49 protein-coding genes (2 of these 49 only partly in view) are annotated in these 57,198 nt (G+C 70.1%); 21 read left to right on the top strand and 28 right to left on the bottom strand.

Going from position 1 to position 57,198, the window contains the following annotated elements:
- The 7 genes from QWY84_RS04955 to QWY84_RS04925 form a co-directional block, all read left to right on the top strand.
- Positions 1–162, top strand: partial view of an EVE domain-containing protein gene (locus QWY84_RS04955; protein WP_290201341.1) — the 3' end only. The gene continues 297 nt to the left of window position 1, outside the view; only the last 162 of its 459 coding nucleotides appear in the window; its start codon lies beyond the left edge, outside the window; it ends in the stop codon at positions 160–162.
- A gap of 97 nt (positions 163–259) precedes the next feature.
- Positions 260–1,207: a glucosaminidase domain-containing protein gene (locus QWY84_RS04950; protein WP_290201340.1), complete on the top strand. Its 948-nt coding sequence runs from the start codon at positions 260–262 to the stop codon at positions 1,205–1,207.
- A 158-nt stretch (positions 1,208–1,365) separates the two neighbouring features.
- The gene (locus QWY84_RS04945; RefSeq protein WP_290201339.1) at positions 1,366–2,973 is read left to right on the top strand and encodes an OapA family protein; all 1,608 of its coding nucleotides are present in this window, start codon (positions 1,366–1,368) and stop codon (positions 2,971–2,973) included.
- Positions 2,954–3,970: a DMT family transporter gene (locus QWY84_RS04940; RefSeq protein ID WP_290201338.1), complete on the top strand. Its 1,017-nt coding sequence runs from the start codon at positions 2,954–2,956 to the stop codon at positions 3,968–3,970. The genes QWY84_RS04945 and QWY84_RS04940 overlap by 20 nt, the downstream gene beginning before the upstream one ends.
- Positions 3,971–3,984: 14 nt before the next feature.
- Positions 3,985–4,530 (top strand): Slp family lipoprotein, encoded by a 546-nt coding sequence (locus QWY84_RS04935; RefSeq protein WP_290201337.1) that lies wholly within the window; start codon positions 3,985–3,987, stop codon positions 4,528–4,530.
- 19 nt (positions 4,531–4,549) lie between these two features.
- Entirely contained in the window at positions 4,550–5,038 is a 489-nt protein-coding gene (locus tag QWY84_RS04930) for a Slp family lipoprotein (RefSeq protein ID WP_290201336.1), read from the top strand.
- A gap of 77 nt (positions 5,039–5,115) precedes the next feature.
- Entirely contained in the window at positions 5,116–7,428 is a 2,313-nt protein-coding gene (locus tag QWY84_RS04925; protein ID WP_290201335.1) for a Tex family protein, read from the top strand.
- On the opposite strand, the gene QWY84_RS04920 is transcribed toward QWY84_RS04925, so the two are convergent.
- Positions 7,429–8,094: a Fe2+-dependent dioxygenase gene (locus QWY84_RS04920; protein ID WP_290201334.1), complete on the bottom strand. Its 666-nt coding sequence runs from the start codon at positions 8,092–8,094 to the stop codon at positions 7,429–7,431.
- Positions 8,095–8,181: 87 nt separating this feature from the next.
- Here QWY84_RS04920 and QWY84_RS04915 point away from each other — a divergent pair, with 87 nt between their 5' ends.
- Positions 8,182–9,036, top strand: a complete 855-nt coding sequence (locus QWY84_RS04915; RefSeq protein WP_290201333.1) for a 4-helix bundle domain-containing protein — start codon at positions 8,182–8,184, stop codon at positions 9,034–9,036.
- 74 nt (positions 9,037–9,110) lie between these two features.
- Here the strand turns inward: QWY84_RS04915 and ilvA are convergent, their stop codons facing one another.
- A complete protein-coding gene (gene ilvA, locus QWY84_RS04910) occupies positions 9,111–10,625 on the bottom strand; it encodes a threonine ammonia-lyase, biosynthetic (RefSeq protein WP_290201332.1) in 1,515 nt (504 codons plus the stop codon).
- A 215-nt stretch (positions 10,626–10,840) separates the two neighbouring features.
- Here ilvA and rpiA point away from each other — a divergent pair, with 215 nt between their 5' ends.
- Complete coding sequence (gene rpiA, locus QWY84_RS04905; protein ID WP_290201331.1) at positions 10,841–11,509, top strand: ribose-5-phosphate isomerase RpiA; 669 nt, start codon at positions 10,841–10,843, stop codon at positions 11,507–11,509.
- A gap of 11 nt (positions 11,510–11,520) precedes the next feature.
- On the opposite strand, the gene QWY84_RS04900 is transcribed toward rpiA, so the two are convergent.
- Positions 11,521–13,032 (bottom strand): NAD(P)-binding protein, encoded by a 1,512-nt coding sequence (locus QWY84_RS04900; RefSeq protein WP_290201330.1) that lies wholly within the window; start codon positions 13,030–13,032, stop codon positions 11,521–11,523.
- A gap of 168 nt (positions 13,033–13,200) precedes the next feature.
- On the opposite strand from QWY84_RS04900, the gene QWY84_RS04895 reads away from it, so the two are divergent.
- Together QWY84_RS04895 and QWY84_RS04890 are read left to right on the top strand one after the other, a co-directional pair.
- Positions 13,201–14,397, top strand: coding sequence for an FIST signal transduction protein (locus QWY84_RS04895; protein WP_290201329.1), 1,197 nt, complete (start codon positions 13,201–13,203; stop codon positions 14,395–14,397).
- Positions 14,394–15,608: a diguanylate cyclase domain-containing protein gene (locus QWY84_RS04890; protein ID WP_290201328.1), complete on the top strand. Its 1,215-nt coding sequence runs from the start codon at positions 14,394–14,396 to the stop codon at positions 15,606–15,608. The genes QWY84_RS04895 and QWY84_RS04890 overlap by 4 nt, the downstream gene beginning before the upstream one ends.
- Positions 15,609–15,653: 45 nt before the next feature.
- Here the strand turns inward: QWY84_RS04890 and QWY84_RS04885 are convergent, their stop codons facing one another.
- The 4 genes from QWY84_RS04885 to QWY84_RS04870 form a co-directional block, all read right to left on the bottom strand.
- The gene (locus QWY84_RS04885) at positions 15,654–16,154 is read right to left on the bottom strand and encodes a CoA-binding protein (RefSeq protein ID WP_290201327.1); all 501 of its coding nucleotides are present in this window, start codon (positions 16,152–16,154) and stop codon (positions 15,654–15,656) included.
- Between the two features lie 62 nt (positions 16,155–16,216).
- On the bottom strand, positions 16,217–17,398 hold the full coding sequence (locus QWY84_RS04880) for an ABC transporter substrate-binding protein (protein WP_290202681.1): 1,182 nt from the start codon (positions 17,396–17,398) through the stop codon (positions 16,217–16,219).
- Positions 17,385–19,145 (bottom strand): chloride channel protein, encoded by a 1,761-nt coding sequence (locus tag QWY84_RS04875; RefSeq protein WP_290201326.1) that lies wholly within the window; start codon positions 19,143–19,145, stop codon positions 17,385–17,387. Before QWY84_RS04875 ends, QWY84_RS04880 begins: the two co-directional genes overlap by 14 nt.
- Before the next feature lie 129 nt (positions 19,146–19,274).
- The gene (locus QWY84_RS04870; protein WP_290201325.1) at positions 19,275–21,107 is read right to left on the bottom strand and encodes a chloride channel protein; all 1,833 of its coding nucleotides are present in this window, start codon (positions 21,105–21,107) and stop codon (positions 19,275–19,277) included.
- 403 nt (positions 21,108–21,510) lie between these two features.
- Here QWY84_RS04870 and pbpG point away from each other — a divergent pair, with 403 nt between their 5' ends.
- Together pbpG and QWY84_RS04860 are read left to right on the top strand one after the other, a co-directional pair.
- The gene (gene pbpG, locus QWY84_RS04865) at positions 21,511–22,431 is read left to right on the top strand and encodes a D-alanyl-D-alanine endopeptidase (protein ID WP_290201324.1); all 921 of its coding nucleotides are present in this window, start codon (positions 21,511–21,513) and stop codon (positions 22,429–22,431) included.
- Positions 22,432–22,519: 88 nt separating this feature from the next.
- Positions 22,520–22,921, top strand: a complete 402-nt coding sequence (locus QWY84_RS04860) for a DUF4168 domain-containing protein (protein ID WP_290201323.1) — start codon at positions 22,520–22,522, stop codon at positions 22,919–22,921.
- A 109-nt stretch (positions 22,922–23,030) separates the two neighbouring features.
- On the opposite strand, the gene QWY84_RS04855 is transcribed toward QWY84_RS04860, so the two are convergent.
- On the bottom strand, positions 23,031–24,278 hold the full coding sequence (locus QWY84_RS04855; RefSeq protein ID WP_290201322.1) for a DEAD/DEAH box helicase: 1,248 nt from the start codon (positions 24,276–24,278) through the stop codon (positions 23,031–23,033).
- 276 nt (positions 24,279–24,554) lie between these two features.
- On the opposite strand from QWY84_RS04855, the gene QWY84_RS04850 reads away from it, so the two are divergent.
- From QWY84_RS04850 to QWY84_RS04835, 4 genes are all read left to right on the top strand, one after another.
- On the top strand, positions 24,555–25,847 hold the full coding sequence (locus tag QWY84_RS04850) for an ATP-grasp domain-containing protein (RefSeq protein WP_290201321.1): 1,293 nt from the start codon (positions 24,555–24,557) through the stop codon (positions 25,845–25,847).
- Between the two features lie 128 nt (positions 25,848–25,975).
- Positions 25,976–27,658, top strand: coding sequence for a bifunctional diguanylate cyclase/phosphodiesterase (locus tag QWY84_RS04845; protein WP_290201320.1), 1,683 nt, complete (start codon positions 25,976–25,978; stop codon positions 27,656–27,658).
- A gap of 177 nt (positions 27,659–27,835) precedes the next feature.
- Positions 27,836–29,476, top strand: coding sequence for a methyl-accepting chemotaxis protein (locus tag QWY84_RS04840; RefSeq protein ID WP_290201319.1), 1,641 nt, complete (start codon positions 27,836–27,838; stop codon positions 29,474–29,476).
- A gap of 205 nt (positions 29,477–29,681) precedes the next feature.
- Positions 29,682–29,948, top strand: a complete 267-nt coding sequence (locus QWY84_RS04835; protein WP_290201318.1) for a DksA/TraR family C4-type zinc finger protein — start codon at positions 29,682–29,684, stop codon at positions 29,946–29,948.
- Positions 29,949–29,996: 48 nt separating this feature from the next.
- On the opposite strand, the gene QWY84_RS04830 is transcribed toward QWY84_RS04835, so the two are convergent.
- Entirely contained in the window at positions 29,997–30,617 is a 621-nt protein-coding gene (locus QWY84_RS04830) for a flavin reductase family protein (RefSeq protein WP_290201317.1), read from the bottom strand.
- A 128-nt stretch (positions 30,618–30,745) separates the two neighbouring features.
- On the opposite strand from QWY84_RS04830, the gene QWY84_RS04825 reads away from it, so the two are divergent.
- Complete coding sequence (locus tag QWY84_RS04825) at positions 30,746–31,552, top strand: class II glutamine amidotransferase (RefSeq protein ID WP_290201316.1); 807 nt, start codon at positions 30,746–30,748, stop codon at positions 31,550–31,552.
- A gap of 30 nt (positions 31,553–31,582) precedes the next feature.
- Here QWY84_RS04825 and QWY84_RS04820 read toward each other — a convergent pair whose 3' ends face one another.
- From QWY84_RS04820 to QWY84_RS04730, 19 genes are all read right to left on the bottom strand, one after another.
- On the bottom strand, positions 31,583–32,842 hold the full coding sequence (locus tag QWY84_RS04820; RefSeq protein WP_290201315.1) for a TRAP transporter large permease: 1,260 nt from the start codon (positions 32,840–32,842) through the stop codon (positions 31,583–31,585).
- Positions 32,839–33,414: a TRAP transporter small permease gene (locus tag QWY84_RS04815; protein WP_290201314.1), complete on the bottom strand. Its 576-nt coding sequence runs from the start codon at positions 33,412–33,414 to the stop codon at positions 32,839–32,841. The genes QWY84_RS04820 and QWY84_RS04815 overlap by 4 nt, the downstream gene beginning before the upstream one ends.
- Positions 33,415–33,423: 9 nt before the next feature.
- Positions 33,424–34,431 (bottom strand): TRAP transporter substrate-binding protein, encoded by a 1,008-nt coding sequence (locus QWY84_RS04810; RefSeq protein WP_290201313.1) that lies wholly within the window; start codon positions 34,429–34,431, stop codon positions 33,424–33,426.
- A gap of 100 nt (positions 34,432–34,531) precedes the next feature.
- Positions 34,532–34,675 carry a hypothetical protein gene (locus QWY84_RS04805; RefSeq protein WP_290201312.1) on the bottom strand — a complete coding sequence of 48 codons (144 nt, stop codon included), beginning with the start codon at positions 34,673–34,675 and terminating at the stop codon, positions 34,532–34,534.
- 13 nt (positions 34,676–34,688) lie between these two features.
- A complete protein-coding gene (gene cobA, locus QWY84_RS04800) occupies positions 34,689–35,609 on the bottom strand; it encodes a uroporphyrinogen-III C-methyltransferase (RefSeq protein ID WP_290201311.1) in 921 nt (306 codons plus the stop codon).
- A complete protein-coding gene (locus QWY84_RS04795; RefSeq protein WP_290201310.1) occupies positions 35,609–38,284 on the bottom strand; it encodes a nitrate reductase in 2,676 nt (891 codons plus the stop codon). Before QWY84_RS04795 ends, cobA begins: the two co-directional genes overlap by 1 nt.
- A gap of 57 nt (positions 38,285–38,341) precedes the next feature.
- The gene (gene nirD, locus QWY84_RS04790; RefSeq protein ID WP_290201309.1) at positions 38,342–38,683 is read right to left on the bottom strand and encodes a nitrite reductase small subunit NirD; all 342 of its coding nucleotides are present in this window, start codon (positions 38,681–38,683) and stop codon (positions 38,342–38,344) included.
- A 238-nt stretch (positions 38,684–38,921) separates the two neighbouring features.
- The gene (nirB, locus tag QWY84_RS04785; protein ID WP_290201308.1) at positions 38,922–41,354 is read right to left on the bottom strand and encodes a nitrite reductase large subunit NirB; all 2,433 of its coding nucleotides are present in this window, start codon (positions 41,352–41,354) and stop codon (positions 38,922–38,924) included.
- 404 nt (positions 41,355–41,758) lie between these two features.
- Positions 41,759–43,051: a nitrate regulatory protein gene (locus QWY84_RS04780; protein ID WP_290201307.1), complete on the bottom strand. Its 1,293-nt coding sequence runs from the start codon at positions 43,049–43,051 to the stop codon at positions 41,759–41,761.
- 145 nt (positions 43,052–43,196) lie between these two features.
- Complete coding sequence (gene cls / locus QWY84_RS04775; RefSeq protein ID WP_290201306.1) at positions 43,197–44,621, bottom strand: cardiolipin synthase; 1,425 nt, start codon at positions 44,619–44,621, stop codon at positions 43,197–43,199.
- Positions 44,622–44,693: 72 nt separating this feature from the next.
- On the bottom strand, positions 44,694–45,572 hold the full coding sequence (gene ubiA / locus QWY84_RS04770) for a 4-hydroxybenzoate octaprenyltransferase (RefSeq protein WP_290202680.1): 879 nt from the start codon (positions 45,570–45,572) through the stop codon (positions 44,694–44,696).
- Positions 45,550–46,167 (bottom strand): chorismate--pyruvate lyase family protein, encoded by a 618-nt coding sequence (locus QWY84_RS04765; protein WP_290201305.1) that lies wholly within the window; start codon positions 46,165–46,167, stop codon positions 45,550–45,552. Before QWY84_RS04765 ends, ubiA begins: the two co-directional genes overlap by 23 nt.
- Before the next feature lie 65 nt (positions 46,168–46,232).
- Entirely contained in the window at positions 46,233–48,323 is a 2,091-nt protein-coding gene (recG, locus tag QWY84_RS04760) for an ATP-dependent DNA helicase RecG (RefSeq protein ID WP_290201304.1), read from the bottom strand.
- Positions 48,324–48,328: 5 nt separating this feature from the next.
- Positions 48,329–48,718 (bottom strand): RidA family protein, encoded by a 390-nt coding sequence (locus QWY84_RS04755; protein ID WP_290201303.1) that lies wholly within the window; start codon positions 48,716–48,718, stop codon positions 48,329–48,331.
- A gap of 81 nt (positions 48,719–48,799) precedes the next feature.
- Positions 48,800–50,497 carry an ExeM/NucH family extracellular endonuclease gene (locus QWY84_RS04750; protein WP_290201302.1) on the bottom strand — a complete coding sequence of 566 codons (1,698 nt, stop codon included), beginning with the start codon at positions 50,495–50,497 and terminating at the stop codon, positions 48,800–48,802.
- A gap of 45 nt (positions 50,498–50,542) precedes the next feature.
- The gene (gene spoT, locus QWY84_RS04745) at positions 50,543–52,720 is read right to left on the bottom strand and encodes a bifunctional GTP diphosphokinase/guanosine-3',5'-bis pyrophosphate 3'-pyrophosphohydrolase (protein WP_290201301.1); all 2,178 of its coding nucleotides are present in this window, start codon (positions 52,718–52,720) and stop codon (positions 50,543–50,545) included.
- An 8-nt stretch (positions 52,721–52,728) separates the two neighbouring features.
- Positions 52,729–53,010, bottom strand: a complete 282-nt coding sequence (gene rpoZ, locus QWY84_RS04740; protein WP_290201300.1) for a DNA-directed RNA polymerase subunit omega — start codon at positions 53,008–53,010, stop codon at positions 52,729–52,731.
- Positions 53,011–53,145: 135 nt separating this feature from the next.
- The gene (gene gmk / locus QWY84_RS04735; RefSeq protein WP_290201299.1) at positions 53,146–53,757 is read right to left on the bottom strand and encodes a guanylate kinase; all 612 of its coding nucleotides are present in this window, start codon (positions 53,755–53,757) and stop codon (positions 53,146–53,148) included.
- A gap of 7 nt (positions 53,758–53,764) precedes the next feature.
- Positions 53,765–54,628, bottom strand: coding sequence for a YicC/YloC family endoribonuclease (locus tag QWY84_RS04730; protein WP_290201298.1), 864 nt, complete (start codon positions 54,626–54,628; stop codon positions 53,765–53,767).
- Between the two features lie 201 nt (positions 54,629–54,829).
- On the opposite strand from QWY84_RS04730, the gene rph reads away from it, so the two are divergent.
- From rph to hemW, 3 genes are all read left to right on the top strand, one after another.
- A complete protein-coding gene (gene rph, locus QWY84_RS04725; protein ID WP_290201297.1) occupies positions 54,830–55,549 on the top strand; it encodes a ribonuclease PH in 720 nt (239 codons plus the stop codon).
- Entirely contained in the window at positions 55,549–56,148 is a 600-nt protein-coding gene (rdgB, locus tag QWY84_RS04720) for an RdgB/HAM1 family non-canonical purine NTP pyrophosphatase (RefSeq protein ID WP_290201296.1), read from the top strand. Before rph ends, rdgB begins: the two co-directional genes overlap by 1 nt.
- A gap of 427 nt (positions 56,149–56,575) precedes the next feature.
- Positions 56,576–57,198, top strand: the 5' portion of a protein-coding gene (gene hemW / locus QWY84_RS04715) for a radical SAM family heme chaperone HemW (protein WP_290201295.1). The gene runs 535 nt beyond the window's last position; only the first 623 of its 1,158 coding nucleotides appear in the window; the start codon lies at positions 56,576–56,578; its stop codon lies beyond the right edge, outside the window.

The raw sequence follows: 57,198 nt of genomic DNA, 5'->3' as shown, positions 1-57,198 counted from the left end.
GTGGACCTGCGCTTCGTGCGCAAGCTCGCGCGCACCATCACGCTCACCGAGCTCAAGGAGCGCCCGGAGCTCGCCGACATGCCGCTGGTCCGCAAGGGCAACCGCCTCTCCGTGATGCCGGTCACCCCGGAGCAGTGGCAGTTCATCCTGTCCCTCGAGTAGCTCCGCGTTCCGTGAACCAGCTCCCGGACAGCTGCCGAGCCCTGCCGCACGCTGTGCGGTAGATACGCGACGCCACACCAGCCTTCAGGAGAGATCCGTGACCGGTAACCATCCGGATGCCGCCACTGTGTCGCCGCTCGACCCGCGCGTGCTGACCCTGGCCGCAACGCTGGCGGCCATGCTGGCCGGCATGTACGCGGGCTGGCAGGCCATCCGGGACCTGGAGCCCGCGCGTCACGGCGCGGCCGCCGGCCCGGCGCTGACCCCGATCACGGCGCACTCGGCCGAGCAGCTGGCCGACCGCCTCAATGCCCTGGGCTATGACTGGCCGCCCGGCGGCCCGGTGCCGCGCATCCACGTGCGCGCGTTCCCCCACGATCTGGACACGCTCTCCGTGGATCGGCGCAAGGCTGTCTTCTTCCGCAGCATCCTGCCCCTGGTCCTGCGCGAGAACGCCGGGCTCCGCCAGCAGCGCGGGCGCCTGCAGGGCCTCCTGGGCTCCGGCGCGCTGCCGCCCCCGGACAGCCCTGACGGCCGTTTCCTGCAGCGGATGCAGGAGCGTTTCCGGGTCTCCGGCGACCCGGGCGACGCCGAGGTCCGGCGCCGGCTGCTGCGCCGCGTCGATACCGTACCGCCGGCGCTGGCGCTGGCGCAGGCCGCCAACGAGAGCGGCTGGGGGACCTCCCGCTTCACGCGCGAGGGCAACAACCTCTTCGGCGAGTGGACGTATCAGCCCGGGGAAGGCATGATGCCGGCACGCCGCGAGGAAGGGGCCACACACCGGGTGCGGGTGTTCGCCGACCTGCAGGCATCGGTGCGCGGATACATGCACAACCTCAATGCCGGCAGCGCGTACGCGGAGTTGCGCCGTCGGCGCGCACGCGCCCGTGCGCAGGGGGGCACGCCGGACGGGCTGGACCTGGCCGGCGGGCTGCTCCGCTACTCCGAGCGCGGCGAGGCCTACGTCCGGGAGATCCGCGCCATGATCCGGCAGAACGATCTGCATCGGCTCCCGGCCCTGGAACTCGCGGACACCCGTCCATAACCCGGCGACAGGCGCAGGCGCCCTGTCTCCAAAGACCAACAAATTGAGATAGTTGCGCAGCATTTTCTTTTGAGTTTCTGAAGTAGCTGTTATACGGTACTGAAACATCGCCACGCGCGCGGACAGGGCCGCGCCGGCACGACTGCCCGGGGGAAACGTTGCAGAAGCGTAACGCAGAACAACAACGTCGCGACGACATCATCGGCTCCCGACGACGACGGCTCCGCTGGTGGCTGCGGCCGGTCCCCCTGCTGGTCGGCGGCCTCGGGCTGTCCCTGATCGCGGCGGGCCTCCTGGGGGCTGGGGGCACCGAATCGGACTCCGCCGAAGAGTCCCGCACCACACGCATCGAGGTGCCGATTCCCGGAACGGAGGCGGCTGATGCGGCAACGGAGGCCGCGATTCCGGCGGACTCCGCAACGGTCCTGGGGGCCGGCGGCAGCGTGGAGCCCATTGATCCGCCGCCGCCCATCACGGCGGACGCCGAAGGCGGTACGGCCAGATCATCGGCCGACGACACCGGCGAGGCGCAGCCCTCGGCGCAGGATCCATCGGCGTCGGTTGCGGCGGCGGTGCCGCCGCAACCGGCAGGCGATGCCGCGGCGACCGAAGCGGCCGAGACCAGTGACGAGACAGCGCCGCACGAGGGCCCCGGCTGGGAATCCATCACCGTGCGCTCCGGGGATTCCCTGGCGGCGATCTTCGACCGCGCCGGCCTGGGCGCCGGAGAGCTGCACCGCCTGATCAACGCCGACGAGCGCACCAGCGAGCTCGAGCGCATCTACCCGGATGACGTCATCCGCTTCCGGGTCGAGGACGACCGCCTCCTGGGCCTGCGCTACCCCGTGGACCAGACGGAAACCCTCGTGGTCACGCGGGAGGAAGACGGCTTCCGTGTCTCCATGGAGAGCAAGGCCGTCGAGACCCGCGTCGAGCACGCCAGCGGCACCGTGAACCGGTCGCTGTTCCTGGCCGGGCTGGAGGCGGGGCTCAGCCACGGGCAGATCATGCGCCTCATGGGGATCTTCGAGTGGCAGGTGGACTTCGCCCGCGAGGTGCGCTCCGGGGACTCCTTCTCGGTCGCCTACGAGAGCTACTACGTCGACGGCGAGCACGTGCGCGACGGACCGATCCTGGCGGCGCGCTACGTCAACCGGGGGCGGCAGATCGACGCCGTGCGCTACACCGATCCGGACGGCAACACGGGCTACTACAACCCGCAGGGCGAGAACCTGCGCAAGGCGTTTCTCCGGCGCCCGGTGCAGAACGCCCGCATCAGCTCCCACTACAACCCCAATCGCAAGCACCCGGTGCTCGGCGTGCGGCGACCGCATCTGGGTACCGACTTCGCCGCGCCGCCGGGAACCCCGGTGCGCGCGTCGGGCAACGGGCGCGTCGTGCACGTGGGCCGCAAGGGCGGCTATGGCCGCGCCGTCATCATCGAGCACGCCAACCGCTACCGCACCCTCTACGCCCACATGTCGCGGTACGCCAGCGGCATAGATGTGGGCACGCGGGTGGAGCAGGGCCAGACCATCGGCTATGTCGGCGCCTCGGGCCTGGTCACGGGGGCTCACCTGCACTACGAGTTCATCGAGAACGGCGTCCATCGCAACCCCATGCGGGTGGAGCTGCCCAACGGCGACCCCGTGGCCGAGGCCCACATGCAGGACTTTCGCTCCCAGGCGGAACCGCTGGTGGCACAGCTGGACGACATGAGCGACGGCGAGCAGCAGCTGGCCATGCGTGACAACGAAGGCGAGTAACGCCCCGGACGTACGCGCCACCACCGCCGGAGTCGATCCACCCATGCCGGACAACCCGTCGCTGTCGTCACGGGCGGCGCTGACCCTGCTGATTGTCGTGATCGTCCTGTGGGGCACCAACTGGCCGGTCATGAAAGTGGGGCTGGAATACATTCCGCCGCTGCTGTTCACCAGCATGCGCATGCTTCTGGGCTGCCTGTGCATGATCGCCATGGCCTGGGTGACGGGCTACCTGCGCCTGCCCCGGGCGGGTGAGTGGAGCCTGATCCTGGGCGTCGGCCTGGTCCAGATGGCCATGTTCCTGGGGCTGGTCACCATCGCGCTGCAGTTCGTCCCCGCCGGCCGCTCGTCCATTCTCGCCTACACCACGTCGCTATGGGTGGTGCCGCTGGCCGCCCTGACCCTGGGGGAACGACTGAACCGCCTGCGGCTGGCCGGGTTCGTCCTGGGCATCGGCGGCGTGGTGGTGCTGTTCAATCCGTTCGGATTCGACTGGTCGGACCCGTACGTGGTCATGGGCAACGGCCTGCTGCTTGTCGCCGCCCTCTGCTGGGCGCTGCTCATCGTGTTCGTGCGCGCCCGCAGGCAGCAGGGTCCGCCGCTGGCCCTGGCGCCGTGGCAGTTCGCCGTTGCCTCCGTGGTGCTTGTGCCCGCGGCCGTGGTGACGGAAGACGTCGGGCGGGTCGCCTGGAGCGATCCGACGCTGCTGGCGATCCTCTTCTACAACGGCCCCATCGCCACCGCCTTCGCCTTCTGGGCCATCATCTCGGTCACCCGGACCCTGCCGGCGGTCACCACCTCCATCGGCAGCCTCGGGGTCCCGGCCTTCGGGCTCACCGCCTCGACCCTGGTGCTGGGCGAGCAGCTCACCGGCACCAACGTCGCGGGCCTGCTGCTCATCGCCACCGGCGTGGCCATGGTCACCCTGTCGGAAAAGAACGGCGGCGGCGAACCTGCAGCCGCCGCCGCGGTCTCAGATACTGAGGACCACGCCTAGGGAGTACGTTCGCCATGCGCCCGCTGCTGCCGCTTGTCCTGTTCGTCGCTGCCGCGCTCATCGGGTGCGCCAGCACGCCCGAGACCATCCCGGAACCGGCCGCCGGCAGTCCGGATCCGGCCCAGGTCCGCTCCCACCCCGAACGCTACAACGGCCAGCAGGTGCGCTGGGGCGGCACCATTGCCGGGGTCGAGAACCGCGAGGACACCACGCTCATCGAAGTCGTCGCCCGGGAGCTCGACAGCCGCGGACGGCCGCGCGCGAGCGATCGCAGCCCCGGCCGCTTCCTGGCGGTGGTGGACGGATTCCTGGATCCGGCGATCTATGCGGCCGACCGCAGCCTCACGGTCACCGGAACCGTTGCCGGCACCGCCGTCCGCCCGGTGGGCGATCACGACTACACCTACGTCCGCGTGGAAGTGATCGGGCACCACCTCTGGCCCCGGGAGTTGGCGGAGAGCTACGCCGATCGGCGGCACCGCTACCCGCCGCCGTACTACTATGACCCGTGGTACGATCCCTGGCACCCGTACCATCGCGGCTGGCCGTATTACTATTGAGCCCATCGAGGGACCACCCATGCGCCTGGCATCTCTGCTGCTGATCGCTGTCACGCTGGCCGCCGGCTGCGCCGGTACCGGCCCGGGGTTCGACACCGAGGGCGTCAGTCGCGACCTCGAGCCGCGGCAGGCCGCGCGCGACGGAATCACCGACCGGCGCGTGCTCTGGGGCGGGACCATTCTCGCCACCGTGCCCCAGGAGGAAACCACGCAGGTGGAGATCCTGGCCTACCCCCTGGACAGGGGCGAGCGGCCGCTTACCGACCGTGACTCCCGGGGGCGCTTTCTCGCCGTCACCGACGGCTTCCTGGAACCCGCGGATTACGCGGAGGGCCGCGAGGTCACCGTGGTCGGCACCCTGGACCAGACGCAGACGGCGACCATCGGCGAGGCGGAATACCACTACCCGGTGGTGGACACCGAAACGATCCATCTCTGGCCCCGCGAGACGGCGCGCCGCAGCGAGCCGCGGGTCCACTTCGGCATCGGTATCGGCATCATCAACTAGTGTCTTGTGAACACGCCCCGCGATCGCTGCCCCCTCTGGTAGCATAAGCGCCTGGCTCGCTGCTTTCGTGGACCGCCATGCCCGATACCCTGACCCGCCGCCTGTCCGAGGAGCTCAGCGCACGCCCCGAGCAGGTCGCCGTTGCCGTCCGGCTTCTGGACGACGGCGCCACCGTCCCGTTCATCGCCCGCTACCGCAAGGAGGCCACCGGCGGGCTGGACGATACGCAGCTGCGCCAGCTGGAAGAGCGGCTGGTCTACCTCCGGGAGCTGGACGAGCGCCGCGACACCATCATCCGCACCATTCGCGAGCAGGGCCAGCTCACCGACACCCTGGAGCAGGCCCTGCGGGCGGCGGACACCAAGACGCGCCTGGAAGACCTGTACCTCCCCTACCGCAGGAAGCGGCGCACCCGGGGACAGATCGCCCGCGAGGCGGGCCTGGAACCCCTGGCCCGCAGCCTCGTCGCCGATCCGTCGCAGGACCCTCTGGCCCGGGCCGCGCCCTACGCGGACCCGGACAGCGATTTCGCCGACGCCGAATCCGCCCTCAACGGCGCCCAGGCCCTGCTGGCCGAGGAGGCGGCGGAGGACCCGGACCTGGTGGGCCGGCTCCGCGAGCACGCCTGGCAGCACGGGGTGCTGGTCTCGGAGGTAGCCCCGGGACAGGAGGAGGCCGGCGCCAAGTTCGCGGACTACTTCGCCTACCACGAGCCCCTGCGCCGCGTGCCGTCCCACCGGGCCCTGGCGCTGCTGCGCGGGCGCCGGGAAAAGATCCTGCGGCTGTCCATCCGCATCGACGGCGACACCCCGGGCCCGTGCCAGGACCAGGTGGCCGGCTACTGGGGCATCCGCCACCAGGGGCGCCCCGGCGATGACTGGCTCGCCGCCCTGGTACGCCACACCTGGCGGGTAAAGATCTACACCCGCCTGGAGACGGAGCTGCTGGGGCAGATGCGCGAGCAGGCGGAAGCCGAGGCCATCCAGGTCTTCGGCCGCAATCTCAACGACCTGCTCCTGGCCCCGCCGGCCGGCAGCCGCTGCGTGCTGGGCATCGACCCGGGTATCCGCACCGGCTGCAAGGTGGCCGTGGTCTCGGCGACGGGCAAGCTCCTGGAGACCGCCACCATTCACCCGCTGCCGCCGAGCAACGCCTGGGAGGCAGGCGCCGCCACGCTGGCCGCTCTCGTGGAGCGCCACGCCGTGGACATGGTCGCCGTGGGCAACGGCACCGGCTCCCGGGAAACGGAGCGCCTGGCCCGGGAGGCCGGCAAGCGGGCGGGGGGCGCACAGCCCCAGGTGGTCATGGTCTCGGAGGCGGGCGCCTCGGTGTACTCGGCCTCGGAAGCGGCGGCCCGCGAGTTCCCGGACCTGGACGTGAGCCTCCGCGGCGCAGTCTCCATTGCCCGGCGTCTCCAGGACCCGCTGGCCGAGCTGGTGAAGATCGACCCCAAGGCCATCGGCGTCGGCCAGTACCAGCACGATGTCAGCCAGAGCCGCCTGGCCCGGACGCTCGACGCCGTGGTGGAGGACTGCGTCAACGCCGTGGGCGTGGACGCCAACACCGCCTCGGTGGCGCTGCTGGCCCGGGTCGCCGGGCTGAGCACAGCGGTCGCCGAGCGCCTGGTGGCCCACCGGGACGAGCACGGCGCCTTTCCGGACCGCCAGGCGCTGCGTCGGGTACCGCGCCTGGGCGAGAAGACGTTCGAGCAGGCCGCCGGCTTCCTGCGGATCCACGACGGCGTCCAGCCCCTGGACCGCTCGGCGGTTCACCCGGAAGCCTACCCGGTAGTGGAGCGCATCCTGCGCAGCCACGGTCGGCGCCTGGACGAGGTCATCGGCGACAGTGCCTTCCTGGGCTCGCTGCGGCCCGCGGACTACACGGATGACCGCTTCGGCGAGCCCACCGTGCGGGATATCCTGGCCGAGCTGGACAAGCCCGGCCGGGATCCGCGCCCCGTCTTCCGCACGGCGAGCCTGCGCGAGGACGTGGCCACCCTGGACGACCTGAGCCCGGGCATGCGCCTGGAGGGGACGGTGAGCAACGTCACCAACTTCGGCGCCTTCGTGGATCTGGGGGTCCACCAGGACGGCCTGGTCCACATCTCCGCCATGAGCCGCCAGTTCGTGCGCGACCCCCGGGAGGTGGTGCGCCCCGGCGACGTCGTCACGGTCAAGGTGCTCAGCGTCGACCCGCGGCGCAAGCGCATCGCCCTGACCATGCGCCTGGACGACCCGCTCCCCGAGGACGATGCGGCGGCCAGCACCAAGGCAGAGAACACCGGGGCAGCGAAGGCGGGCAGCCGCAAGGGGAAGACCAAGGCCGAGGCGCAGGACAGGCCTGCCGAGGGCAGCCTGGCGGACGCGTTCCGCGCGGCGCAGCGGAAGTAGTCAGTCCTCCGCCCAGAGGCGCAGGAGATTGCTGCGGGTCTTGAGGGTAAGATCCAGAGCTGCAGCTGCCTGGCCGTCGCTGCCCCGCAGCGCTTGGGCACTGCGATCAAGATCGAACAGGATCTCCCGCTTGGCCGGGTCGCGAATGTAACTGCGCAGCCAGCCAACGACCACGACACGCCGCCCTTCGCTGACCGGCTCCACCCGGTGCAGCGTGGTGGCCGGATACAGCACCATGCTACCGGCATCTAGCTTGAAGCGGCGTTCGCCCGCCGGGTCGTCGATAACCAGCTCGCCGCCGGCATAGGCCTCCGGCGGCGTCAGGAACAGCGTGAACGAGACATCCGTGCGCTCGCCGCGCATGAGGGCGTCGTCCACATGGTTGCCGTAGGTCATGCCGCTGTCGTAGCGACTGAGCAGCATCCGCACCACGTTGCGCGGACGGGCGGCGGACTGCACCAGCTCGTTGCCCAGAATCGCCTCTTCCGCCTTTCGCAGCACGCCGGTGACCAGCTTGCTGCTGCCGCCCTGCAGGTTGTGCTTGCGCTCACGGGCCTGCCAGCCGGCGGTCGCCTTGCCGTCGACGAACAGATCATCGCGGGCGCTGACTTCCTGGATGGAGGTCAGTGTCTGCTGCGACAGGACATCAGCGATCTGTAGAAGCATATTGTCACTAGGATTGCGAATCGTTCGCAATGAGGCTACCTTCGGTCCGTGCCAGAAGCAACCGCGACAGCAAGAGGAGCGTTCACCATGGAAACGAAGCACAAGATCTGGGTCGGAATCGGAGCGGTGCTGGCCAGCGGCTCCGCGCTGCACGCCGCCGCCGACATGGACAGCGCCCACAGCGCACTGGAAGTGGATGCCTCCGTGCTGGTCGCCTCCTCTGGTGAGGCTGGTGAGGCTGGTGAGGCTGGTGAGGCCGGCGAAGGTGGCGAGGGCGGTGAAGGCGGCGAGCAGGCCGGTGCCGCCGCTGCGGTAAGCGATGATACGGCGTACCGGAGCCAGCTCGCCCTGGTCCGCGGGCACCTGCTGGTAGGCATGGAGCTGTACCGGGAGAACGCCGTGGAGGCCGCGAAGACGCACATGAAGCATCCCGAGGACGAACTCTACGCGGGCCTTGTGCCGGCACTCGAGGCGCGGAATGCGGAGGGTTTCGCCGGTGAGCTCGAGGAACTCGCGCAGCGGGTCGAGGCCGGCGCCCCGGTGGCGGAGGTCGAGAGCGCCTACGAGGACGTCATCGAGGCCGTGGGCGCCGCCGAGGACGCCGCCGGCGACCCGGATGCACGGGGGCTGGCGCAGGTCATCGTCAACCTGGTGACGACCGCCGCGGAGGAGTACGACATCGCCGTGGGTGACGACGGGGCCGTGACCAATGCCCACGAGTACCAGGATGCCCTCGGCTTCGTCCGCATCGCCGGGCAGCGGCTCGACGATCTCGAGGCCATGCTCGGCGCGGATGACGAGGTGGTCGCGGAGATGCGCTCCCAGCTCGAGGGGCTGGAGTCCGCATGGCCGAGCCTGGTCCCGCCGGACAGCGTCGCCACGGAGCCGGCGCGCCTGTACGCCGCGGCGTCGCGGCTGGAGCTGGCCGCCTCGTCGCTCTGACGCGGGCCGGCTTCGGCCGGCATATCCCTCCAGTGTCCTGCAACCCGAATTCGTTGGATTCGGGTTGCAGGACACTAGCTCAGGAACAGCTCGTACGCCGGATTGCCGGTCTCCTCCACGTACTGATAGCCCACCTCGTCCAGGAACGCATCGAACCGCTCGCCGTGCTCGGGGGGCACCTGGATGCCCACGAACACCCGGCCGTAGGCGGCGCCGTGGTTGCGGTAGTGGAACATGCTGATGTTGAAGCGCCGCCCCAGCCGGTTGAGGAACTGGGTCAGCGCCCCCGGGCGCTCCGGAAACTCGAACCGGAACACCCGCTCGTGTTCCACCAGGTGCCCGTGACCGCCCACCATGTGGCGCAGGTGCACCTTGGCCATCTCGTTCTCGGTGAGATCCAGGACCGGGTAGTCCTTGCTGCGCAGGTCGGCCACCAGGTCGTCCTTCTCCTGGATACCGTCGCTCAGTGCCAGCCCCACGAACACGTGCGCCTGCTGCGGGTCCGAGAAGCGGTAGTTGAACTCGGTCACGGAGCGCTTGCCGATGGCCTGGCAGAACTGCCGGAAGCTGCCCGGCCGCTCGGGAATGGTGACCGCCAGCACCGCCTCCCGGTGCTCGCCCACCTCGGCGCGCTCGGCGACATGGCCCAGCCGGCTGAAATTCATGTTGGCGCCGCTGTTGATGGCTACCAGGTTCTCGCCCTCGACGCCGTGCTCCTCCACGTACTTCTTCAGCCCCGCCACGGCCAGCGCCCCGGCCGGCTCCATGACCGACCGGGTGTCGTCGAAGATGTCGCGGATGCCGGCGCAGATCTCGTCGGTGTTGACCAGGATCACGTCGTCGATGTGCTTGCGCAGCACCCGGAACGTCTCCTTGCCGATCTGGCGCACGGCGACGCCGTCGGCGAACAGTCCCACCTGTTCCAGCTGCACGCGCTTGCCGGCCTTCAGGGCCGAATGCAGCGTCGGCGCATCCTCGGGCTCCACGGCGATGACCCGGACATCCGGGCGCAGTTGCTTGACGTAGGTAGCCACGCCCGCCGCGAGCCCGCCGCCGCCCACGGGCACGAAGATCGCGTGCAGCTTGCGCGGATGCTGGTGCAGGATCTCCATGCCCACGGTGCCCTGCCCGGCGATGATGTCCGGCGCATCGTAGGGCGGAATCCAGGTCAGGCCGCGCTCCTCCATGAGCTTGGTGGCGTGGGCCGCGGCCTCGTCGTAGCCGTCGCCGTGGAGCACCACCCGGCCGCCCAGCCGGCGCGCGGCATCCACCTTGATGGCCGGCGTGGTACGGGGCATGACGATGGTGCCCTTGATCCCCAGCCGCTTCGACGCCAGCGCTACGCCCTGGGCATGGTTACCCGCCGAGGCGCAGATGACGCCCTTGGCGCGCGCCTCCTCCGGGAGCAGCGAGATCATGTTGTAGGCGCCCCGGAGCTTGAAGGAAAACACCGGCTGGAGGTCTTCGCGCTTCATGAGCACCTGGTTGCCCAGGCGGGCGGACAGGGCCGGAGCCGCGTCCAGCGGCGAGTTGATGGCGACGTCGTAGACGCAGGCGGTGAGAATGCGTTCCAGATAGGCCTGGGTCATGAATATCCCGTTGTTGTTACATGCTGTGTCGGCCGTGATCAGCTCGCCGAGGGGCTGACAGTGTCGACCCGCCGGGAGCTGCTGTCCAATGCGCTACCGTAAAAATCCTCCAGTCTATAGGTCGCTCCTGCCGCGGCAAAGGACCGACTTCAAGCACTCCCCGTGACGGCGTACCATGGGGCCGGGCGCAACACGCACAGCGAGGGCAACCATCCATGACCGCAGACGCGGACAAGCGGGCCGCCGCCGAGGCCGCCCTGGACTACATCGAGGCGGACTCCGTCATCGGCGTAGGCACGGGCTCCACGGTGAACCACTTCATCGAGCTCCTGGGCCAGCAGCGCGAGCCGGTGCGGGCGGCGGTGTCCAGCTCCGAGGCCTCCACCGGCCTGCTGCGCCGGGCGGGCATCGAGGTCATGGACCTCAACGAGGCCGGGCCGCTGGACGTCTACGTGGACGGCGCCGACGAGGCCACCCGGCACCTGGCGCTGATCAAGGGCGGCGGCGGCGCCCTGACCCGGGAGAAGATCGTCGCCGGGGCCAGCCGGCGGTTCGTCTGCATCGCCGACGACGGCAAGCTGGTGGGACGCCTGGGGACATTCCCCCTGCCCGTGGAAGTCATCCCCATGGCGCGGAGCTTCGTGGCCCGGGAGATCATCCGCCGCGTCGGCGGGCAGCCGGTGCTGCGCGAGGGCGTCACCACGGACAACGGCAACGTCATCCTGGATGTCGGCGGCCTGGGGATCGACGAGCCGGTCGCCGTCGAGCGCACCCTGAACGACATCCCCGGCGTGGTCACCAACGGCCTGTTCGCCCTGCGCCCTGCGGACGTCCTGCTGCTGGGCGGCGACGGCGGCGTGCGCACCCTTCACCGCAACGCCTAGGGCCCCGTGCCCTAGACGAAGCCCTCGGGCATCATGTCGCCGCGTGTCTCCGGGTACTGCGCCGCAGCCACGCGCAGGTACAGGGGCAGCTGGTCGCGCCGGTGGGGCAGGAACACATTGGCCTCGTCCTCGCGCCATACCCCCCGCAGGCGCTTGGCGATATCCAGGGACACCGCCATGATCTCCTGGTGCAGGCCCGCGCCCTGGGTCCAGCCGCCGGTGTAGTACAGCGCGTTCACGCCCTGCTGCTGATGCAGCCACTGCTGGGCCTGCCGGGACTGCCGGGAGACCATGTTGTGGCGGAACCACGACACCGCGGGCACGGCCGGCCCGTCCGGGTCGGCGGGATCCGTCACCTGGCGAACCCGGTCCCTCCGCACCCCCTGCAGCGGCGACTCGCTGACGAACGGCGGCTGCGCGACGTCCCGGCCCTGGTGCATGGCGCAGACGTAGTTGATGGTGTACGGGCGCAGCAGGTAACGATCCTCCGGATAGATCACGATGTTGTACGTGCGCCATTGCTCCGGGTCCGGCGGCATGACGGCCTCGTCGTCGTGCCACAGGGCCAGCGACGAGAAATAGCGGAACGACGACAGCACCCGCGCCACCCCGCCGGGGAGGCCGCGCTCGACGACCCGGCCCACGTCGTCGGCATGGACCGCGAGAACCACCGCGTCGAAGTACTCGCTCTCCTCCCCTCGTGCCGTGCACCACCGCACCCGGGCGCCGTCGCCGGCATCCGCGTCCACCCCCGGCCGGGTTCCGGTGAGGAACCGGACCCCGCGCCATGCCAGGTACGCCCCCAGCCGGTGAATCCAGTCGCTGGCGCCGTTGACGAAATACTTGCGATCCGGGTCGGGCATGGACTGGCCCAGCATCCCCTCCTGCAGGGAGTAGTACGACATGACCCCGAGGATGGGCATCTCCGAGGGATGGCGGTCATCCATGAAGTACATGCCGTTGATGCGGGCATAGAGGTTGTAGACGGCGAAGTCGTCGCTGTAGCCCTGCTCGCGGACGAACTCGCCCACCGTCATGTCCTGGTAGTGGTCCGGGTGGTTCAGCACCCGGGCGGCACCGTCCACGGCGAACCGGTGCCAGTCCTCGGCGATGCGCTCGAGAAACGGCGAGGCCGGCTCCTTGAGATCGGCGTCGGTGTAGCTGATCTCCGGCCCCTCCTGGCCGCGCGGGGTATACCAGCAGGTAGTATTCAGGAGATTCGCCGTGGCCACCCGGAAGGGGAACGCCCCGTCCACGCAGGTCGCATCCAGGGTGGCCAGGATGTCGTCCATGAGGGTATAGGTCTTGGTGTTGAAGTCGTTGACGCCGAGGTCGCCGAACGGCTGCCGGAACGGCTCGCCGCCGTAGACGGAGCGGGCGTTGCCGCCCAGGGTGGACGCTGCGTCGAACAGGGTGCACTCGAAGCGGGCGTGGCCATCCTCCGACTCCCGGCCGTGCAGGTAGTAGGCAGCGGACAGACCGCCGATTCCGCCGCCGATGATCGCGATGCGCTTGCTCCGCATGATGCGCTTCCCTCCCTGGTGCCGGACCCGGTCCGTCGTGCGAATGTGTGATACTGCCCGCATTGCATATGGCGCAACGAGCATTACGATACCAGAGGTTCCAACGTCAAGGTGCGGCGGGCCGTGCTCACGCACGGACGCCGCCCATCACGCTCACGGACGATAACCATGCATGCCGGCGTAGCATACTGCGAGGACTCCGACAGCTTCACCGCCGGCTACGAGGCCGTGCGCCAGGCCCTGGACCGCTGCCCGGCATCGCGGTGCGACCTGGTGGTGATCTTCTCCACCGCGCTCCACGACAGCGAGCACATCCACGCCGGCGTGCGCCGCGCCGCCGGACCGCGGCCGCGGATCATCGGCGGCGACGCCGTGGGGGCGCTGACCAACACCGAGCTGGGCTACGGCGGCTATCAGGTGGGCGTCGCGGTCCTCGCCTTCGATGGCGACGGCGCCGGCATCCTTGCCGAGGGCGACCTCGCCGACCAGGAGGAGCGCATCGGTCAGGCCCTGGGCAGGCAGCTCGCCGACGGCCGGCACGAGCGCCCGAGCGTCCTGCTGTACGATTCCGTCAACCGGCGCTCCGGCCGCATGAAGCTCAACATGGCCACGCCGCTTCTCGCGGGCATGCACGCGGAGGCCGGCGTACTGCCGCAGCTGGTGGGCGCGGGCCTGTGCGGGGACATGACCGGCTCGCCGACGCGCCAGATCATCGATGACACGGTGCGCGACCAGACCGCCATCGCCCTGACCTTCCCCGATGACGTGCGCATGCACACCACCATCCTGCACGGCTGCGAGCCGGCGAGCGACTACCGGACCGTCACGCGCGTTGACGGGGCCACCGTGCTGGAACTGGACCACCGCCCGGCGGTGGAGGTGACCCAGGAGCTCCTGGGTGCATCCCTGCCGCTGGACAAGTACGGCTTCTTCGTCACCCTGGGCATCAATACCGGCGACCCCTGGGCGCCGTTCGACGAGTCGGCCTACGTCAACCGGCTCTGCCTGAAGGTCGACCGCGAGCGCGGCGGCCTGGTCATGTTCGAGCCGGATATCGAGGCGGGCTCCCGGGTGCAGTTCATGCACCGCAACGTGACCATGTATTCCATCGCGCCCCGCGTCGAGGACGTCTTCCGCCAGGCCGCCGGGCGGCGCCCGGCATTCGCCCTGTACATCGACTGCGGCGGCCGCGCCGCCGCCTACGCGGGCATGGAGGAAGAGGAGGCGGCCATGGTCCAGCGCGCCGTAGCCGACCGCGTGCCCCTGCTCGGCTTCTACTCGGGCGTGGAGATCGGGCAGGTACAGAATCGCCCGCGGCCGCTGGACTGGACCGGCGTGTTCTGCCTGTTCAGCGTTGCATCATGAGCGACGGAAGCGACACCCGGCCGGATGCCGGCGAGCTGGCCCGCCAGGTGGCCTACTACCGCGAGCGCAACGAGGCGCTGGCCGCGACGCTGCTGCAGACCGACGCCGCGCTGTCGTCCCAGCGCCATGAGCTTGAGCAGAAGCGCCGCGGGTTCTCGCTGCTGGCGCGGCTGACCGGGGCCATGAGCACGACCGGGGACGACGAGCTGCAGGCCTTCCGCGACGCGGGCGCGGAAATCAATCCCGCGCTGGCCATGCAGCGGACCGTCGTGCTGATCCCCCAGGACGACGGCCGGTTCCGGCCGGCCGTCGTGTTCGGCTATCCGCAGGAACAGGCGACGGCCATCGGCGCGCAAGCCCGGGAACTGCCCGCACAGCTGCTGCAGCCGGATACGCCGGCGGTGCTGACCAAGGCCATGGATGACCCGGCACTCGCCGACGTCGCGGAGTGGTTGGAGGTACCGTACTTCGTGGCCGCCCCCGTGGTGGTGGAAGACAACGTCGAGGCGGTGCTGCTCACCGGCCGCACGCTGGAGCGCAATCCGTTCATGCCGCGTCTCGACCAGGGCGACGCCGAGACCGTGCAGGCCATTGCCACCTTCCTGGCGACGCTTCTCTACCAGAGGCGCGTGTACGAGCTGCGGACCATCGTCAACCACGACGTGCTGACGGGACTGCCCAACCGCCGGCTGGTCCGCAGCCGTCTTCTGCACGCCATGGTCCTTGCCCGCCGGGAACACTGCCAGGTCGCCGTCCTGTACCTGGACCTGGACGGGTTCAAGGAGATCAACGACACCATGGGCCACGCCGTCGGCGACGCCACGCTGCGGAACATCGCGCGGCGCCTGGAAGGCTGCACCCGGGAGACGGACACGGTGGGCCGCATCGGCGGCGATGAATTCCTCGTCGTGCTGCCCGCCGTCGACCACGCGCAAGCGGCGACACGGGTGGCCGAGGACATGCTGGCGACCCTCGCCCACCCGGTCCGATGGCGGGACACCGAGCTCCGCGTGGGGGTGAGCATCGGCATCGCCCTCTATCCCGACCACGTCCCGGACCGCATGGACGACGAGGCCGGCGAGGCGGACCGGCTGATCCGCCGCGCCGACGAGGCCATGTACCAGAGCAAGAGCAATGGCAGGAACGGCTATTGCTTTGCCCACCCGCCGACGGCCGAAGACCCGGGCGGTGCTCAGACGGAGCGCCGCTAAGGCCTGTCACGAGCCTTTCGGGAAGAAACCTTCCCGCGGTCGCCCTCAGCGCGTATTGCCCACGGCCAGGTTGAACCACGCGATGCAGCGGTGCGCGGCATCCACGGGCGCCACGAACTGCATCGGGCAGCTGCCGGTGATCACGGCGATACCGGCCCTGCGCGCCTTGTCCGCGCCCTCGGCGGAGACACTGCCGTTCTTCTCGGAATCGGCCCTGCCGATGCGGGGGTTGGTGCCCATCTTGTTGTGCATCCAGATCCGGGGCACGCCCAGCGCAATGCATTCATCCACCAGCTCCCGGGTCACATCGGGCCGGGTCGCCAGCATGACCCCGTCCAGGGGTTCCGGCACGGCGGCCAGGCCGGACAGGCAGGCCATGCCGTCGATCTCGTCGGCGTCCGGATGAACCGGGTAGACCGTGTAGCCGGCGCCGTCGAGCTGCCGGGCAATGGCATTGCCCGGCGTCATCCGGCTGCGGGACAGGCCCACCACCGCGATGGTCTTCTGTGCCAGGAAATCCCGGATCAATTGTCGTTGCCCACCCATCTTTCTTGTCACCTTGCCTGCGTGAAAAAACCAGTATGCGGGAGACCGCCGCGAAAACCACCCTACTCCGCCGATTCCGACGCCGCCTCCGCGGTCCGTTCCTTCCACTCCGCAAGCCAGGCGTTGAAGCGCTCGTTGATGCGGTCGTGCACGCTGGCGTACCAGCTCTCGTCCTTGCGTACGGCTCGCCGGGAGTTGAGCGGATGCGTCGGGATATGCAGGCGCATGTCGATTCCCGTCGTCGCATGCGTGGTCACCTGCTCCGCAGCCGAATGCCTTGCCGGACCATAGGGCAGATGACGGGCGAATGCCGCCAGGCGATCGCTGCGGGTGGCGAACCGGATGAACGCACGGGCGGCGTCCGGGTGCTCCGCGTTCCGCGGGATCGCCCAGGTTTCGAACTCGCGGATCTGGGCATCCCAGAGAATCTCGATGGGGGCGTCCTCGTTGACCATGACATCGAAGAAACGGCCGTTGTAGCCGGAGGCCATCACCACCTCGCCGTCGGCGAGAAGGCGCGCCGGCTCCTCGGGCGCGTCCCACCAGCGCACCGCATCACCGAGGCTCGCCAGCCGCCGGAAGGCGAGCCGCAGGCCTCTGCGGGTACTGAGCAGCTCATAGAGCTCTTCCAGGGGGACGTTGTAGGACAGCAGCGCCCACTCCAGGTTGGCCGTCGGCGCCCGCTGCAAGGCCCGCGGTCCCGGGAAGCGTTCCCGATCGAACAGGTCGCCGATGGCGGTGGGGCGCCGGCCGGGGAAGGCCGTGCGGTCGTAGGCCACCACGGTGGCGAACACCGTATGCGCGATGGCGCACTCGGTCAGCGCCCCGTCCAGGAAGTCCCGGCGCGGCGGCGTCCCTTCCGGGCCCGGCCGGAGCATCCCGGGATCCAGGCGCTGGATCAGGCCCTCCTCGCACGCCGCCAGGGCGTCGCTCATGGTGAGATCCACCACGTCCCACGGCGCGTGCTCGCTGTCGGCCTCGCTGCGAAGCTCCCGGAGCCCGCCGCTGTAGCGCTCCACCCGCACCTCGATGCCGGTGGCCTCCGTGAACGGATCGAACCACGTCTCACGCTGGGCCTCCTCGTAGGCACCGCCCCAGCTGAGCACGGTGATCGAGCGCTCCTCCTCCGCTTCCGCGGGCATCGCCGTCAGCAGCAGACCGGAAACGCACGCGCGCACCGCGCCGAGCACACCCTGGCCCGGTACCCACCGCGCCCGCCGAAGCCATCGCCTATCCCGAACCATGCTCCTCACGCCGCAGCTCTTCCGTCTTCTCCATGTAGGCACGCGTCAGTGCCGCCTCGTAGATCACCCCGAGGAAACGCCGGGACGCCGTGTCCTCGACAACCGCGATGGCCTCGCCGGCGAACTGCTGCAGCTCGCCCATGGCGTCCCAGACGGAGGCATCCCGGGGCAGCAGCGGGCGGTCGGGGTCGATGTACTCGCGCACCGGGCGCTCGGCGGCGCCGTCCTCGGATGCCGCCGTCAGCCGCGCCAGCGTGACCGTGCCGCAGTAGCGCTGGCCGCCGTCCACCAGGTAGCCCTCGCCGTGACCGGCATGGCTCATCCGCGTCACCGCCTCCGCCAGCGGCGTCTCCGGCGCCAGGACAACGCAATGATGCGATAGATGAGGCGCGATCCCCAGATCCTGCAGCATGGCCCGGCTGCGCCCGGCGGACAGATCCAGCCCGTTGTTGCGCATCTGGATGTCGAAAAGGGAGCGGCCGAACAGCTGCGCGCCGATGGGGTTCGCCAGCGCGATGCTCGCCATGGCCGCCATGGCGAGGACGTAGTTGCCGGTGAGCTCGAAGACGATGAGCAGGCTGGTGATGGGGGCCCCGATTACCGGGGCCGTGACGGCGACCATGCCGCAGATCGCGTACACCGCCAGCGTGGCCCCCTGGCCATCGGTAACCAGGCCGATGACCGTGCCGCAGAGCGCCCCGAACAGGGTGCCCACCACCAGCGCCGGGCTGAACACGCCGCCGCCGAACCCCATGCCGATGCACAGCGCCGTGGCCAGCACCTTCAGCACCAGGACCAGCACCAGCTCGGGCCCGCTGAAGGCGCCCGCAATGGTGGCCAGGCGCAGGGTTTCCTGGCCCATGCCGAGAATGTCGGGCACCCACAGGGCGGCGACGCCCAGCGCTGCGCCCGCCACGGCCGGACGCACGAGGGCGGGCACGGGCAGCCGTCGCGCCAGGCGCCCTGCTCCCAGGATCGCGTGGATGTAGGCGCCGGCGACCACGGCCCCCAGCGCGCCGATGACCAGGAAGGCGCCGAACTCCCAGACATGGGGCACCCCGGTCTCCGCCACGTGGAACAGGGCATCGCGCTCCAGCACGGCATCCGCAAGGACGTGGCCCATGATCCCGGCCGCCGCCACGGGCGCGAACGCCCGCAGGGCGTAATGCCTGAGCACGACTTCGTGGGCGAACACGATGCCGGCCAGGGGGGCATTGAAGGCGGTGGCGATCACCGCCGCCACGCCGGCCGCGATGGCGATGTTGTCGGCTGAGCGCCCGGCCTGCAGGAAGCGCGCGAACAGGGAGCCGAAGCTCGCCCCCATGTGGACCAGAGGGCCGTACTGACCGACCGACGCCCCGCAGCCCAGGGAGACGAGCCCGCTGCAGGCCGACAGGATCCCGGCGCGGGCCGGCAGGCGGCCGCGGCGGGTCTGCACCGCGGTGATCACGTCCGCCGGTGAGTGGGGCCGGCGCTCGGGGATGAACCGGTGCAGCACGCCGACGATCAACCCGCCGACGGCGGGTACGGCGATGGTCACCACCATGAGCCAGTCCGCGGGACGGAACAGCATCCGGCTGCGCGGCGAGATGAGGAATACGTCGTTGAGCCAGTGCACGACCCAGACGAACCCCAGGGAAAGCAGCGAGGCAACGCCGCCCACGGCGGCACCCAGCAGTGCCAGCAGCAGAACCGACGAGATCGATCCCATGACATGCGGCGAGGGAGAATCATCCAGGTACGCCATGTGCCCCCGCGTCGCCCGACGAGCTTTTGATTGCGTCTTCTTGTTTCGTCCGGTGTGCCGGTAACCCGCATCGTAGCAGTGATCAGAACAGACCGGGAACGGCCACCGACGGCGCGGCCGCCGGTGGCGCTATTCCAGCAACTCGGCGCTGTCCCCGGCCGCCCGCGCCACTTCCCGCGACGTAAGCACGCCGATGAGGTCCTCGCGGCGGTGCGAGTGGCGCCGGGCGGTCACCAGCGCGACATCCGCATCCTTGATGCGCAGCCCGCGCATGATCACGGGCCAGCGCGTATCCCCCGTGGCGGAGAAGACGTTGCGGTCGATCACGGCGTCCGGATCGATGTCGCGCAGGAGGTAGACCAGCTCCGGGCGGGCGATGCCGATAATGCGGTCGTTGTCCGCGACCACCGTGTAGCGCGGCCCCTCGCCGGGACGATACGCCAGCTGCCAGTCCCGGAGCTCGCTGACGTCCACCACCTGGAAATCCGTCGACATCATATCCTCGGCCTTCTTGCCGCTGGACACCGGCGACTCCAGCCCCTGGGGCACCGCCGTGCCGCGGCGCGCGAGCTTCAGGGTGTAGATGCTCTCCGGGGTCAGCCACACGCGCACCACGCACGCCAGCGCCACCGTGGTGATAATGGGCAATATGGCGCTGTAGTCCCGGGTCTGCTCCACGAGCATGGTGATCGCGGTGAGCACGGCACCGGTGGTGCCGCTGACCATGCCGGCCATGCCGGCGACGGCGAAAACCACCGGCTCGATTCCGGTCCCCGGGAAAACCCAGGCGAAGAAACCGCCGAACGCCCCGCCCAGGGTGGCGCCGAGGAACAGCGACGGCGAGAAGACCCCGCCCGAGGCACCGGAGCCCAGGGTCAGCGTGGTCGCCAGGAGCTTGGCGGCGAACAGCGCCACCAGCAGCATCGGGTCGGCGAGGGCGCCGCGCAGGACGTCCATGATGGTGGCATAGCCGACGCCGGCGACGTAGTAGTTGCCCAGCAGGCGCAGCATGGCGTACATGAGCACGCCCACCGCGAGCATCCCGCACACGTGCCGCAGGTACTCGTTGGTGAAACTCCGGCGGAACCCGTCCTCCATCCAGTACAGACTGCGGATGAACAGCGTCGACGCACCCCCCACGAGGAGCCCGAACGGCACGCACAGCGCCAGGGTGTACAGGTTCACGAGATGGTCCGCGAAATGGGCGATCCGGGGCACGTCGAACGACGGCGACAGCCCGCTGTACAGCCGGCCGATATAGGTCGCCATCACCGTGGCCATGGCGACCAGCGCCACGGTGTGCGCACTGATCGACACCAGCAGCAGCTCGATGGCGAAGGCCAGCCCCCCGATGGGTGCGTTGAACGTGGCCGCGATGCCGGCGGCGGCGCCGGCGCCGATGAGCGTGATCCGCTGGCGGGTCGGCATGCGCGTCAGCTGACCCAGCGTCGATCCGAACGCCGAGCCGATCTGGATGATGGGCCCCTCGCGCCCCACGGAACCGCCGGTACCCACCGAGATCGCGGATGCCAGCGACTTGGCGAGAACGACCACGGGGCTGATGTGACCCCGTCGGTGATAGATCGCGCCGAGCACCTCGGGGACCCCGTGCCCCCGGGCCTCGGGCGCCATGGTGCGGGTGATCCAAGTCACCGCGACGGCGCCGGCCACCGGTACCAGGATCACCAGCGCGCCCAGCGGGCTCGGCTCGATGTGGGCGTCCGGATCGTACGTCAGCGCGAACTGGCCGTAGAAGAAGATGTTGTGGAACAGCGCAATGATGGATCGGAAGGCGATGGCACCGAAGCCGCCGAACACGCCAACGGCCAGGGCCAGCAGGAACATGGCGTACACCGGGAGCGGCTTGTCCTCTTGTGCCAGGGGCCCGGTAGGCGGGCGGAACACGTGGCCGAATTCGTGGTCGTCGTCGTCACCGTCGCTCTGCGATCCGTTGCGGGACACGGGTGCTGATATCCTCCTGTTCCAGAATACCTCAAGGGCCTGTCGACGGCCTCCCGGCGCGGCGTTGCCACCCGCAATCGCGCGAGGCAAGGCGCGAGGAGCGGAGTCCAGACGAGCCCGGATGAGCGGCGTGCGACGCTGCCCGGCGCGATGGCGGGCACGGCCCGAAGGGCCGGGGCCGTGTTCCCGCAGTGCGGTGTGTCGCTTCGCTATCGCGGGAAGTGCCAGCCAGCCCTAGTATGTATAGGCCCGGACGTCTGTTGCAAGGGTGCCCGCGGCAACCCGCCGATCCGGCGACCGCGAGCCGCCCGATCCCGCGCCGCGGTGGCGACCATGTACTTGACGGGCTTGCGGCGTTGCCGCTGAATAAGGCGGATTCATCCCCGGCCGAATGGAAGGAACAATGCCCCGGCTCATCGTGCCACTCCTTGTCGTCACGTTGCTCATTGCCGCACCTGCGCACGCCGCGCAACCCGCTGCTCTTCCGGTGCCCGAGGCCCGCGGCAATCCGCCGCAACTGGCCTCCGTGCACGCTGCCGTGGGGCCCGTCGACAGCGACGGGACCTGGCTCGCGAAACGGGCGAACACGGCGGTCCCCATCGCGTCGCTGACCAAGCTGATGACCGCCCTGGTGGTCATGGACGCCGGGCAGGCACTGGACGAGTGGCTGACCGTCGTCGAGCGCACGCAGGAAGCCGAGAACAACGCCTACTCCCGGATCCGCATCGGCTCCGAGCTCACCCGGGAGAACCTGCTGCGCCTGGCGCTGATGTCCTCGGAGAACCTCGCCGCCCACGTGGTCGCCAGTCACTACCCGGGCGGGCGTGAGGCCTTCATCGGCGCCATGAACGACAAGGCCCGCGAGCTGGGCATGTCGGCCACGCACTTCGTCGACCCCAGCGGGCTTTCCCCGGACAACCGTTCCAGCGCCGCCGACGTACTGACCCTGGTCCGCGCCGCCTACCGCCACGAGGCCCTGCGGCGCCTGTCCACGACGTCGTACTATAGCGCGCGCTTCCGCTCCCCGCCCTACACCCTCGGCTACGGCAATACCAATGCGCTGATCAGCAATCCGCAGTGGCCGGTGATGCTGAGCAAGACGGGCTATCTCGACGAAGCGGGGCGCTGCCTGGCCATGGTCACGGAGATCAAGGGACGGGCCGTGGCCATGGTTTTCCTCAACTCCCGCGGCACCCGCAGTCCCCTGGGCGATGCCGGGCGCACGCGGCGCTGGCTGACCACCGGCGAGGCCGGCAGTGTCGCCCCCGCGGCGCGCAGCTACGAGCGGGAGGAGGCGGCGCGGCTCGAGCAGGAAGGCTCCTGACGCTCCCCCGCTCCGGACGCGCGTGACGTGTGGCCGCAAACATGGCATGTTGCCCGCGGGTACGTTGCGAGACGAGGAGAACAACACGATGCACAACAAGCCATCACTGCACCTGGCCCTGGCGCTGACCGCGGGGCTGTTCCTGGGGACCGCGAGCACGGGGGTGCTCGCCCAGCAGGATGACATTTACGAAAGCGAGGTCGCGAGGAGTGCCGACATCTCCGGCAGCGATCTGAGCGATGCGGACCTGGAGGCATTCCTCCATGCGGCCGGCCAGGTTCAGTCGATCCGCGCGAGCTACGCGGAGATGATGCGGGAGGCGGAAGACGCCGAGGAGCGCGCAGATCTGCGGGACAACGCCGTGGCCGACATGACTACGGCGATCCAGTTCTCCGGCATCGACGTGGAAACGTACCGCGCCATCGGCTATCTCGCCCAAAACGACGACGAGGTCGAGGAACGCCTCGATCGCGTGGCGGCGAACCTGTAGACCCCGCACCGCGCCCGCGGGGGCGTGTCGACACGCCCCCGCGCTGGCCACAAGCAAAAAGCGCCCGGTCGGGACCGGGCGCTTTTTCGTGAAGCGGTGGCGATGCCCGTCAGCCGCGTCCGGCACCCGCGCTGCGGCGCCCGCGGGGCTGACCCCGCCCGTTGCCGTTGCCGGGCCGCCGGCCGGCAGGCTTCTTGAACAGCGGCTCCGGCTTCTCCGAGGGATCCGGCTCGAAACCGGCGACGACGCGCTTGTCGATGGAGCGCGCAATACGCTTCTCGATGCCCTTGAGCAGCTGCAGCTCGTCCACGCACACCAGCGACACCGCGTGCCCCTCGTGACCCGCCCGGCCCGTGCGGCCGATGCGGTGGACGTAGTCCTCCGCCACGTTGGGCAGCTCGTAGTTGACCACGTGGGGCAGCTGGTCGATATCCAGCCCCCGGGCCGCGATATCGGTGGCCACCAGCACCCGCACCCGGCCCTTCTTGAACTGGCTGAGCGCCCTGGTGCGCGCGCCCTGGCTCTTGTTGCCGTGGATGGCGGCGGAATCGAGACCGTCCTTTTCCAGCTGCCCGGCCAGGCGGTCGGCGCCGTGCTTGGTGCGCGTGAACACCAGCACCTGGCGCCAGTCGCCCTCGCGGATCAGGTTGCTTAGCAGCTCGCGCTTGCCGCCGCGACTGACCGGATGCACCGTCTGGGTGACGATCTCGGCGGCGCTGCTGGTGCGCTCGACTTCCACGTGGGTCGGCGAGTGCAGCATGCCCTGGGCGAGCTTGTTGATCTCGTCGGAGAACGTCGCGGAGAACAGCAGGGTCTGGCGCTGCTTCGGCACGGCCGCGATGATCTTGCGGATGTCGTGGATGAAGCCCATGTCCAGCATGCGGTCGGCCTCGTCCAGCACCAGGGTCTCCACCCCGGAGAGGTCCACCGTGCCCTGGCGCATGTGATCCAGCAGCCGGCCCGGGGTTGCCACGAGGATATCCACGCCGCGGCGCAGGGTCTGGATCTGCGGCTGCATGCCGACGCCCCCGAAGATGGTCGCGGACTTCAGCGGCAGGTGGCTGCCGTAGGTCTTGACGCTCTCCTGGACCTGCGCCGCCAGCTCGCGGGTCGGCGTCAGGATCAGCGCCCGCACCGGGCGCCCCTTGCCGTCGGGGCGGCTGTCCATCAGCCGGTGCAGCATGGGCAGGGTAAAGCCGGCGGTCTTGCCGGTGCCCGTCTGGGCAACGCCGATGACGTCGCCGCCCTGGAGGATGGCCGGGATGGTCTGGGCCTGGACGGGGGTCGGGGTGTCGTAGCCCTGGTCGCTGACCGCACGAACCAGCGCGGCCGAGAGGCCGAGTTCATTGAAAGACATGGATGTGGTAACTCCGTTGGTGCCTACCCGCCGGCCGCAGGCGCGGCTGGTCCGGGACCCGGTTGAGGCTGGAAAAAAGCGAATTCGGGTAGGCCCTGGAAGGAAAACCACGAAAGCCGGATGCGAACCGGAGCGCATCAACGCTGCGGACTATACCAGAAACGCCGCGGGATGATACCCCGCCGTGACGCGGCAGCGCCCGCACGGCCTTGATTCCGTCGGCGAGCGACTTTATCTCCCTGAATAACCGAACAAGATTGCAGGGAGGTGGCCACCATGGCCAACACCAACGTATTCGTTTTCGGTCTCAACGAGTTCAACCGGCGCAAGCTGGAGAACATTCGCGGCAGCGAGAGCATCACGTTCCACAAGCTCCTGGACCGCTCCGAGCTCACGGAGCGCATGCACTACCCGATCCAGGAGATCCTCGACCATGCCCGGCAGCGCCTGCGGGCGTTCTCCGGCTCCGTCGACGGCATCATCCACTACATCGACTTCCCGGTGAGCACCATCGTGCCGATCCTGGCCCGGGAGTTCGGCCTGCCCTCGGCGTCCCTGGAGGCCGTGCTCACCTGCGAGCACAAGTACTGGGCACGGGTGGAGCAGGCGAAGGTCACGCCGAAGAGCACGCCCCCCTTCGCCGCCTTCGACCCGTTCGACGACCAGGCCCTGCAGCGGCTGGAGCAGGAAGTCGGCTACCCGTTCTGGATCAAGCCGGTCAAGTCCTTCTCGTCGTACCTGGGCTTCCGCGTGGACCGGCCCGAGGACTTCCATGCCGGCATCCGCAGGATCCGCGCCGAGATCAGCCGCTTCCGGGAGCCGTTCGACTACCTCCTGGACCAGGTGGAGCTGCCGCCGGACGTGGCGGGCGTGGGCGGCGGCCACTGCATCGCCGAGGGCATCATCGACGGCCACCAGGTGACGCTGGAGGGGTACGGCTTCAACGGCAACATCCATGTCTACGGCGCCATCGACTCCAAGCGCCATGCCAACCGCTCGACCTTCGGCCGCTACCAGTACCCCTCCGCCCTGCCCACCCGGGTCCTGGAGGGCATGGAGGCGATCACGCGCCGGTTCCTGAGCCACATCGGCTACGACAACATGCCCTTCAACGTGGAGTTCTTCTGGGACGCCGAGCGCGATCGCATCTGGCTGCTGGAGGTCAACACGCGGATCTCGGAGTCCCACTGCGACCTGTTCGAGAAAGTGGACGGCACGTCCAGCCACGAGGTCGCCGTGGACCTGGCGCTGGGCCGTGAGCCGCGCTTCATCAAGGGCGACGGCGCCTACCCCGTCGCCGGCAAGTTCTTCCTTCGCACCTACGGTGACGCCCGGGTGGAGCGCATCCCCGACGAGGCCGAGATCCGCCGGGTGGAGCGGCAGGTGCCCGGCACCACCATCCAGGTCCAGGTCGAGGAGGGCGGCCGGCTGTCCGCGCTCATGGACCAGGACAGCTACAGCTTCTGCCTGGCGCTGGTGTTCATCGGCGGCAGGGACGAGGACGACATCGTGGCGAAGTTCCATCAGGTCGAGAACGCGCTGGACTTCCGCCTGGGGCAGGCCGCGTGACCGGCCCCGGGGGCATCCGCCCCGCTCGCACAGGCGGTGTCCGGGGATTGTGCGCTCCTTCTCGCAAACGTTCCGTCCCGCCGAGCACAATGCCCAGAATCGCCCCCATGTCTGCGAGGAAAGGGCCCATGAGCACCAGCGCCGCCGCCACGAGTCTCCCGCGCCTGACGGGCTACCAGTGGTTCAGCCGCCTGCCGGTACTGCGGCACTCCTTCAAGGCCAAGGTCCTCGTGGTGGCCTTTCTGGGGACACACGTCCCGCTGCTGGCCATTCTCGCCTATTTCATCTACGCCAACTCGGTCACGGAGGCGTACGCGCTCCAGGTTCTCGCCATGGCGCTGGTCGCCACGCTGGCCGGCACGCTGGTCACCCTGGTGGCGCTGCACGCCCTGCTGCGGCCCATCGACCTGACCCTCGGCATGCTCCGGCGCTTCCGGGAACGGGGCCAGCTGTACCGCCCGGAGCTGGACCTCCGCGACGAGATGGGCACCCTGATCCAGGGAACCCACCGGGCGCTGGAGGATCTCGGCGCCCACCTGGAGCGCGTCGCCACCCGGGATCACGTCACCGGCGTCCTCAATGCCCACGGGCTGGAGCAGGCGACGGACCGTCTCCGCGAGGCCGGGGACGCGTCAGCGGCGCTGGTGCTGGTCCGGGTGCGAAACTACGGGCAGCTGGAGGTCACCCTCGAGCGCGAGGAGCTGGAGTTCGTCACCCGGACCCTGGCGGACCGGCTGCGCCTGGTGTTCCCGGAGCCGGCGCTCATCGCCGTGCGCGGACGGGGTGAGTTCGCCGTGCTCCTGGACGACACCGGGGAAGCCGACGTGGAGGCCCGGTCCAACCATGCCCTGAGCGAGCTCACCGCCGCCCTGCAGGTGCGCGGCAGCCAGATCGGGCCGATCTGTGCCCTGGGGGTCGCCCGCCTGCAGGATGCCGGCACCCCGCACGGCCTCCTGCCGGCCGCGGAGGCGGCGGTCATGGCCGCCGAGGAATGCGACGGCTCCAGTTGGGTCCTGTCATCGGAGGCCGGGGCCGAGCAACGCACGCGCATGGAGCTGTCCATGGAGCTCGGCCGGGCCCTGGAACGCGACGAGCTGTTCCCGGTATACCAGGGCCGCATCGACACACGGACCGGGCAGGTCGTGGGGGTTGAGGCGCTGGTGCGCTGGCGGCACCCGCAGCGCGGCACGGTCAGCCCCGGGCTGTTCATCCCGGTGGCCGAGCGCACCGGCCAGATCCTGGCGATCGGCCGCCAGATGCTGGACCGCGCCGTGGCCCAGGGAGCCGCCTGGGAGCGGCAGGGGCAACCGCTGGTTGTCTCCGTGAATGTCGCCGCCCTGCAGATCGCCGAGGCGACGCTGTTCGATGACGTCCGGGACAGCCTCCGGCGTCACGGTCTCACGCCCGGGCTGCTGGAGCTGGAGATCACGGAAAGCGCCCTGCTGCAGCGCAGCGATGCCAGCATGGGGCTTCTGGAGCGCGTCCGGGGGCTCGGCGTCTCCCTGGCCCTGGACGATTTCGGCACCGGATACTCGTCGCTGAGCTATCTCACCGACATGCCCGTCGACCGCGTGAAGATCGACCGCAGCTTCGTTGCCCGGCTGCCGGTGGAACGGGATCGGCGCATCCTGGAGGGCATCGTGCACCTCGCCGCGGCGCTCGGCCTCGCGGTCACCGCGGAGGGGGTGGAAACCGGCGATCAGGCCCGGATCCTCAGGGACCTCGGCTGCGACCAGTGGCAGGGCTTCCTGTTCGCCCGCCCGGTGGAGGCCGGGGAGCTGGATCGGGGCCCGCACACGCTGCCCGGCTAGCGCGTCGTTGGCGGGCGGTCACCGGCCGCATGCGCGAGCCGCGGCACACGATCAAACCTGCTCTTGCCACTCAAGTTTCTGCGGTCACGGACGATACAAAGAGAACGGACCGTAACAGCGTTCCGACCGATGGCGCTCGTGGGCGTTCGACAGCAAACATGACTCTCGGGGTGACTTATGCGTACCTGGTGGCGGGACCTCTCTTTCCGGTGGAAGCTTGCTACGCCCGTGGCCGTTCTGACGCTGATCCTGATCATTGTCAGCGGCCTGTCCGTCTTCCTGCTCTCCGACATGACCGGCAGGGCGCACGTCTTCGCCGACGAGTACATGCCCGGCGGCTCGATGGTGCTCGAGGCGGACCGCGATCTCCATCAGGCGGAGATCGCCCAGATGCAGGCGGTCCTGGCGGAAGACAGCGAGGCGATGGCCGAGCAGCGGGAAGTCTATCGGGAGAATGTCGGCCAGGCGAAGGACCGGGTTCGCCGCGCCGCCGAAACGCTGGACCATCCCGATATCACGGAGCGCGCTGAGCGGTTCGCCAGCGACATCCAACGCTGGGACGAGATCAGCGGCGAGATCTTCACACTCGCCGGCAACAATCAGGACGAGCGGGCGATGCAGCTCGTCCTGGGCGAGGGCCGCGAGACCTTCGACACCGCCCGCAATCACATGGACCAGATGACCCAGCGGATCAACGCGCTGTCCGGCGAGCTCTCCGCGGCGCTGGTCACCACGGAGACGGCCAACCGCTGGACCCTCCTGGGCGCCCTGCTCGCCGGCCTGGTCGTCGCCGCCTATGTCATGATCCAGGTCCCCTCCCTGGTGCTGCGCCCGCTCCGGGAGATGTCGGCCCGGGTGCAGAACCTCAACAGCGGCGAAGGCGACCTCACGCTGCGGCTGGACAACCCGGCCCGGGACGAGATCGGGCAGCTGGCAGGTCACATCGATCGCTTCCTGGAGATGCTGCAGGACCTGGTCGGGCGCGCCAAGGGCACCTCCACCCAGCTGTCCTCCGCCGCCGAGGAGCTCTCCGCCACCAGCAGGGAGGCGAAATCCGATGTCGACGCGCAGCACAACGCCACGGATCAGGTGAGCACGGCCACCAACGAGATGACCGCCACGGTGCGCGAGGTGGCCAGCAACGTCAGCGAGACCGCGGACGCGGCCCAGACGGCGAGCAGCGACGTCGGCGAGATGGCCACGGCCATGGAGCAGACCGTGACCACCGTGGAGAAGCTCGCCGACCAACTGGAGCAGACCAGCGACAGCATCACCCGGCTGCGGGAGGACACCGATCAGATCGGCACGGTCCTGGAGGTGATCAACGGCGTCGCCGAGCAGACCAACCTGCTGGCGCTCAACGCCGCCATCGAGGCCGCCCGCGCCGGCGAGCACGGCCGCGGCTTCTCCGTGGTCGCCGACGAGGTGCGCACCCTGGCGCAGCGGACACAGCAGTCCACCAGCGAGATCCGCGAGATCATCGAGCGCGTGCAGAGCGGCACCCAGAAGGCCTCCGGCCTCATGGACACCGGCCGGGAGCAGAGCAGCGAGACCGTTTCCCAGGTGCGCCAGTGCCGCGAGCAGCTGGACGGCATTACCCAGCGCATCCACTCCATCAGCGACATGAGCAATCAGATCGCCTCGGCCGCGGAGGAGCAGAGCCAGGCCGTCGAGGAGATCAACAAGAACGTCAACGAGATCGGGGACATCTCCGGCCGCACGGCCACCGCGGCCAGCCAGGTGGCCTCGGCCAGCGACGACCTGGCCCGGCTGTCGGCGGAGCTGGAAGAGCTCATGGGACGGTTCCGGACGAACTGATCCCCGGACTCCGGCCGTACCCGCAGGCCACGCCGGGTACGGCCGGATCTCCGGGATGCCTCCCCCGGCACGGGCCGGGTCACTCGCCTTTCACGAAGCAAAGCCAGGTCTCGGCGGCGCAGAAAACCGCCGAGACCTGGCTTTGCTTCGTGAAAGGCGGGTACACTATCGTTAGAAACGTGCACGGGGCCGCAGGAGGTGCGCCATGGCGAGCGGATGGGCCGGCGACGACGCCGTCCACGAGCAGATCGAGAGCTCGGTGGCCGAGGCCGTGGAGCACGCCCGCAGCCGTCTCCCGGCGGGTGAGAGCCGCAGCCATTGCCTCGAATGCGAGGCGCTGATCCCGGAAGCCCGCCGCCGTGCCATTCCCGGTGTCCAGCTCTGCGTCGCCTGCCAGAGCGAGGCCGACGCCCGCGACCGGCAGGTAGGCCACTACAACCGCCGCGGCAGCAAGGACAGCCAGCTCCGCTGACGGCCCTCCGGGCGCTGCACGCGGACTCCTGCCTCGGCAGAGCCCGCGCTACCCGGGGCGATGCATCCGGAATCGCTGGGCGGCATCCACGGTGAAGTAGTCCGCCGGTCCCCCAGCCCGCATGATGGGCTCGGCGGCCGCGGTATCGTAGACGCCGTCACGGAGCAGATCCGTCCGGATATGCACGCCCACCACCTCGCCCAGGACCATCCAGGTGTCCGCCTTGCGGCCGTCCGCGCCCTGGAGCTGGAAATGCTGGCTGAGCCGGCACTCGAACGACACCGGTGTCTCCGCCACCCGGGGCACGGAGATGACCCGGGAGTCCACCGGCGTCAGGCCGGCCAGCCGGAACTCGTCGATCTCTCCGGGCACGTGCGCGGAGCTCGCGTTCATGGCCTCGGCCAGGGGCCTGGTGGCCAGGTTCCAGCCGAACTCGCCCGTGTCCAGGATGTTGCGCACGGAATCCTTGTAGCCGACACTGGCGAACCCCACGATGGGCGGGCGGTAGTTGAATGCGTTGAAAAAGCTGTAGGGGGCCAGGTTGAGATTGCCGACGCTGTCCCGGGAGGAGATCCAGCCGATGGGCCGGGGCGCCACCATGGCGTTGAACGGGTCGTGGGCGAGCCCGTGCCCGTTCACGGGCTCGTAGAAATAGATGTCGTCGCTCAAGGACCCTCCTTGACGGTATCGCGGCGTGCACGAGCGGCACAGCATGCCGGCTTTTGCTCCTCAAGGAAACAGGGGGCGCCGACCATCGCGTTATACTCATGGCGACGAACGCTGGAGGCATATCTCTCATGTGCGAGCTTCTGGCCATGAGCGCCAACACCCCCACCGACCTGTGCTTCAGCTTCACCGGGCTGCGGCGCCGGGGCGGCGAGGCCGGGCCGCACGGCGACGGCTGGGGAATCGCGTTCTACGAGGGCCGGGGCGTGCGCGTGTTCCACGATCCCGCGGCCAGCGCCCGCTCGCGCATCGCGGAGATGATCGAGAGCCATCCCATCAAGAGCGAGGTCGCCGTGGGCCACATCCGCCAGGCCAACGTCGGCCGCGTGGCGCTGGAGAACACCCATCCGTTCATCCGCGAGCTCTGGGGCCGTTACTGGACCTTCGCCCACAACGGCCAGGTGGCCGGTTTCGCCGCCCGGCCCGGCACCTACCGGCCGGTGGGCGAGACCGACAGCGAGCACATCTTCTGCGACCTGCTCAACCGCATCCGCGACGAGCTCGCCCCGGACGTGGACGACGCCACGCTGCTGGCCACCCTGGTTGCCGCCGCCGGCGAGTACGCGCAGCGCGGGGTGTTCAATCTCCTGCTCAGCAACGGCGACTGGCTGTTCACGTTCTGCAGCACGCGCATGACCGCGATTACCCGCCGCGCGCCCTTCGGTCCGGCGCGCCTGCGGGACGCCGACGTGGCCGTGGACTTCGAGGCGGAGACAACCCCCAGCGACGTGGTCAGCGTGATCACCACCGAGCCGCTGACCAGCGACGAGCGCTGGGACACCTACCAACCGGGGGAATGGCGCGTGTGGCAGCAGGGCGAGATCACCGCCCGCGGTACCGTGCCCGTCCCGGAGCTGGCGCATCCGACCGGGGACTGAATCCGGGCCGTCGCTCCGCCTTCCCGCTGGCTACCCCGACACGCCCAGGAGAATGGGCACGTACACCACCAGCAGCAGCACGGCCAGCAGGCTCAGGAGATAGGGCGTCACGGCGGCCGCGATGCGCTCCAGGGGCAGCCGCGTCACCGATGAGGCCACGTAGAGGTTGATCGCCACCGGCGGCGTGATCATGCCGATGGCCAGCCCCACGACGATGATCACCCCGAAGTGGATCGGGTCGATGCCCAGCTGCACCACCAGCGGCAGCAGCACCGGCGTGAGAATCACCAGGGCGCTGGCGGTCTCGATGAACACGCCGGTGAGCAGGATCACGGCGACCACCAGCAGCATGATCACGTAGGGGTCCGTGGACAGCGACAGCACCGACTGGGCGATGGCGGACGGAATGCTCCAGTTCGCCAGGGTCCAGCTCAGCGTCGCCGACGTGGCGATGACGAACATGATCACCGCCGTGGTGATCGCCGAGCGCACCATGATCCGGTAGATCTGGCGCAGGGTCAGGTCGCGGTAGACGAACAGCGACACCAGCAGCGCGTAGTTCACCGCCACCACGGCCGCCTCGCTGGGCGTGAACACCCCGGAGAAGATGCCGCCGAGGATGATCACCGGCGTCAGCAGCCCCCAGAACGCGCCGGCCAGCGTGCGCAGGATGGTGCGCAGCGACAGCGCCGCGCCGCGGGGGTAGTTGCGGCGATACCCCTGGATGACGGCGATCACCATCAGGCCGAGCCCCATGACGACACCGGGCAGGAAGCCGTGGAGAAACAGCTGCGATACGGACTCCTGGGCCATGACCGCGTAGATGATCATGGGCACCGACGGGGGAATCACCACGCCGATGGTGCCGCTGGCCGCGATCAGGCTGGCCGCGGAGGCCGGATCATAGCCCTTGCGCCGGAGCTCGGGGACCAGGGTGGAGCTGATGGCCGCCGTGGTCGCCGCCCCGGAGCCGGAGATCGCCGCGAAGAACACCCCGGCCAGGACGGAGACGATGGACAGCCCGCCCTTGAGAAAGCCGAACAGGGCATCGGCGAAATCCACCAGCCGCTCGCTCACCTTGCCCTCGGCCATGAGGTCGCCGGCGAGAATGAACAGCGGCACCGCGATCAGGGCGAACGAGTCGACCCCGGCGAACATCCGCTGGGAGACCATCATCAGGGAGACGTCGGCGCTGTAGAGCGCCACCACGGTACTGGCACCGATGGCCAGGGCCACCGGCACGCCGATGACGAGGAACACCAGGAACAGGCCGAACAGCAGCAGGGTCATGGCTCGCCGGCTTCCGGCCGCGCGGAGCCGGCGGCATCCGCGCCGCCGGACGTTCCGAGCACGGCCTGCAACAGGTCCACCAGGGCGTAGAACGCCATGATCGCCGCGCTCGCGGGCATCACGGCGTAGACGTAGAACATGGAGACCTGCAGGGAAGCGGAGCGCTGGAACGACTGCAGATCCATGTAGCGATAGCCCACCACCACCAGCACCAGCAGGAAACCGATGGCGACCACCGACACCGCCGCCCGGCAGGCCCTCTGCAGCCCGGACGGCAGCAGCTCGACCAGGGAGGTCACGGCGATATGGCGACCCCGCTGGTACGCCAGCGCCGCCCCCAGGAAGGTAAGCCAGACCAGCAGGAAGCGGGCGGCCTCCTCGGTCCAGCCCGCGGCGGTGAAGAACACCCGGGAGACGATCTGCAGCGTCATCACCGCGATCAGCGCGGCGACGCCCAGGAACACCACCGGCTGCAGGACTGCGTCAACACCGCGCTCCACGGCGACCAGGACGCGCAGCGCGGCGCGTCCTGACCGCTGGAGCGGCCCCTCCTGGTGCAGCAGCCACGCCACCGGACCGCCTCAGTCGAGGGCTTCCCGGATGCGCGGGAGGTAGTCGCCGAACTGGTCGGCATACTCCTCGTAGACCGGCTTGACGGCTTCCCGGAAGGCGGCCAGATCCGGATTGGTGTTGATCTCCATGCCCGCCTCGCGCAGCTCCTGCAGCTGCTCGCCCTCCATTTCGGCGTTCACGCGCCGCTCATGCTCCGCGGCCTCCTGGGCGGCGTTCTCCAGCACCTCCTGCGCCGCCTCCGGCATCTGCTGCCAGACCGGCAGCCCCATGACGAACAGCGCCGGCGCGTACGTGTGCCGGGTCATGGTCATGTGGGTCTGGGTCTCGTGCAGGTCGAAGGAGTGCACCACGTTGACCGGGTTCTCCTGGCCGTCGATGGTGCCCTGCTGCATGGCCGTCAACGCCTCGGTCCAGGCCATGGGCACGGCGTTGGCGCCCAGGGCGCGGAAGGTATCCACGTACACCGGGTTCTCCATGACGCGCAGGCGCAGGCCGTCCAGGTCCTCCGGGGCGGAGACCGGGCCGCGGCTGTTGGTCAGGTTGCGGAAACCGCGCTCGGCATAGGCGAGCCCCTTGAGGTTCACCCGCTCGAGCTCGTCCAGCAGGTCCTGGCCGATGGGCCCGTCCAGCACCTCGTAGGCCGCCTCGCGGGAGGGGAACAGGAACGGCAGCTCGAGGACCGCGATCTCCTCGACGAAGTTGGCCACCGGGCCGTTGGTGATGACGCCCATGTCCACGGTGCCCACCTGCATGCTCTCCAGCAGGGTGCGCTCGTCGCCGAGCTGCGCGTTGGGGTAGATCTCCACTGTGATCTTGCCGCCGGTGCGCTCTTCCACCAGTTCCTGGAACTTCTCCGCGGCGATATGGAAGCCGTCCTGCTCGTTGACCACGTGCGCCAGCCGCAGATTGACCGGCTCCATGTCGCTGAAATCCCCCTGCGACGCCGCATGCGCGTTGCCGAACAGCATGCCGAGAGCACACACAGCCCCCAGAACCGCCTTTGCCTTGTGCGCCATTGTCATTGTTGTCGCTCCTCGTCCTCACCGTTGGAATCCGGCGAGTCTTGCGCAGAGGAGCCCGCCAGTCAATTCGGCGGCGCCTGCGCGGCGGTCGCGGTCACCGCGATTCGGCCCCGGATGCTGTCACCGGCCGCGCACCCGGGCGCCACTCGGCCCAGGCGATCCACGCCAGCGACACCGCGGTGACGCCGAACGTGCTCGTGCCGAGCGCCGTGTTGCGCCGGGTCGCTTCCGTGGTCACGGGTTACAGGACACTAGGTGGCAGCCGCCGCCGTGGCGGCCAGTTCCCGGTCAGTGCCGGCCGTCACCACGCGGCCGACAAGGGTCAGGGCCGGGCTGGGCAGCCCCGCGTCCGCGGCGCGCCGGGCGATGTCCGCCAGGCTGCCGCGCACCACCCGCTGCTTGTCCGTGGTCCCGTCGGCAATCACCGCCACGGGCCAGTCCGCGGGCAGGCCGTTGCGCCGCAGGCCGGCGCAGAAATCCGCCAGCGGCCCCAGCCCCATGTACACCACCAGTGTGCGGTCACGGCGGGTGAGCGTTGCCCAGTCGTCCGGGCCGCGACCGTCGCGGTCGTGGCCCGTGACAAAGAGCACGGACCGGGCGTAATCGCGGTGGGTCAGGGGGATGCCAGCGGCGGCCGCGCACCCCAGGGCGGCCGTGACCCCGGGCACGATCTCGCACGGGATGCCGGCGGCACGCAGGGCGTCCTGCTCCTCGCCGCCGCGCCCGAACACGAACGGGTCACCCCCCTTGAGCCGGACCACCGTCAGCCCCTGGCGGGCGTAGTGCGCCAGCAGCTCCTCCGTCCGCCCCTGGGGGACATGGTGATTGCCGCACTGCTTGCCCGCGTACACGCGCTCGGGCCCGGGACCCGCCAGGGCCAGGATCGCCGGCGAGACCAGGCGATCATGGAGAATCACGTCGGCCTCGCGGAGCAGGCGCTCGGCCTTGCGGGTCAGCAGCTCCGGGTCCCCGGGGCCGGCGCCGACCAGGTAGACCTTGCCGACTCGATGCTGCCCGGAGCCGGGGGCTTCGCCCCGGTCGGGGCCGAAGCCCCTGCCACAGCCGGAGTCCGGCACCGGCCCCGCCACAGGTGGGAGGGGCTTCAGCCCCGACCCGTTACCGGCACCGGCCCGATTGCCGGCGGCGCCACGTGACCGGTCATCACGATGCATCAGGCGATCCTCCTCCGGGCGGGCGCGGCATGACGGGCGATCAGGCTCCGGATCTCCGGCAGGCAGCTGCCGCAGTTGCCGCCTGCCTGACAGGCCAGGGTGACCGCATCCGGCTCCGTCGCCCCGGCGGCGATGGCGTCGGCGATGGTGTTCTCGCCCACGCCGAAGCACGAGCACACCGTCGGCCCGGCGTCCCTGACGCCGGTGGGCGGGCGGCCGGACAGCAGCGTCATGCGCTCGCCGGGGGACAGGCGCTCCCGGGCGAACAAGGTGGCGAGCCAGTTGCGCCCCGGCAGCGTATCCAGCGGCCCCATGAACACGCAGCCCATGAGCTGCCCTGCTTCCAGGCGCGCGGCCCGGTAGCTGCCGCGGGCCGGGTCGCCGAACTCCAGCCAGTCGTCGCCCTCGCCGAGCCACCGTCGCGCCAGCGCCGGCAGCGCGTCGGGCGGCTCGTTGCCGGCGAGCTCGTAGCGCACGAACGCGCTACCGCGGGCGAATGCCCACCAGGCGCAATCCGGGTGCCGGTCCGGCGCCCGGCGCAGCAGCATGAAGCCGTACCAGGCCGCACGGGCCGGGGCGATGGCGACGGGGGTGTGCTTGAGCTCCGGCTGGCCGGAGAGCGGATCGGTATCCGGGTTGACCACGGCATCGATGCGTCCCGAGGCCGCGTACTGGTCGTTCCAGTGCATGGGCGCGAACACGGTACCCCGGTGCAGGCCGTTGTCGACAACGACGCGGCCGACGAAGTGCCCCCGGGGGCTGCCGACCCGGGCGAGCGCGCCGACCTCCAGCTCGAAAGCGGCGGCGTCGTCGGGGTGCACCTGCACGAACGGCTCCACGGCGTGACTGGACAGCCGCGCGGCCTTGCCGGTGCGCGTCATGGTATGCCAGTGATCCCGCACCCGCCCGGTATTGAGCACCACGGGGGAGCCCGGGTCCGGGTGGCCCGCGGGCGGGCGCGGCACCACGGCGACGAAGCGGGCCCGGCCGGAGTCCGTGCGGTAGCCCCCGTCGCTGAACAGCCTCGGCGTGTCGGCGCCGTCAGCGCGCACCGGCCACTGCCGGGGCGGCAGCGTGTCGTAGCCGGCCCGCCCCAGGCCCGCCAGGCCGCCGATGTCGAAGTCGCGCCGGCCGTCGTTCTCGAAGGCCGACAGCCGGGCGTGCTCGTCGAAGATCTCCTGCGGGTGGCGGTACGGGAAGGCGTCACCGTAGCCGAGCCGCTCGGCCACCCGGCACAGGGCCCACCAGTCGGGCTTGGCCTCGCCCGGCGCCGGCAGGAAGGGGCGCTGCCGGGAGATCCGGCGCTCGGAGTTGGTCACGGTGCCGTCCTTCTCGCCCCAGGTCAGCGCCGGCAGCAGCACGTCCGCCACGGCGGCGGTATCGGTGCCGGCCATGGCCTCGGAGACCACCACCAGGTCACAGCCGCGCAGCGCCTCGCGCATGCGGTCGGCATCCGGCAGGCTGACCGCGGGATTGGTGGCCATGATCCACACCGCCCGGATCTCGCCCCGCCCGATGGCCTCGTACAGCTCCACGGCCCTGTGGCCCGGCGAGGTGACCATGTTGGGCGCGTCCCAGAACCGCCGTACCCGGTCCACGTCCTCGGGGGCGAAGTCCATGTGCGCCGCCAGCTGGTTGGCCAGCGCCCCCACCTCGCGGCCGCCCATGGCATTGGGCTGGCCGGTGATGGACAGCGGGCCCGTCCCCGGCCGGCCGATCCGGCCGGTGAGGAGATGGCAGTTGACAATGCTGTTGACCTTGTCGCTGCCGGAGGTGGACTGGTTCACGCCCTGGGAAAACAGGCTCACCGTGCGCTCGGTGCGGGCGAACAGCCGGTAGAACTGCATGACGTCGCCTTCGGGCAAGTCGCACTGATCGGCCACCTCGGGCACGCTGCCGCCGGCCCGCGCCTGCTCGATGGCGCCGCCGAATCCTTCCGTGTGCGCCTCCAGGAACGCGTAGTCCACGACCCCGTCGCCGGCCAGGTGGTGCAGCAGGCCGTTCCACAGCCAGGCGTCGGTACCGGGGGCCAGGGGCAGGTGCAGATCGGCGATGTCGCAGGTGTCGGTACGCCGGGGGTCGATGACCACCACGCGCAGGTCGGGGTTGCTCTGCCGGGCGGCGACCACCCGCTGGTACAGCACCGGATGGCACCAGGCCAGGTTGGACCCCGCCAGCACCAGCAGCTCGGCCTGCTCCAGGTCCTCGTAGTTGCCGGGCACCGTGTCGGAGCCGAAGGCGCGCTTGTGGCCGGCCACCGCCGAGGCCATGCACAGCCGCGAGTTGGTATCCACGTGGGCGGTGCCGATGAAGCCCTTGAACAGCTTGTTGGCGACGTAGTAGTCCTCGGTGAGCATCTGGCCGGAGCCGTAGAAGGCCACCGCTCCGGGGCCGTGCTCGGCGATGATGCGCTGCAGTTCCCCGGCCACCGTGTCCAGGGCGGTGTCCCAGCCGGCGGCGGCGCCGTGGACCACGGGCTGGAGCAGCCGCCCTTGCAGGTCGACGGTATCCCCGAGGGCCGCTCCCTTGGAGCACAGTCGCCCGTGGTTCGCCGGGTGCTCCGGGTCGCCCTGGATGGTGACCGCACCGTCGGCGCCGGGCCCGGCGAGCACGCCGCAGCCCACGCCGCAGTAGGGGCAGGTGGTCCGCGTGGCATGGGCACGGGGTTGCCTCATGATCTGCACCTCGTATTCAGATTCCCTGGAACGTCGCGGCTGAAGCCGCTCCCACGGCTATCCCACCGGCTCCGGGTTCAGGAACAGCTCGCCGTCGGCCTGCTTCACCTGGAAGCGCGGCACGCACCCGTGATCCGGGGCCCTGGCCTCGCCCCGGTCCAGATGGATGTTCCACTGGTGCAGCGGGCAGGTAACCAGGCGCCCGTGGACCATGCCCTCGGACAGCGGCCCGCCCTGGTGGGGGCAGCGGTCCAGCAGGGCGAAGACCTCATCGGCGCCGTTGCGGAACACGGCCACCGGGCCGTGCGCGGTCTCCACCACCCGGGCGCCCAGCCGGGGTATGTCGTCCAGGCGGCCCACGGCGAGCCAGTCGGTGCGGGATGTCTGTTCTGCTTGCATGGGTTGCTCCTCGGTTCGTGTGCATTCGCACGGTCGCGATGGACGTCGCTCCTGCGGCGGGTTGCGCCCGCGAGCCCTTCTCCGGCCCGCCGTAGGAGCGGCTTCAGCCGCGACCTTCCAGAGCGTCGCCGCGCCCGGGTAGTCGGGGCTGAAGCCCCTCCCACAGCAGGTCCCGCGAGCGCGGTAAAGCCCGCGGGCGCAACCCGCCGCAGGAACGACTTCCGGCGCGACCCACCTCTCAGCCCGCCCGCTTGAGCGGCTCGAACTTGTCCTGGTGGTTCTTGCTGTAGAACTGCCAGGGGTCTTCCTGGGCCTGCTTCTGCGAGGCGTGGAAGCGCCCGGCCAGGGCGCGGCGGTCTTCCGGGTCCTCCACCACGCGGTCGCGGACATAGCTCAGCCCCACCCGCTCGATCCAGGGCGCCGTGCGCTCCAGGTAGCGGGCCTCCTCGCGGTAGAGCTGCAGGAAAGCGGCGCAGTACTCCTTGACCTCGTCGATGGTCTCGACGCGGCAGAGGACGTCCGTGGCCCGGACCTTGACGCCACCGTTGCCGCCCACGTGGAGCTCCCAGCCGGACTCGATGGCGACCACGCCGAAGTCCTTGATGCTGGCCTCGGCGCAGTTGCGCGGGCAGCCCGAGGCCGCCATCTTCACCTTGTGCGGCGTCCACGTGCCCCAGGTCATCTTCTCCAGCTCGATGCCACAGGTGGTGGAGTCCTGGACGCCGAAACGGCACCACTCCGAGCCCACGCACGTCTTCACGGTGCGCAGGGCCTTGCCGTAGGCATGCCCGGAGACGAAGCCGGCATCCGAGAGATCACCCCAGACGCCGGGCAGCTGCTCCTTCTTCACGCCCAGAAGGTCGATGCGCTGGCCGCCGGTGATCTTCACCGTGGGCACCTCGTACTTCTCCGCCACCTCGGCGATGGAGCGCAGCTGGCTCGGCGTGGTCACGCCGCCCCAGATCCGCGGCACCACGGAGAAGGTGCCGTCCTTCTGGATGTTGGCGTGCATGCGCTCGTTGACGAACCGGGCCTGGGCGTCGTCCTCGGCCTCGTCCGGCCAGGTGGCGATCAGGTAGTAGTTCAGCGCCGGCCGGCACTTCTCGCAGCCGTCGTCGGTCTTCCAGCCCAGGTTGTCGAACACCTGGCGCAGGCTGGTGAGCCGGCCCTCGCGAATGGCCTCGCGCACCTGGTCGTGGCTCATGTCGGTGCAGCCGCACATGGGCTTGACCTGGGCGGCCTCGTAGTCGCCGCCCATAGTCGCGGCGAGAATCTGCTCCACCAGCCCGGTGCAGGAGCCGCAGGAGGCCGAGGCCTTGGTGTGCACCTTGACGTCGTCCAGGGTGAACAACCCCTCCCGGGTAATGGCCTGGACGATGTCGCCCTTGCACACGCCGTTGCAGTCGCAGATCTGCGCGTCGTCCGGCAGGTTGGCCACCTGGCTGACGCCGCCGTGACCGGAATCCCCCAGGTGCGCCTGGCCGAACAGCAGGCTGTCGCGGAAGTCGGCGATGGAGGTGCCGTCGCGCAGGAGCTGGAAGTACCAGGTGCCGTCGCCGGTGTCGCCGTAGAGCACGGTGCCGACGATGCGGTCATCCTTGACGCAAACCTTCTTGTAGACGCCCGCGTGCGGATCCTGGTAGACGATGTTCTCCACGCCCTCGGCATCCTGGAACGCGCCCGCCGAGAACAGGTCCACGCCGGTGACCTTGAGCTTGGTGGAGGTCACCGAGCCTTCGTACAGGCGGAAGCCGTAGCCCGCCAGGTGGTTGGCACACACCCTGGCCTGCTCGAACAGCGGCGCCACCAGCCCGTAGCAGGTCCCCCGGTGCTGGACGCACTCGCCCACGGCGTAGATGCTCGGGTCGAAGGTCTGCATGGTGTCCGAGACGACGACACCCCGCTCGCAGTGCAGCCCGGCGCGCTTGGCGAGCTCCTTGTTGGGGCGGATGCCCACGGCCATGACCACCAGGTCGGCCGCCTCCTCGGAGCCGTCCTTGAAGCGCACCGACTCGATGCCGTTGTCGTCGCCGACGATCTCGCTGGTCTCCGCCTGCATGCGGAACCGCATGCCGCGGGCCTCCAGGGACTCCTTGAGGTAATTGCCGGCGGTCTCGTCCAGCTGGCGCTCCATGAGCCAGGGCATGAGGTGCACCACGGTAACCTCCATGCCCTGCTGCATGAGCCCGTACGCCGCCTCCAGGCCCAGCAGGCCGCCGCCGATGACCACCGCCTTGCGGTGCCGGCGGCTGGCCTCGAACATGGCGTCCACGTCCTTGACGTCGCGATAGCTCAGGACGCCGGGCAGGTCGTGGCCGGGCACCGGGATCACCACCGGGTGGGAGCCGGTGCCGAGCAGCAGCCGGTCGTAGTCCTCGACGGTGCCGTCGTCGGCGAAGACCCGCTTGCCCATGCGGTCGACCTCGATGATCTCCCGGCCCTTGTGGAAGGTGATGCCCCGCTCGGCGTACCAGTCCTCGCCGTTGAGCATGATGTCGTCCAGGGTCTTTTCCCCGGCGAGCAGCGGCGAGAGCATGATGCGGTTGTAGTTGCCGTAGGGCTCGGCACCGAAGACGGTGATGTCGTACTTGTCCGGCGCGATGGTCTGCAGCTCCTCGATGACCTTCATGCCGGCCATGCCGTTTCCGACCAGAACCAGTTTCTCTTTCATCCCGACCTCCCTCGGAGTCCGTGCGAGCCGTCGCCGGTCATCGGTCCCGGCGCCAGGGCAAAAAAAAGGCGCTCAGCCACCCCGTACCCGCCTGTGGACGGGAGCCCGGGGGTGGTGAACGCCGTTGTTCACAGTGCGGCCCGTCGATGGCCGCGATCACGCTTTGTTGGAGCCCCGTTCGGGGCGCGCCGCGTGGTACCCGGTACCATTCAAACTCCGTGCCTGAATTCCGGAATCGCGGCGAGACCCGCCACTGGTGGGGCTTCGGCACCGGTCAAGGCGACGACCGGGCGGCGCGGAAGCGCCCCGCGACGGTGCATGTGCCGCGGCCGGCGCTCGATCAAAGGGCATGCAGAGCGCCCGCTTCGCCGCGGACGCGAACAAGGGCACGGCACCGGGCGGTGTCAGGCCTCCCTGAGCAGATCCACCATGGCCACGGCATCGGAGGCGACGTCAGCGAGGCGGCGGCTCTGGGCCATGGCGACCTGGCGCAGGAAGCGGTAGGCCTCTTCCTCGGTCATGCCGCGATGCTGCATGACCAGGCCCTTGGCACGCTCAACGGTCTTGCGCTCGGCCAGGGCGGTGCGGGCCTCGTCCAGCTCCTCGCTCATCCGCTGCAGGCGCACGGACTGGGACTGCACCAGGTCGACCAGGGAACGGCCCAGCTGCGGGCTGGCGACATCGGTGGTGTAGGTGGCGGTGCCGGCAGCCGCACCGCCGCCGTCAAAGAACACGGCGAAGGCCGCCGGCTCGTCGGGCTTGCCCGCCAGGGCCTCCAGGTGCTGCTCGTGGCAGTCGAGGTCGTCCCGCGCCGCCTCCAGCTTGCGGGCACAGAGGTGCTCCAGGCTGCCCTCCAGCTGATCCTCGACCTGCTTCAGCCCGTCGATCCGCCGCGACGCCTCCTCGAACCAGCGGTCGGCGCGGTCGGGGTCCGCGGGCTGCTCCGGGGGCGCCGTACAGGCCTTGCGCCGCAACCGCTCGAGCTCGGTCGAGGCCTCTCCCGCGCCGATGCGGCGCCAGGTCGCCAGGGACGGGTCATCGGCGAAGCCGGTGAAGATCTCGAAGCAGCGTTCCTGGTTGTCGATCAGGTGGCGCAGCCGCTCGGTGAGCCGCTCGCCGAACTCGCCCCGGGCGAAGGCGCCGGCGCCGATGGCCCGCTCGCGGCCGGCGAGCTCCTTGCCCTGCATGAGATGGAACATGGCCACCAGCAACCGCGAGATATCGGGATCGACGGCCGAGTCCGCCGCCTCGAAAACCACCGCGAGCAAGCCGTGGATGAGCTGGCTGTAGCCCTCGACCACGGATTCCGGATCCAGCCGCAGGCCGCGCACCTCCTCGCGGACGCTGCGCAGCTCGTCCAGCCCATGGATGGCGTAGGCGACGCGGCTGTAGAGGCGGCTGGCGCCCGGCATGGCCCCGGCCGCGGGGTCGATCCCCGTCAGGCGCGCGCGGAACTGGCGCTCCTGCTTGAGGGCGGCCTGGCGCAATCCCGGCAGATCCCGCGCGAAGCGCCGGCCGCCGGACGCCAGATAGACGTTGGCGGCCCCGCGCTCGCGCTGGAGCGCGTGGATCAGGTTGCTCACCGCGACCACCAGGCGGCCCGTATCGAGAAGCTGCTCGAGGCCGTGGATGTCGCAGCGCTTCGAGGCGATGAGATAGTCCGCTGCCGTGCGATTGCCGGCGTCCTGCTGTGTCATGAGCCGTTCCCGGGTTGCTGGATTCCCCTGATCCGGCTAACAAGATTCACGCCAGGAGCGCCCGTTCCGGTGAGACAGGGAGTTGCGCCGGGATGCCGGCACGCAGCGCGGGGCAGGCGCGCCGTTTACGCACCAGGACGGTGCATCACAGATACGGCATCATGAGCCGGGCCACGCCGTCGCGCAGCTGCACCGGCAGCGGGCGGGCGTCCACGTCCTCCCGGGTCAGGGAGCGGGCATGGGCGATGCGCGCGTCGATGCGGCCGGCGAGATCCTGCGCCAGGGCACGGTCGAAGCACTCGACGTTGAGCTCGAAGTTCAGGCGCAGGCTGCGCGGATCCCAGTTGGAGGAGCCGATACAGGACCAGGCGTCGTCCACCACCAGCAGCTTGGAGTGGTCGAAGGGCCGGGGCGTCAGCCAGACCCGGCAGTCGTAGGCCAGGACCTGGCGGATGTGGGCCATCATGGCCCAGTGCACGAACGGCAGGTTGGACTTGGCCGGCAGCACGATGTCCACGTCGACGCCGCGGATCGAGGCGGTATTGAGGGCGGCGATCAGGGTCGCCTCCGGCAGGAAGTACGGCGTCATGATGCGGATGGATTCCCGGGCCGTGGTCACCGCGGCCTGGAAGGTCATCTGGTGGGTCATGAAGTTGTGATCCGGCCCGTCGGGGAGTCCCCGCGCCACGACCGTTCCCTCCGGCGCGATGTCCGGGAACCAGCCGGGTCCTTCCAGCCGCTCGCCCGTGGCGAACAGCCAGTCCTCGTAGAACACTTCCTGCAGATGGCGCACCACGGGCCCCTGCATGCGGAAATGGAAGTCCCGCGTGGCGCGCGGCCCGGCGTCGCGCATGTGATGGCGGCGCAGGTTCATGCCGCCGGTGAACCCGGTGGTGCCGTCCACCACCAGCAGCTTGCGGTGGTTGCGCAGGTTGATGCCCACCAGTCGCACCGGGAAGCCGGGGAAGAACCGGGCCACCGGCACCGCCTGCTGCCGTAGCACGCCCACCATGGACGGCCAGGTATAGCGCTCGCCGGCGTTGTCGATGAGCACCCGCACGGCCACCCCGCGCTCCACTGCGCGCTGGAGCGCATCGGCGAACCAGTGACCGACATGATCGTTGCCGAAGATGTAGGTCGCCAGGGTAACCGAGGTCTGCGCCCCGTCGATGGCGGCGATCATGGCCGGATAGGCCTCGTCGCCGTCGACGAGGACATCCGCGTGGTTGCCCTGGACCAGCGGCCGCGGGGCGATGCGCCCCGTGGCCCGGGCCAGGGCCTCCAGGTACTGGCCCTCGGGGCCCAGCCGGGCGCGCAGCATGTCGCCGTCACACTCGTGCTCGCGCTCGAACTCGTCCACGATCTCGCGCTGCAGCGCACTGGCGCGCCGGTTGATGCGGTTGATGCCGAACGCCAGGTACAGCACCGCGCCCAGCAGCGGCACCAGCCACAGCAGGGCGATCCACATCAGGGCGCTGCGGGAATCACGCTTGGTGAGCACTGCGTGGGCCGAGGCCACGAGCGCCAGGAACGGAGCGATGACGGCGGCGATGCTGTACCAGAAATCCATGGCGTCAGGCCTTTTTCCGCAGGGCCGCGACCGCCCGCCGGGTGCCGCGGCGAGTCATCGCCCGCCCGCCATCTATGCGCTCGCCCAGCCGTAGTCGAGCACGATGCCGACGAACACCACCCCGCCATAGACGTTGTTGTTGAGAAACGCCTGAAAGCAGCCTTCGCGGCTGCGGTCCCGGATCAGCCACTGCTGGTAGACGAACAGCAGCGTCGCCAGCGCCAGCATGACATAGTAGGCCGCGCCGAGCTCGGCACGCAGCCCCACCAGCAGCAGCGTGAACGTCATCAGCACCTGGAGCAGCCCGATCATCAGGCGGTCCTGCTCGCCGAACAGGATGGCCGTGGACTTGACGCCGATCTTCAGGTCGTCGTCACGGTCCACCATGGCGTACTGGGTATCGTAGACCGTCGCCCAGACCACGGCGGCGATATAGACCAGCCAGGCCAGCGGCGGCACGGCCCCGGCCTGCGCCGCGAAGGCCATGGGCACGGCCCAGCCGAAGGCCGCGCCCAGGTGCACCTGCGGCAGATGGGTGTAGCGCTTGGCGAATGGGTAGGTCGCCGCCAGCGCCACCGCCACCAGCGACAGTGCAATGGTGAGCGTGTTCATCAGCAGGACCAGGCCGAACGCCGCCAGGCACAGCACCACGAACAGGCCCAGGGCCTCGCGCTCGCCCACGCGGCCCTGGGCCATGGGCCGGTGGGCCGTGCGCTTGACGTGGCCGTCCACGCGACGGTCGGCAAAGTCATTGATCACGCAACCGGCGGCCCGCATGACCACCACGCCGGCGACGAACACCGTGAACACCAGCGGATCCGGGAACCCCTCGGCGGCCAGCCACAGGGCCCAGAGCATGGGCCAGAGCAGCAGGAAGTTGCCGATGGGCCGATCCAGGCGCGCCAGCCGGGCATACTGGAGCAAGCGGTCAGCAAGCCATCCGACGGTCATGGCCACGGGCTTCCTCCTCGGTGGACTCCTGCCGCGGCAAGGCGGCAGTCTGGTGGAACAACGCCGGCAAAAACACCTCGGTCACCATCAACGGCCGGCCACGGAGATAGTGAACGCGGCGGCGGCTCCAGCAACCCGCCAGCGAGCTCCCGGCGGCCGGAGCCAGGTGCCGGGCGAGCCAGTCGCCGCCGCGCAGCCGGGCGACCTCCAGGGGATCCCGCCCGCTGCCCCCGCCGCGGAAGAGCAGCTCGCCCAGCGGACGGGTCCCCAGCCCCCGGAGCACGTCGTTGCCGCCGCGCAGGGACAAGGCCGGAATCACGGTGCGGGCGAGAATCCAGGGGTGATCGTCGCAGCACAGGGCCACCTCCCGGGTCCAGACGGCCCGGCGGCACCGCAGGCCGAGACGCCAGGCCTCTTCCAGGGCGGGCCGTCGCCATCCTTGGGCCAGCGGGTGCACGCGGAAGGTCTGCGGACAGTGCCGGCGCATGCGGGCGGTGAGCGAGCCGGTTGCCACCAGCCAATCCCGGAACGGCTCGGGCACCCGCGTGCCGGGCCGTCCGTCCCGCGTGCGCCACTGGCAGAATGCATACCGCAAGAATCCCCCCGGGGGCCGGAAGAAGGGCGGGCAGTATCGCATGGCGCCCGCGACGTTGCATCCCGTCACACCTGCCCGTACCGGGCGGCCTCGCCGACCCAGCGCTGGATGAGCGCGTCCGCCCGGTCCGGTGCCTCGCGCAGCAGCCGGTCCGCAGCGCCCTGGACGCGGGGGATCAGCTCGCCGTCACGGACGAGATCGGCCACCCGCAGCTGCCAGGCCCCGGTCTGCCGGGTTCCCAACAGCTCCCCGGGGCCCCGGATCTCGAGGTCCCGGCGGGCGATCTCGAAACCGTCGCCGGACTGCCGCAGGACCGCGAGCCGGGCCCGGGCGGTGTCGGTGAGCGGGGCGTGATACAGCAGCACGCAGCTGCTCGCCGCGGCCCCGCGCCCCACCCGGCCGCGCAGCTGGTGCAGCTGGGCCAGGCCCAGGCGCTCGGGGTTCTCGATGACCATGAGGCTGGCGTTGGGGACATCCACGCCCACCTCGATGACCGTGGTGGCCACGAGGACATCGAGCTCGCCCCGGGCGAAGGCCTGCATGGCCGCGTCCTTCTCGGCGGCGCGCAGGCGCCCGTGGACCAGGCCGATGCGCCGGTCGGCCAGCGCCTCGCGCAGCTGGCCGGCGGTCTCCTCCGCGGCCTGCGCCTGGAGGGCGTCGGACTCCTCGACCAGGGTGCACACCCAGTAGGCCTGCCGGCCCTCGCGGCAGGCCTTGTCCACGCCGGCGACCACCTCGTCGCGGCGGCTGTCGGGCACGGCCACGGTGGTGACGGGACTGCGCCCCGGGGGCAGCTCGTCGATCACGGAGACATCGAGATCGGCGTAGGCGGTCATGGCCAGTGTCCGGGGGATGGGCGTGGCCGTCATGATCAGCTGGTGCGGCTGGGCGGTGCCGGTCTGGCCCTTCTCCCGCAGCGCGAGGCGCTGGTGCACCCCGAAACGGTGCTGCTCGTCCACCACCACCAGGCCCAGACGGTGGAACTGCACCTCCTCCTGGAACAGGGCGTGAGTGCCGACCACCACGCCGGTCTGCCCGTCCGCCAGCGCCTGCAGGGCCTCGCGCCGCTGGCCGGCGGCCAGGCGCCCGGACAGCCAGGTCACGGTCACGCCCAGAGGCTCCAGCCAATCGCGGAAATTGCGGAAATGCTGCTCCGCCAGGAGCTCGGTGGGCGCCATGATCGCCGCCTGGAAGCCCGTCTCCACGCAGCGCAGGGCGGCCAGCGCCGCGATCACCGTCTTGCCGGAGCCCACGTCGCCCTGCACCAGGCGCAGCATGGGCGCGCGCCGCGCCATGTCCTCCGCTGTCTCCCGGTTGACCCGCTCCTGGGCGGCCGTGAGCGCGAACGCCAGCGAGTCCATGAACGCCGCCACCAGCCGGCCCGTACCCCGGAGAACCGGCGCCGCGGCGCGCTCGCGGAGCGCGTGGCGCTGCCGGCGCAGGGTCAGGTGATGGGCCAGCAGCTCCTCGATGACCAGCCGCCGGCGGGCGGGATGATCCGATGCCATCAGGTGCACGGGGTCGCCGTCCGCGGGTGGCCGGTGCAGGGTGGTGACGGCCTCGGCGAATCCCGGAACCCCCAGGGTTTCCCGGAGGTCCCCGGGCAGCAGCTCCTCCGGCGGCGAGGCCGCGAGCAGCGCCAGCGCCCGGTCCACCAGGCGCCGCAGTGCCGTCTGGTTCAGGCCCTGGGTGGTGGGATAGACCGGCAGGAGACCGTCGCCGGCGTCGTCGCCGGCGCTGTCGCGCTCGATCTCCGGGTGCACCATCTGCAGGCCCCCGGGGCCCTCGCGCACCTCGCCGAAGCAGCGCACCCGGGTGCCGCGAGCCAGCCGTTGCTGCTGGCTCGGGTGATAATGGAAGAAGACCAGGGTCAGCGCCCCCGTACCGTCGGTGAGACGGCACACCAGGCGGGACCGGCGCCCCTGGACGATCTCGGTGAGCTCCACGGTCCCCGCCGTGAGCGCCTGCATCCCGGGCCGCAGCTCGCCGAGCCGGCGCACGCGGCTGCGGTCCTCGTAGCGCAGGGGCAGATGCAGAAGCAGATCGCGCACGGTGGCGACGCCGAGCTGCCCCAGGCGCTCGGCCTGGCGCTCGCCGACGCCGTGCAGGCTGGTAACGGGCCGGCCCAGGGCCTCCTTGTCGACTTGGGCCGGCACCCGCGTCAGCCCCGGGTGCGCACCAGGACGGCGTCCATCTCGACGCCCGCGCCCTTGGGCAGGCTGGCGACCCCCAGGGCCGCACGCGCCGGATACGGCTCGTTGAAGCGCTCTTCCATCATCTCGTTAACCAGGCCGAAGTTACCGAGGTCGGTGAGATAGATGTTGAGCTTGACGATATCGGCCAGGCCGGCGCCGGCCGCATCGCAGACGGCTTCCAGATTGGCGAACACCTGCTCGACCTGGGCCCGGATGTCGCCGCGCACCAGGTCCATGCTCTCCGGCTCCAGCGGAATCTGGCCGGACAGGTAGACCGTGTCACCCGCGCGTACGGCTTGCGAATAGGGGCCAATGGCGGACGGTGCTCGATCCGTCTGGATCACTTCCCGCGTCATGGTGGTTTTCCTCTCCTCTTTCGGGCAATCGCCTCCAAAGGTATCAGAAAGGCGCAGGCAGTGGCGCGCCCGAACGCGCCGTCAGTCGTCGCCGCTGTCGAAGCCGACCAGCACCGGGTCATGATCGGAGGAGCGGAACGGCTGCCCGCGCGCACCGCCGCCCGCCGCCATCCGCCCGTCATAGGCCAGGGCTGCCGGTTCGTCGGCGTTGATGTGCCACGCCGCGGCCCCGCGGACACGGCTGCGCATGCTGTCGTTCGCCAGGGCGTAGTCCAGCCTGCCGGCGGCCTCGCGGTAGACGTACGTATAGCCGTCACCGGCGCCGGCATGGCCGCCGACCAGGTCGGTGAAGCCGGCCTCGGCGAGAGCCCGCATGGGCGCTTCCCCGGGGTAGCTGTTGAAATCGCCCAGCAGCAGGATGTCGTCGATATCGTGCCGGCGGGCCTGCTCCCGGACGAAGTCCACCAGGGCGCGGGCCTGCTCGGTCCGCCGCTGATTCCAGCAGCCTTCCCCCGTGTCCACGTCGCCGTGCTCGGGGCAGCGGGTCTTGGACTTGAAGTGCACGGCCGCCGCCAGGAACGCCCGCCCGCCGGGCGGCCGGAACACCGCCGCCTGGGGCGGGCGGTCGTGGACCGGCGCGCCGTCGCGGAACGGGCCGGCCACCAGCTCCAGGCGCTGCGGCCGGTACGCCAGGCCGGCGCGAATGGCGTCGCCGCCGGGGTCGCCACCCCGGACGACGCGGTAGGCGCGGCCGTCGGCCGCAGGCGCGGGGCCCCCGACCAGATCGGCCAGCGCACGCGCATCGTTCTCCACCTCGGCCAGGGCGAGCAGGTCCGCATCCAGCCTGGCCAGGGCGGCGCGCAGGCGCTGGCGCTGACGCGCCCGTGCCCGCCGATCGGCGGCCCCGCGCTCGCCGGTGGTGACGAAGTAGTTCTGCACGTTGAACGCCGCGGCCCGAAGATCGCCGCCGACCGGTCCGGGACGGCGGGGGCGCGGGTTCGCGGCGCGGAACGACGGCGGCGTGACCGGATGGATGCGCCAACGGTCGAATGCGTGGGTGAGAATACCGGTCACCCCGCGCACGCGGTCGCCGGCGCGCCGGGTGCCACTGTCGGGATCGAGGTACGGCACCGGATCGGGATGGGTGGCGTAGCTGCCGTCGTCCAGCAGCAGCACGTTCTCCGGTTGCTCGCCGCTGCGTCGGCGCACGAGCCGCTCGGGGGCCAGGGCCAGGGTGCCGAAACGCCCCAGGCGCTGGTTGCCCGTGACCACGAGCTCGCCGGAGTGGCGCACCAGCAGCCCCTCCATGCGCGAGCCCTTGCCCCGATCCGGCGTGCCCTCCAGCACGACCGGCTCGGGACGGCCACCGCCGCCGCACTGGTGGACGGCCTCCACGTGGCCGACCTGCGGTCGACCGTGGAAGCGGTCCGTGGTCCCGCGCACCTGCAGCCGCGCCCCGCGCCGGACCCGGCGCCGTTCGGCGTCGTCGAGCCCGGGCGCATAGACGAACAGCGCCGCGGGCTCGCCCCGGGCGTCGGCGGCCTGCAGGAAGAAGCCGTTCAGGGCGTTGTCGCCCAGGAACGTCGCGGTCACCGTGCCCGCGACGGTGACCCGCTCGTGCGGCGCCAGCGCACCGTCGCCGTATCCGGCGGCCGCGGCCAGCGAGACCGGCTGGTCAAGACAGGGGTCGGCGGCATCGCCGAAGGCGAGATACGCCACCAGAAGGGTCAGCAGGCCGGCCGTCCAGAGCACGTCCCTGCGCAGCAGCCAGCGCCTCATTCACACCTCACCGCTCGGGCACCTCCCGGGCCTGTCAGTGATCCCTCAGCCCTTCACCCGGGTGATGCGCAGCACGCTGTTGAGCACGCGCAGGCGCCGCATGATGCGGGCGAGGTGTCGTCGCCCCTTGACCGCGATGCTGAAGTTGATGGTGGCGATCATGCCCTCGCGCTCGTCCACGGAGACATTGAGGATGTTGCCCTCGCTCTCGGAGATGGTCGCCGCCACGCCGGCCAGCACGCCGCGCTCGTTGACCACGTCGACGCGCACAGGCACGGAGAAGTCGCGGTCGATCTCCGGCTCCCACTGGACGTCCAGCCACTTCTCCGGGTGCTTGCGGTACTCGTGGAGATTCTTGCAGTCCTGCAGGTGCACCACCATGCCGCGGCCGGAGCTGGCGAAGCCGATGATCGGATCACCGGGAATGGGGTTGCAGCAGCGCGCGAAGGTGACCACCGCGCCCTCGGTGCCCCGGATGGTCAGCCGCTGGCGGTCGCCGTCGTCGGACTCGACCACGTCGTCCGAAAGCCCCGCCAGGTGGCGCGCCGCCAGCCAGGGCATGCGCCGCCCCAGGCCGATGTTCTCCAGCAGGCCCTCCAGGGTCTCGAAGCCCTGGGCCGCCAGGCCGCGCTCCATCTGCTCGGGCGGGATCTGGTCCAGCTCCAGGGACACGCTCTCCAGCGCCTGCTCCAGCAGGCGCCGCCCCAGGCTGATGGCTTCCTCGTGGCGCAGGTTCTTGAGGGAATGCCGGATCGCCGAGCGCGCCTTGGCGGTGACGACGAAATCCAGCCAGGCGGGGTTGGGCCGCGCCCCCGGCGCGGTGATGATATCAATGGTCTGGCCGGTCTCGAGTTGGGTGCGCAGGGGCACGAGGCGCTTGTCCACCTTGGCCGCCAGGCAGGTGTCACCGATATCCGAGTGCACGGCGTAGGCGAAGTCCACCAGCGTCGCCCCCCGGGGCATCTCCATGATGTCGCCGCTGGGCGTGAACACGTAGACCTCGTCGGGGAACAGGTCGATCTTGACGTTCTCGATGAACTCCAGCGGGTTGCCGGCGTTCTTCTGCATCTCCAGCAGATCCTTGACCCACTCCCGGGCCCGGCTCTGGGCGGTGTTCTGGGCGGCCTCGCCGGCCTTGTACATCCAGTGCGCGGCCACGCCCATCTCGGCCACCCGGTGCATCTCGGTGGTGCGGATCTGCACCTCGATCTGGATGCCCTGCGGCCCCCAGAGCGTGGTGTGCAGGGACTGGTAGCCGTTGCTCTTGGGGATGGCGATGTAGTCCTTGAAACACCCGGGCACCGGCTTGTAGAGGCCGTGCAGGGCCCCAAGCACGCGATAGCAGGAGTCCACAGAATCGACAATGACGCGGAAGCCGTAGACATCCAGGACGGCATTGAAGCCCTTGCGGTCGCCCACCTCGCCGCGCATCTTCTGGTAGATGCTGTAGAGGTGCTTCTCGCGGGACTCCAGGGTGGCCTCGATGCCCACTTCCGCGAGCCGCCCCTGGAGGGCGTCGCGCACCTTGCCGACCACCGCCTTCTGGTTGCGGCGCGCCTTGCGCACCTGGGCCTTGATCACCCGGCAGCGCATGGGGTGGATGGCGGCGAAACAGAGGTCTTCCAGCTCGATGCGGACGTTGTTGATGCCCAGGCGATTGGCGATGGGGGCGTAGATATCCAGGGTCTCGCGCGCGATGCGGCGCCGCTTGTGGGGCGGCATCACCCAGACGGTGCGCATGTTGTGCAGGCGGTCGGCGAGCTTGATGATGATGACCCGGATGTCCCGGGACATGGCCATCATCATCTTGCGGAAGTTGGCCGCCTGGGCCTCGGCCTTGCTCTCGAACTGGATCTGCGTGAGCTTGGACACGCCGTCGACGAGCTCGGCGACCTCCTCGCCGAAATCCTCGGCGATGTGCTCCTTGGCGGTGGGGGTGTCCTCGATGACGTCATGGAGGATGGCGGCGACGATGCTCTGGTAGTCCAGGCGCATCTCGCCCAGGACCTTCGCCACCGCCACGGGATGGGTGATGTAGGGCTCGCCGGACAATCGCCGCTGCCCGTCGTGGGCGCTGGCGCCGAACTGGTAGGCGCGGTAGACCGTCTGGACCTGCTCCGGCTCCAGGTACGTCTCCAGCAACGAACACAACTCGCTGACCCGGCGACCCGGATCGGTCCCGGTCTGCGTGGCCTCCGCAGGGAGCGGGTCAGCGTGTGCCAAGGATCACCTCACGTTTCGTCCGGCAGCTCGTCCGGAATCTCCGGCATGGGCGGGGCCTGGGTCTCGGCGACCGCCTGGTACTCGGCCTGGAGATCCTCCTCCAGGATGGAGGCCCCCACGTGGCCGCCCGCGATCTCGCGCAGCGCCAGCACCGTGGGCTTGTCGTTCTCCAGGGGCACCCGCGCGTCGACGCCGTGGGCCAGCTGGCGGGCGCGCTTGGATGCAACCAGGACCAGTTCGAACCGGTTGTCGACGTTTTCGAGGCAGTCCTCGACAGTAACACGTGCCATGGGGTCTTGACTCCCTGATCAAAATAGACTTCCGCAAACCCTAGTGTACCTGAAACGCACGGTCACGTGCGCCCCCGCACTGTATTCAGACAGCGCCGGCACCGGGCAAGTTGCACCAGGGTGCTAGCGTGCGCCTCAGCCCAGCAGGTCCTGCAGGGTATCGCCGAGACGCTCCTGCTGGGCGGCCAGCCGCAGGCGCCGGGCCCGCGCGATGGCCACCAGCTCCTCCAGGGCGTGGCCGAACGCGTCGTTGACCACCAGGTAATCGTACTCGTGGTAGTGGGACATCTCGCTCTGGGCCTCCCGCAGGCGGCGCGCGATCACGTCCTCGCTGTCCTTGCCCCGGGCGCGCAACCGCCGTTCCAGCTCCCGCCGCGAAGGCGGCAGGATGAACACGGACACCGCATCCGGCAGCGCCGCGCGTACCTGCTGCGCTCCCTGCCAGTCGATCTCCAGGATGACGTCGGTGCCGACCTCCAGCTGCTCCTCGACACTGCTGCGGGCGGTGCCGTAGGCATTGCCGAACACCCGCGCGTGCTCCAGGAAGTCGCCGGCGGCTGCCATGGCCTCGAAGGCCTCGGCATCCACGAAGTGGTAGTCGACGCCGTCGACCTCGCCGTCGCGGCGCGGCCGGGTCGTATGGGACACGGAGATGCTCAGCCCCGGAATGGTGTCCACCAGCGCCTTGACGAGGCTGGTCTTGCCGGCCCCCGACGGGGCCGAGATGATGTACAGGGTGCCGGTCATGGACGGCCTACTCCAGATTCTGGATCTGCTCGCGCATCTGCTCGATGAGCACTTTCATGTCCACGGAGGCATTGGTCGTCTCCAGGGCGGCCGACTTGGAGCCCAGGGTATTGGCCTCGCGGTTGAGCTCCTGCATGAGAAAGTCCAGGCGGCGCCCGATGGGCTCGCTTCTGCCCAGGACCTCGGCAATCTCCTGGACGTGTGCCTCGAGCCGGTCCAGCTCCTCGGCAACATCGGCCCGCTGGGCGACGTAGACCAGCTCCTGCTCCAGCCGCCCGGGATCGGCGGGCTGCTCCAGCTCCGCCAGCCGCGCCTCCAGCTTCTCCCGCCAGCGCTGGTTGAGCTCCGGCAGGCGATCGCGGATGGTCGCCGCGATGCTTGCCAGCTGCTCCGCCCGGTCCCGGATCATGGCCGCCAGGCGCTCGCCCTCGCGCTCGCGGGTGGCCACGAATCCCTCCAGGGCCTCGTCCAGCAGGCTCAGCGCCGCGGCCTGCACCGGCTCCAGGTCCGGGCGCGTATCCACGACAACCCCGGGCATGCGCAGGAAGTCCGTGGCCGGAATGGACGCCGCGCCGTGCAGGCGGACGTTGAGCTCCCGGGTGGCCGCCAGCAGCTGGTCGACATAGTCCCAGTTCACCTGCACCCCGGAGGCGGCCACCGCTGGCTCGAAGCGCAGGGTGCACTCGACCTTGCCGCGGGCGAGGCGCTGGCCGATCCGCTCGCGCACCTCCGGCTCCAGCCCCCGGAGCTCCTCGGGCAGGCGCGGATGCACGTCCAGGTAGCGATGGTTGACCGAGCGCAGCTCCCAGCTCAGCCGCCCCCAGTCTGCCCGGGTCTCGCGTCGGTCGAAGGCGGTCATGCTGCGTGCCATGCTGCACTCTCCGGTAGGCGCCCGCGCGGGGGGCGTGAAAGCGGCCATGGTACCCATTACCGGCCGGGGGAAAAACCGCTGCCGGGCGACGCTGCCGCGCGGTGTGTTATCCTGCCGCGCCTGCGGTCACCGGCTACCCGGACGCCACCGGCGCCGTCGCCGGACCGCTGTTCGCCGCACACCCAACCCGGAGACATGCGCATGCGCCCCAGCGGCCGACAGCCCGACGAGCTACGCCCCGTTCGACTCACACGCCGGTTCACCAAGCACGCCGAGGGCTCGGTTCTGGTGGAATTCGGCGACACCCGCGTGTTGTGCACGGCCTCGGTGGAGGACAACGTCCCCGGCTTCCTGCGCGGCAAGGGCCAGGGCTGGGTCACGGCGGAGTACGGCATGCTGCCGCGGTCCACCGGGTCGCGCATGGGCCGCGAGGCCGCCCGCGGCAAGCAGCAGGGGCGTACCGTGGAGATCCAGCGCCTGATCGGCCGCTCCCTGCGCGCCGGTATCGACATGCAGGCGCTGGGCGAGCGCAGCGTGGTCATCGACTGCGACGTGCTGCAGGCCGACGGCGGCACCCGCACGGCGGCGATTACCGGCGGCTACGTCGCCCTGGCCGACGCCATGGCAGCGCTGGTCGACAAGGGGGCGCTGCGTTTCAACCCGCTGCACGGGCAGATCGCGTCCGTGTCCGTGGGCATCTACCGGGGCACGCCGGTGCTGGACCTGGACTACCTGGAGGACAGCGAGGCGGAGACGGACATGAACGTGGTGATGAACGACGCCGGCGCCTTCATCGAGATCCAGGGCACGGCGGAAGGCCACGCCTTCCGCCGGGACGAGCTCAACGCCATGACGGCGCTGGCCGAGCAGGGCATCGGCGAGCTGATCGCCCGGCAGCGGGAGGCGCTGGAGGGGGACTGATGGCACGCATCATCTTCGCCAGCAACAATACCGGCAAGGTCGGCGAGGTCGCGGAGCTGGTCCGGCCGGCCGGCCATGACGTCATCCCGCAGTCCGAGTACCTGGTGCCGGAGGCGGAGGAGACCGGACGCACCTTCGTGGAGAACGCCCTGATCAAGGCGCGCAATGCCTGCGAGCACACCCGCCTGGCGGCCATCGGCGACGACTCCGGCCTGGAGGTGGACGCCCTGGACGGCGAGCCGGGCATCCACTCGGCCCGCTACGCCGGCGAGCACGGCGACGACGAGGCCAACAACAGCCTGCTCCTCGCGGAGCTCGCCGGCATCCCGGCGCAAGAGCGCACGGCACGTTTCCGCTGCGTTATGGTCTACCTCCGGCACGCGGACGACCCGGCCCCGCTGATCTGCCAGGGGGTGTGGCAGGGGCACATCCTGGAGGCGCCGCGCGGTGCCGGCGGCTTCGGCTACGATCCGGTGTTCTGGGTGCCCGGGGAAGGCTGCAGCGCCGCCGAGCTGCCCGCCGCGACCAAGAACGAGCTCAGCCACCGGGGCCAGGCCCTGCGGGCGCTGGTCGAGGCCCTGCGCGGGGAGCGCGACTAGCGCCGCAGGAGCGACGTGAGTCGCGACCTTCCAGGCAACGTGATGCCCCCTGGAACGTCGCGGCTGAAGCCGCTCCCACATTCGCCGGCATCATGCCACCCGGGGACGGTGTGGGAGGGGCTTCAGCCTCGACCATAAAATCCGGACACTCTGGTAGGTCGCGACTGACGTCGCTCCTACGGCCCCGTGGACCCGATGCGCCCGGAGATGTCCAGCGGGTTGGGGCTGAAGCACCTTCCGCAGGCGCGGCACAGCCGGCCGCCAACGGCTGTAGGAGCGGCTTCAGCTGCGACATTGCCAGGGCATCGGATGGACCGGAACGTCGTGCCGCCGGGCCCGAGATACGTTGGTAGACGGACATCCTCGGCCGCCCGCTGCCGGAAGCGCCGCGCCATCAACGCCCCGAAGAGAGGTTCACGAATCGGCCATGACCGCCATGCAGACCCCGCCCCTCGGCCTCTACGTGCATCTCCCCTGGTGCGTGCGCAAGTGTCCGTACTGCGACTTCAACTCCCACGCGGCGCCGGAGCAGCTCCCGGTGGAGACCTATCTGGCGGCGCTGCGGGCGGACCTGGACCGCGAGCTGGAGCGCGCCGGCGGACGCACCATCGCCTCGGTATTCATCGGCGGCGGCACGCCCAGCCTGTTCCCGCCGGAAGCGGTGGGGCGCGTGCTGGACTGGCTGGCGCCGCACCTGGAAGCCGGGGCGGAGATCACCCTGGAGGCCAACCCGGGCACCCTGGAACAGGGGCGGTTCGCCGCGTTCCGCTCGGCAGGGGTGAACCGGCTGTCCATCGGCGTGCAGAGCTTCGATCCGGCGCGCCTGGAGGCGCTGGGCCGCATCCACGGCCCCGACGAGGCCCGCCGGGCCGTCGAGGCGGCGCATGCGGCCGGCTTCACCACCTTCAACGTCGACCTGATGTTCGCCCTCCCCGGCCAGACGCCGGCGGCAGCGCTGCAGGATGTCGCCGAGGCGGTACGCCTGGGGGCGCCGCACATCTCCCACTACCAGCTCACCATCGAGCCCAACACGGTGTTCTACAGCCACCC

It is taken from the genome of Aquisalimonas lutea, from assembly GCF_030409225.1.
Lineage (GTDB): Bacteria > Pseudomonadota > Gammaproteobacteria > Nitrococcales > Aquisalimonadaceae > Aquisalimonas > Aquisalimonas lutea.
This window is presented reverse-complemented; position numbering and strand designations above follow the sequence as displayed.

What these genes read in the sequence shown, in the direction of transcription:
- QWY84_RS04820 (WP_290201315.1), bottom strand. Translation starts at nt 32,842, where the DNA reads ATGACCCTGCTGCTGTTCGGCCTGTTCCTGGTGTTCCTCGTCATCGGC.
- QWY84_RS04840 (WP_290201319.1), top strand. Translation starts at nt 27,836, where the DNA reads ATGCGTACCTGGTGGCGGGACCTCTCTTTCCGGTGGAAGCTTGCTACG.
- rpiA (WP_290201331.1), top strand. Translation starts at nt 10,841, where the DNA reads ATGACCGCAGACGCGGACAAGCGGGCCGCCGCCGAGGCCGCCCTGGAC.
- QWY84_RS04860 (WP_290201323.1), top strand. Translation starts at nt 22,520, where the DNA reads ATGCACAACAAGCCATCACTGCACCTGGCCCTGGCGCTGACCGCGGGG.
- QWY84_RS04825 (WP_290201316.1), top strand. Translation starts at nt 30,746, where the DNA reads ATGTGCGAGCTTCTGGCCATGAGCGCCAACACCCCCACCGACCTGTGC.
- QWY84_RS04810 (WP_290201313.1), bottom strand. Translation starts at nt 34,431, where the DNA reads ATGGCGCACAAGGCAAAGGCGGTTCTGGGGGCTGTGTGTGCTCTCGGC.
- gmk (WP_290201299.1), bottom strand. Translation starts at nt 53,757, where the DNA reads ATGACCGGCACCCTGTACATCATCTCGGCCCCGTCGGGGGCCGGCAAG.
- rph (WP_290201297.1), top strand. Translation starts at nt 54,830, where the DNA reads ATGCGCCCCAGCGGCCGACAGCCCGACGAGCTACGCCCCGTTCGACTC.
- QWY84_RS04730 (WP_290201298.1), bottom strand. Translation starts at nt 54,628, where the DNA reads ATGGCACGCAGCATGACCGCCTTCGACCGACGCGAGACCCGGGCAGAC.
- QWY84_RS04855 (WP_290201322.1), bottom strand. Translation starts at nt 24,278, where the DNA reads ATGTCTTTCAATGAACTCGGCCTCTCGGCCGCGCTGGTTCGTGCGGTC.
- QWY84_RS04850 (WP_290201321.1), top strand. Translation starts at nt 24,555, where the DNA reads ATGGCCAACACCAACGTATTCGTTTTCGGTCTCAACGAGTTCAACCGG.
- QWY84_RS04925 (WP_290201335.1), top strand. Translation starts at nt 5,116, where the DNA reads ATGCCCGATACCCTGACCCGCCGCCTGTCCGAGGAGCTCAGCGCACGC.
- nirB (WP_290201308.1), bottom strand. Translation starts at nt 41,354, where the DNA reads ATGAAAGAGAAACTGGTTCTGGTCGGAAACGGCATGGCCGGCATGAAG.
- pbpG (WP_290201324.1), top strand. Translation starts at nt 21,511, where the DNA reads ATGCCCCGGCTCATCGTGCCACTCCTTGTCGTCACGTTGCTCATTGCC.
- ilvA (WP_290201332.1), bottom strand. Translation starts at nt 10,625, where the DNA reads ATGACCCAGGCCTATCTGGAACGCATTCTCACCGCCTGCGTCTACGAC.
- rpoZ (WP_290201300.1), bottom strand. Translation starts at nt 53,010, where the DNA reads ATGGCACGTGTTACTGTCGAGGACTGCCTCGAAAACGTCGACAACCGG.
- QWY84_RS04780 (WP_290201307.1), bottom strand. Translation starts at nt 43,051, where the DNA reads ATGACACAGCAGGACGCCGGCAATCGCACGGCAGCGGACTATCTCATC.
- QWY84_RS04915 (WP_290201333.1), top strand. Translation starts at nt 8,182, where the DNA reads ATGGAAACGAAGCACAAGATCTGGGTCGGAATCGGAGCGGTGCTGGCC.
- QWY84_RS04935 (WP_290201337.1), top strand. Translation starts at nt 3,985, where the DNA reads ATGCGCCCGCTGCTGCCGCTTGTCCTGTTCGTCGCTGCCGCGCTCATC.
- QWY84_RS04890 (WP_290201328.1), top strand. Translation starts at nt 14,394, where the DNA reads ATGAGCGACGGAAGCGACACCCGGCCGGATGCCGGCGAGCTGGCCCGC.
- rdgB (WP_290201296.1), top strand. Translation starts at nt 55,549, where the DNA reads ATGGCACGCATCATCTTCGCCAGCAACAATACCGGCAAGGTCGGCGAG.
- QWY84_RS04750 (WP_290201302.1), bottom strand. Translation starts at nt 50,497, where the DNA reads ATGAGGCGCTGGCTGCTGCGCAGGGACGTGCTCTGGACGGCCGGCCTG.
- ubiA (WP_290202680.1), bottom strand. Translation starts at nt 45,572, where the DNA reads ATGACCGTCGGATGGCTTGCTGACCGCTTGCTCCAGTATGCCCGGCTG.
- QWY84_RS04895 (WP_290201329.1), top strand. Translation starts at nt 13,201, where the DNA reads ATGCATGCCGGCGTAGCATACTGCGAGGACTCCGACAGCTTCACCGCC.
- cls (WP_290201306.1), bottom strand. Translation starts at nt 44,621, where the DNA reads ATGGATTTCTGGTACAGCATCGCCGCCGTCATCGCTCCGTTCCTGGCG.
- QWY84_RS04845 (WP_290201320.1), top strand. Translation starts at nt 25,976, where the DNA reads ATGAGCACCAGCGCCGCCGCCACGAGTCTCCCGCGCCTGACGGGCTAC.
- QWY84_RS04930 (WP_290201336.1), top strand. Translation starts at nt 4,550, where the DNA reads ATGCGCCTGGCATCTCTGCTGCTGATCGCTGTCACGCTGGCCGCCGGC.
- nirD (WP_290201309.1), bottom strand. Translation starts at nt 38,683, where the DNA reads ATGCAAGCAGAACAGACATCCCGCACCGACTGGCTCGCCGTGGGCCGC.
- QWY84_RS04755 (WP_290201303.1), bottom strand. Translation starts at nt 48,718, where the DNA reads ATGACGCGGGAAGTGATCCAGACGGATCGAGCACCGTCCGCCATTGGC.
- QWY84_RS04875 (WP_290201326.1), bottom strand. Translation starts at nt 19,145, where the DNA reads ATGGCGTACCTGGATGATTCTCCCTCGCCGCATGTCATGGGATCGATC.
- QWY84_RS04885 (WP_290201327.1), bottom strand. Translation starts at nt 16,154, where the DNA reads ATGGGTGGGCAACGACAATTGATCCGGGATTTCCTGGCACAGAAGACC.
- cobA (WP_290201311.1), bottom strand. Translation starts at nt 35,609, where the DNA reads ATGCATCGTGATGACCGGTCACGTGGCGCCGCCGGCAATCGGGCCGGT.
- QWY84_RS04880 (WP_290202681.1), bottom strand. Translation starts at nt 17,398, where the DNA reads ATGGTTCGGGATAGGCGATGGCTTCGGCGGGCGCGGTGGGTACCGGGC.
- QWY84_RS04920 (WP_290201334.1), bottom strand. Translation starts at nt 8,094, where the DNA reads ATGCTTCTACAGATCGCTGATGTCCTGTCGCAGCAGACACTGACCTCC.
- QWY84_RS04795 (WP_290201310.1), bottom strand. Translation starts at nt 38,284, where the DNA reads ATGAGGCAACCCCGTGCCCATGCCACGCGGACCACCTGCCCCTACTGC.
- QWY84_RS04835 (WP_290201318.1), top strand. Translation starts at nt 29,682, where the DNA reads ATGGCGAGCGGATGGGCCGGCGACGACGCCGTCCACGAGCAGATCGAG.
- QWY84_RS04900 (WP_290201330.1), bottom strand. Translation starts at nt 13,032, where the DNA reads ATGCGGAGCAAGCGCATCGCGATCATCGGCGGCGGAATCGGCGGTCTG.